The organism is Streptomyces flaveus, from assembly GCF_014647675.1.
Classification (GTDB): Bacteria; Actinomycetota; Actinomycetes; order Streptomycetales; family Streptomycetaceae; genus Streptomyces; species Streptomyces flaveus.
This window is the reverse complement of sequence record NZ_BMPQ01000005.1, coordinates 38,294-88,359: the sequence shown is the minus strand read 5'-3', so window position 1 is coordinate 88,359 and position 50,066 is coordinate 38,294. Positions and strand designations below refer to the sequence as shown.

Sequence of the window (50,066 nt, the reverse complement as noted above, 5' to 3'; positions counted from 1 at the left end):
CCGACCCGTCTGTGGCCTGTGCCTCCTGGTGGCTGAGCAGGATGCCGACACCGTCCTGGCTGCCGTACAGCGTGATATCGGGAGGAGTCCGGCGGCTGCGGCGGGCCGGTCGACGTCAAGCCGCGCGGCATCGCCTCCCGCGGTACCGGCGGCCGCGCCGCCACTCGGAAGTTGCCGCCAGGGCGCGGCCCAGCCCAGAACCCGCCGTCCAGGCGAAGGCAGCGTGACGTGAACCGGTCCGGCCACGCCGCGTCGCGACCGGGCCGCTACCCCGATATCCGGGCACGCAAGGCCTGGATGAACCAGTCGAGTACCGGTGCCAGGTTTTCCGGGGGCGACCAGCCGTTGATCACTGCGAGCAGCTGAAGGTACCGCTCCCGGTCAGGGTTGTTCGCGGACCTTGCCGCCGGTCTCGCCGACCGGCGGCAAGGGCCACAGCGTCGACCTGCGCGAGCCCACCCGGCGGTTCGCCGGGCCGACAGTCGCGGGGTCTGCGTTCCCGCACGTCACAGCAACCTGACGGAGTCCTACTACTGCTTCGGCCCCCTTTGGCGCGGACACCGGCGGCGGTTCGGTGCGGGCTCCGGCCGCGTGCTGATGGGCCCGTACGACGGTGGAGTCCACCGAGATGTCCCAGTCGATCTCGGCTGCAGCGTCGGCCGCGGCCTGGACCAACTGCAGCAGACGCGTCCAAGTGCCGTCGGCCGACCACATCCGGTGGCGCTCATAGACGGTCTTCCAGGGGCCGAACCGCTCGGGCAGATCCCGCTACTGCACCCCGGTCCGCACCCGGTGCAGGATCCCGTCGATCACCTGCCGGTGATCCCGCCACCGGCCACAACGTCCATTGCTGACCGGCAGGAAAGGCCGCAGCCGTTCCCACTCGGCATCCGTCAGATCACCCCGCCCCATGCCCACAACAACGACCCGGACACGGGGCGGTCACATGATCGCCAGGACAAGTCCTAGCAGAATCGGCCGAGAGGGTCCTCCTCCCCTCCGGCGCCAAGCTGCTGGCCAAGCCCATGATCATTCTCGGCGCCAACCGCTGTACCGATGTTCCCCAAGCCCGCGTTCCAGGCGCTCTCGTGGCTGGCGGCGTCCATGCGACCCATGGTGTCCATGACCGCCTGGTGCAGGGCCTCGAGCCGCTCCGGGCGGGTGCGTCCGGCGGCGTAGAGGAGGGCTCTGCGCAGGCGGGCGAAGCGGAGCGCGATCAGTGCCGTCCAGGGCCGGATGGCGCGAGCACTGGCAGTCCGCGGGATCGGCCACAGCCGCCTATCTGGTGACCTGCGCCGCGATGTTCGGCCTCCACACGGTGCAGTCGTCGCCCGGGACGCTGACCGAGCAGGCCGTGTATCTCAGCGCTGCCGGGCTCGCCGGAATCGGGCGGTTTCTGGTGCTGCGGCTGTACGTGTTCGCCTCAGCTCGTCGTGGTGAAGCCGTTCCTGACCTTGTCGAAGACGGGGCGGAAGGTGGCCCACTGGAGGTCCGGGGCCGAGAGGTAGATGTCGTACTCCTTGGCGCCTTCGCGGCCGTAGCCGAGGTCGATGGCGCGGAACGCCCGGGCGCGGCCCTGGAACGTGAACTCCCATACCGCTGCGGGCTGTCCACGGAACGTGGTCTTCTGCATGCGCAGTTTGCGGTACGAGTTCGGGTAGTTGACCTTGGTGTTGGCCTCGATGGTCTTGAAGTGCTCGACGGGGTGCGAACCGGCGGGATCCACGACGCCGATCGTGATTTCGACCAGCTCGGTCGGGTCGGTGTAGGTGACCCCTTCGGGGGTCTTCCTGTCGAGCTTCCAGCCGTCCGGTACGGGGAAGGCGACGCCGTGCTGCTTGTCGCGGACCATGTGGTATCCCTCGGGCACGGGCGGAGGCTTGTACGGCGGTGCGGCGGTCGGACCGGTGTTCCGCGCGGCGCCGTCGTCCGTCGCCCCGCCGTCGTACGCCGTCGCATAGAGCACGCCTGCGACGGCCGCGCCCGCCACCGTCGCGGCCACGGTGCTCCAGAGCAGGGCGCGGCGCTTGCGGCCCCGGCCACCGGCCCGGCTGCGTTCCCGGCCCCGACCGTTCCCGCCGGTGTCCGTCCTGGTGGGTACGCCCGGAGCGTCCGGCGCGCCCGGCATCTCTGACGCGTCCGGCACGTCCGGCCCCCGGCTCCGACCGGCTGCCGAGCCCGTCCCCGAACCAGAGCCCGTCCCCGAACCAGTCACCGAGCCCGAGCCCGTGCCCGAACCCGTCCGCGTCCCCGAACCCGTTCCCGCGAACGCCGCCGACCGAAGCACCTCCGTCGGCTCCCCCGCCCGTACCGTCCGCAGCGCCCGCTCCGTCTGCTCCGCCGAAGGCCGCTCGTTCGGGTCCTTCACCAGCAACGCCTCGATGAGCGGCTCCAGCGGACCGGCCTGGTCCATCGGCCCCAGGGGGTCGGTGGCGATGGCGTACGCCGTCTCCATCGCCGTGTCCTTGCGGAACGGCGGCCGTCCCTCCACCGCCTGGTGGAGCGTGGCGCCCAGCGCCCACAGGTCCGAGGCCGGGCCGGGGGTGAGGCCCCGCATCCGCTCGGGCGCCATGTAGTCGATCGAACCGACCAACTCGCCGGTCTTCGTCAGCGTCGAGGTGCCGTCCGTCATCGCGATGCCGAAGTCGGTGAGGACCACGCGGCCGTCGGAGGCGAGCAGTACGTTGCCGGGCTTGACGTCGCGGTGGAGCACTCCGGCGGCGTGGGCGGCGCGCAGGGCGGCGATCATGCCGAGGCCGATCCGGGCCGCCTCCGCGGGCGGGAGGGTCTGCTCACTCTTGAGCAGGTCGCCGAGTGTGACCGAGGGTACGTACTCCATGGCGACGCAGGGCAGTCCCTCGTCGTCGACGACGTCGTGCACGACGACCACGTTGGGATGGGCGATACGGGCCGCGCTGCGCGCCTCGCGCCGCATGCGCTCGTACAGCGTGGCGAGTTCCTCGCCGGACAGGTGGTGGTGCGAGTGCAGTCGCTTGAGCGCGATCTGGCGGCCCAGGACCTCGTCCTCGGCGCGCCACACCGTGCCCATGCCGCCCCGGCCGATCCGTTCGACCAGCCGGTATCGCCCGGCAACGAGCCGTCCCTCGTCCGACACCGCCCCGCCTCCGCCAACTTTGCTCACGTACATCACGTTCGATTTGCTTCGACACGATAGCTGTCGTGCATGACGAGGAGAGGGCCGCGCGTACGTGGCCAACAGCACACGAACCTCAGGGCTTCAGAGACCATCAGGGCTTCCGGGACTATCGGGACTCCGCACCCCAAACGACTTGCGCACCCCTCACGACTTCTGCAGCCGCCAGGACTTGTGCACCGCAGCCGCCGGAAACACCCCCCGCACCTCCCACCCGTACCCGCCGCCCCGCGGCCCCGCGTGCAGCTCGCCCCCCAGCGCGGTGACCCGTTCCGTCAGGCCGACCAGGCCGAAGCCGCCGCCGTGTGCGGCGGCCGGGAGCTGGGTGCCGCCCCGTCCGTCGTCCGTCACCCTGACCTCCAGCCGGTCGTGGTCGTGGTCGTGGCGCACGCTCACGGTGATCTCGGTGGCGTCGGACGCGTGCCGACGTACGTTGGTCAGGGCCTCCTGGACGACCCGGAAGGCCGCCGCCTGCACCTCGTGCGGGAGATCGTCGGGGAGTGCGGGATCGCGGTGCAGGGTGACCTGCTGGCCGGGGGCGGCGAAGCGTTCGGTCAGTTCGGTGAGGCCTGCCAGGTCGCCCACCGGGCGGTGGTCGGCCGCCTCGGGCCCGGTGTCGCGGAGTACGCCGACGGTGCGGCGCATCGAGGCCAGGGCCTCCGTGGCCGCGCGTTCGATGCCCGCGAGGACGGGGTCGAGCTCGTCGGGCCGGGTGGCCGCCATCATGCGGGCCATCTGGGTCTGCACCAGGATGCCGGTGACGTGGTGGGCGACGAAGTCGTGCAGATCGGCGGCGATGGCGAAACGCTCGCCCCGGCGGGTCTCGGTGACCGCCACCGTCCTGCGGTAGTCCAGCGTGCGCAGGTAGCCCGCGAGTCCGGCGACCATGCCGATCAGGAACAGCCCCACCACCGCGAACCCCAGCACCTCATCCTGCCCAGGGTCGAAGTAGCGCATCGGCATGACGAGGAGCGTGACGCCGTCCAGTACGGCGCAGGCCAGCACCCGGCGCGGCGGGCAGTGCCGTACGGCGATGAACAGCAGACACAGCAGGATCATCGCCTCGCCCGGACCGAACAAGGTCTCCCAGGGGGCGAGCAGCGCGAGTGCCGTGCAGAGCAGCGACAGGAGGGCGGGAACAGCGGTGCGCACCTGTGGGGTGAGCCACTCCGGCCGGCGCCCGGCCGGCCACAGCACGGCGGCGAGCCCGACGACCAGAAGCACCGCCTCCGGCAAGAGGCTGGGGCCGGAGGTGGCCGCGTACAGCAGGTCGAGGCCCGAAGCCGCGAGCAGGACACCCACGGCGAAGCCCCGGAGGCAGCCACGGGCGGAAGGGGATCTCATGCCGAAAACGGTAGGTGAGGCCGTCGCCGCCGTCCTCGGCCGAACGGCCGAGGAGCCGCCGCGCGGACCGCCCGAACCCTGACCGTTCGGCTGAGGCGCGCGCCCGGGCCCGCGGGCGAGGGTGGAGCCACTTCCTCCCGCCGGCCGACAGAGGTTCCTCTCCTGAGGCCAACTGGGGCTCTATTCCTCCGACTTCAGGAGTACGTGATGCAGCGTAAGTTTCTCGTCGGCGTCATCGGCGGTGCGACGGCCGTGGTCGCCCTGGGCGGTGTCGGCACCTATCTGCTCTCCGGGACCGAGTCGACCACCTCCCTCGACGAATACACCGTGGTGACGGTGGACGGTCACAAGGCTCTGTCGCCGGACATCGTCGCGGGCCGCACCCAGAGCAAGTACAACCCGCTGCCCTGGGTCGGGGAGAAGGTCACCGGCGTGACCTGCCCGACCGGGCTGAAGGCCGTGACCGGGACCAAGGTGACCTGCACCGCCAAGGACGACGCCGGCAAGAGCGTCTCCATCCCCGTGTCCGTGGTGAAGGCGACGGACTCCTCCGTCACCTGGAAGTTCGAGCGCTGAGAAGCCGGCTGAGAGAGGACAGACACATCATGAGCATCGTCCTGGCCGGTCACGGCCTCATCAAGAAGTACGGCTCCACCATGGCTCTCTCGGGCGTGGACGTGGAGGTCCGCGAGCGCGACTCCCTGGCGATCATGGGCCCGTCCGGCTCCGGCAAGTCAACCCTCCTCCATGTCCTGGCCGGGATCATCCGCCCCGACGGCGGCCAGGTGCTGGTGCGTGACGAGCGCATAGACAACCTCGGCGAGAACCGGCTCAGCGCCCTGCGCCGCAAGCGCTTCGGCTTCGTCTTCCAGTTCGGGCAGCTGCTGCCGGAGCTGCCCGCCGAGGAGAACGTCGCCCTGCCGCTGATGCTGGAGGGCGTCCCCCGTAAGGCAGCCGTCGAGCGGGCCCGCCGCTGGTTCGCGCCACTCGGCCTCGAAGGCCTGGAGGGCCGCCGCCCCGGCCAGCTCTCCGGCGGCCAGGCCCAGCGCGTCGCCATCGCCCGCGCGCTCGTCGTCGAACCGGACGTGGTCTTCGCCGACGAGCCGACCGGCGCCCTCGACCAGAACACCAGCACCGAAGTGGTGCAGCTCCTCACCTCCGTCACCCGCTCCCAGGGCGCCGCCCTCGTGATGGTCACGCACGACGCCGACGTCGCCGCCCACTGCCACCGGATCCTCCAGGTACGGGACGGCCGGATCAGCGGCCACAGCCAGTACACGGTCGCCTGACGACCCGGCCCCTTCCTGGATCCCAGCCCGTATCCAGCCAGTACACGGTCGCCCGACCCGGCCCTCCCGGACACAGCCCGGATCCCAGCCAGTACACGGTCGCCCGACCGACCCCCGTCACCACCCTCCCCTCCTCCTCTCCCCTCCCCTCCCGGAGACCTCATGCGTTCCCCTGTCCTGCCCCTGACCTGGCACCTCGCCCGGTCCTCCGGCCGCCGCGGCCTGCAGAGCCAGCTGCTCGCGGCCGGGGCCGCCGCCGTCGGCGCGTTCGTGATGCTGGTGATGGTCGCCGCCGCGCTCGGCTCCGGCGCCCGCGCCGACCACACGACCTGGCGCACCCCGGCGGCCGTACCCGCGAAGGAGGCGACCGCGGTCCAGGCCCTGGCCACGACATACGTACGCGACGAGCCCGTCTCCGTCGTCTCGCTGGCCCAGCTGCCCGGCCGCGGGGCGACCGACGCACCGCCCGGACTGAGCTCGTTCCCGAAGAAGGGCGAGATGTACGTCTCGCCCGCCCTGGCCGAGCTGATGGGGAAGCTGCCCGCCGGCCAACTGGCCGACCGTTTCCCGAAGGTGAAGTCGTACGGCACGATCGGCGCGGCCGGACTGGCCTCGCCCGACGAACTCGTCGCCGTCGTAGGACGTGCCCCGACCGACCCGGCGCTCTCCAAGGCGGCCGACGGCGGCGGCTGGTACGACGCGGGACAGACCGAACGCGCCATGATCTCCGACTTCTCCGCGGCCAAGCCCAAAGCGAGCCTGTTCACCGAGAGCGACCAGGGAGCGGCGTTGCTGGGCGTGGTGCTGCTGGTGATGCCCGTGGTCGTACTGGCCTCCGCGGCCGGGCGGCTGGGCGCGGCCCGGCGCGAACAGCGGCTCGCCGCACTGCGGTTGGCCGGGGCGACCCCGCGGCAGATCCTCGCGATGACCGCCGTCGAGGCGGCGGGCGTCGGCGCGGTCGGCGCCCTGGCGGGCGCGGTCGCGTACGGGGCGCTGCTGCCCGTTCTCGCGGAGATCCCGTACGGCGTCGGCGGCTGGTACACCGGTCAGCTGTGGGTGGGGCTGCCGTGGCTGGCGGCGGTGGTGGCGGCGGTCACCGTCCTCATCACCGTGAGCGCGGTGTCGATGCTGCGCCAGGTGGCGACCTCGCCGCTGGGTGTCGCCCAGGAGTCGAACCCGCGCCGCACCCGCGCGATCCGTCTCGTGCTGTTCGTCGGGGCCCTCATCTACATCTACATGAGCTCGGGCGGCGGCCAGTTGAACACCCGGCAGCTGATCACGCTCCTGATCCTGTTCTACGCCGCGTTCTGGCTGTTCGGCCCGTGGGTCGTGGACCGGCTGGGCCGGATCGTGGCCCGCTTCGCCCGCCGCCCGGCGACCCTGCTGGCCGCACGCAGGCTCAGCGACGACCCGCGCGGCGCCTGGCGCACCGTCAGCGGCCTGGTGCTGGCCGGGTTCGTGGCCGGCTTCTTCTCCGTCAGCCAGCTGGACATCGGCTTCGCCGACACTCCGGGCCAGGTCGGGGTGGTCACCTCGGACGCCACCACAGCCCGCCACACAGCCACCGAGGCCCGTACGCTGCTGCGCGAGGCGGGCATCCAGGCGAAGGTCACGATCCCGGGCGACGACAACTTCGACACCGTGCTGCGCGGCTATGAGGGCGTGATCGCCCACGTCACCGGCGGCCCCGAGCAGATCGACGCCGCCGTCACCGCCCTGACACCCGTCGCAGCGGGCCGCCTCCCCCTCACCCAGGACTACGTGAACGCGAGCGACGACACGATCACCGACCGCGTCGCCGCGGCCAGCACCGCCACCCTGGCCCTGAGCTTCCTCATCGCCACCGCCTCCGCCGGCCTCACCGCCGCGGCGAACGTCCTGGACCGCCGCCGCGTGTACGGCCTGCTGCGGCTGTCCGGCACCCCGCTCCGTACCTTGGACCGCGCCAGGATCCGCGAAACGGTCCTCCCCCTGGTCGTCCTGGCCGGCGGCACCACGGGGATGGGTGTCTACGGCGCCTACCAGCTCAACAAGCTGGCCGACTCCACCATCAACACCTCCGGCGCCATCCAGCTCACCGTCTGCGTACTCCTCGGCGCGCTGGCGATGTTCGCGGCGATCAGCGGCAGCAGGCCACTGCTGCGGAGGGTCACGGCGAATCCGGCGCAGACCGCCGACTGACGGTTCGCGGACGGCGTGGGGTCCGGGTCGTCGACCCGGGCCTCGGCCGCATCCGATCGCGGAGCCGCGTCCGATCGCGGACACGAACATAGGTACGGGTACTCAGGCGGCAGCCGCTCCCCGACGGCATGGTTGACCTCAACAAACCGAGCAACATCGTGTCGTCTCAAAGGAGTCCGGAAATGGCCGCCTCTTCGCATTCCTTGATCCAAACCCTCCGCCACAACCTGGTGAACCCCGCCTCCCTCGGCTATCTGGCCCTCGTGGCCGCCGTCGGCGTCTGGGTCGGGGTGGACACACTCTTTGTCGAGCACGTGGACGCCAGTTTCGCGGCAGTCTGGCTCTTCGTCGTCACCGCCCCCACCTCGTTCCTGTTCTTGGCGCTTCCCGGCGCGCTGCCCTTCATCGGGGTCGCAGTCGGAGCCGTGACCCAGGCGTTCGCGCTCGGCGCCGCGTACCGCTGGTTCCAGGGGTGGTCCACGCAGCGCGCCGGCATCAGCAATGCCTGACGCGCCTTCGTCGACGGCGTCGGCGAAAGGTGTCAGGTGCCGGGCGGAACCTCTGGACGACTGGACGATGCGAGGGTCCGCCCGCGCGCTCGGTCGGTGGGTGGTTCGCCCGGAACGTGAACCCGGCGGCGGGGACACCACTGGTACGTCCTCCGCACGGACGATCAATCCCGCGGTCAGCAGGGGCAGTTCATCCGAACCAGCGGTCAGAATCAGCGGTCTACGCTCCCGTCATGACGATCACGTACGAGTGGCGGGGCGACTTCGACAACGCAGCCGTCAATGCGCTGCATGCAGTGGGATTCGACCATCGGACCTCGGTTGTCGATTGGCTGGCCCGGGTGCGGGGTCACAGTATCGGCTGGGTCTGTGCACGCAAGGACGGTGATCTCGTCGGCTTCGTGAACGTCGCGTGGGACGGCGGCGTCCACGCGTTCATCCTGGACACCGTGGTCGCAGCGAACCACCGCCGCTCCGGGATCGGAGCCGGACTTGTCGCCGAGGCCGCCCGACAGGCCCGTACGGCCAAGTGCGCATGGCTGCACGTCGACTTCGAAGACGACCTGCAGCCGTTCTACTTCGACGCCTGCGGGTTCAAGCCGACGACCGCGGGCCTTCTCGCGCTCTGAGCCGACCTCGCCGCATTGCGCCTGCCTGACGTGACAGGGCCCCTGTCAGGCACGACAGGGGCCACTTGGTCGGGGGACGCGTGGAGCTCAGACGGGGAACTGCCCGCCCTTGACGGCGTCGACGAACGAGGACCAGCCGCCCGCCGGGAAGAGGAGGGCGGGGCCGTGGGGGTTCTTGGAGTCACGGACGGGGACGGTGGTGTGTCCGTCGGTCACTTCGAGGCAGTCGCCGTTGCTGCCTCCACTGTGGCTTGACTTGCGCCAGCCGGTCAGGGCGGACGCGTCGGGGATGGTGTGGCGATCACTGACCATGTTCGTATTCCTCTGCTGCCGCCCTGACGAGGGCTAGTGAATCCTTGTGCGACTCCGCGTCGCTCAGAGCCAGATCGTAGGCCGACTGGCAGCTGCTCACCACGGCCGGGTCTTCCATCAGATGCCCGGTGCGCAGCCTGGTATGCCCCGGTTCTGATGGAGTCGGGTTGCTGGACAATTGACGATCCAGCAGCCTTCGGAGGCCGTGATGCCCCGCAGCTATCCGCCCGAGTTCCGCCGCAAGGTCCTCGATCTCGTCGCATCCGGAAGGAAGGTCGCCGAGGTTGCCCGGCTCCTCGGTATCAGCGACCAGACGATCTATGTCTGGCGTCGCCAACACCTCATCGATACGGGGCAGTTGCCCGGTACGAACAGCAGCGACCAGTCCGAACTCGCTGCGGCCCGCAAGCGTATCGCCGAGCTGGAGACCGAGTTGGCCATCCACCGCCGGGCCGCGGAGCTGCTGGGTGAGGTGACGTCCCCAAAAGGCGGTTCGAGGCCATCCGCGTGATGGCCCGTGAGCACCTGCCGGTGCAGCCGGCCTGCCGGGTGCTGCATGTCGCGGAGTCCGGGTACTACGCCTGGCGGGACCGTCCGCCGTCGAACCGGCTGGTCAAGCACGTCTGGCTGACCGAGGCCATCGTGGGTATCCACACTGCCTCCCGCGGTACCTACGGCTCCCGCCGGGTGCACGCCGAACTCGGCCTGGGACTGAGCATCCATGTCAGCCACGGCACCGTGGAGCTGCTGATGCAGCGCGCCGGCCTGCACGGCCTGCCCGGCAACCGGCGCCCCCGCGCCAGGCACGTGACCCCGTCGGTTGCCGACCTGGTGGAGCGGAACTTCACCCGTCATGCCCGGGACCAGTTATGGGTCACCGACATCACCGAGCACCCCACCTTTGAGGGCAAGGTGTACTGCGCGGTCGTCCTGGACACGTTCTCGCGGCGCGTGGTGGGCTGGTCGATCGATGCCTCGCCCACTGCGGCGCTGACCACCAACGCCCTGGCCATGGCCATCGGCAACCGCTCCCCGCGGCCGGGTGGCACCATCATCCACTCCGATCACGGAGTGCAGTTCGGGTCCTGGGCGTTCACCCAGCGCGCGAGGGCCTCCGGCCTGCTGCCCTCGATGGGCTCCATCGGAGACTGCGTGGACAACGCGATGATGGAGTCCTTCTGGGCCCGGGTCCAGGTCGAACTGCTCAACCGCAGACGGTGGCGGACGCGTCTGGAGCTGTCCACCGCGCTCTTCGAGTACCTGGAAATCTTCCATAACCGACAGCGCAGACACTCCGCCCTGGGCATGCTCACCCCGGTGGAGTACGAACTCCGCACCCCGCCAGTAGCCTGAAACCAAGCAACTCGACTCCACCCCACTCGGGACAGTCCGGGGACTCCACAAATCTCAGTACAGCTCAATGCGGTTGGCGGCTGTCCGGCTGGCGGACGTGGGACGGCTGGACGAGGCGCTGTCCTGGTTCGAGCGCGCCGCCGAAGCTGGCGATACCGAAGCCCTGCGGATCGCGGCCGAACAACTGACGAAAGCCGGACGGCTGGACGAGGCAGAGAATCTACGTCGCTACGGCCGGGAGCCCGACAGAATGATCGCCCACGTCTGGACCCCATAGACAACTGTGCCATTCGTGTCCTGTCGCAGCGCATCTGTCAGATAGCGAGCCGTTGGCCTGCTGAGATGCCAGGTCGTTTGAGAAGGCGGAGGCCGGGGTTCTCGAACGACCTGGCTTTCGCGGAAGGCGCGATCTCGATAGAGGCGGAACCTCCGGTAGAGGGAGTCCTGGGTTCCGAGGGCGGTGTAGATCCGTGCGAATCGTCGGCTACCGCCCGCGGAGTGGAGGAGTGCCGCCACCTGCGCGGTGTCGGCCCGCGGGCTCAGGCGAGGGCGGCGACCAGCAGGGTGAAGGCGGCGACGATGACGGCGACGCGGACGTAGTGGAAGCGTTCCCAGCGGTTCATCTGCTGCTTCCAGTCGGCGGGCCGGTTCTCGGGGGTCCACGTCTTGTTCCGGTTGTTGATCGGGACGAGCAGCAGGAGCGACATGACCACGCTGAGGAGCAGCAGCGCGCCGGCGGTGACGACGAGGCCGGTGCCGTCGTGGTGCCATCCGGCGATGGCCCAGACCGCGACGAGGGCGAGCGAGCCGATGTACCAGACCGGCATGACGGCGCCGAGCATCCGGCTCCCGTGGCTTCGGCCGCGCTGACCGGCGTCGTCGGGGAGGCCGTTGAGGATCGGGTTGATGACGAAGGCGACGGAGAACTCCACCCCCACCATCACGCCGACAACCACGGTGGTGAAGACCTCGAGTGCGTTGAGCATGATGACCCCTCCCAGGATCTAGCGCCGCTAGATGATGAGGCAACGCTAATACTGCTGCCGCTCGATTGTCTAGCGATGCTAGGGTCGAATCATGTCGGTACAGGAACGCAAACGACGCGAACGGGCGGCCCGCGAGCGCCTCATCGTGGCCACGGCCCGCGAACTCGCCGAGCAGCAGGGCTGGGACGCGGTCACCACCCGCCGGCTCGCCGAGCGCATCGAGTACAGCCAGCCCGTCCTCTACAGCCACTTCCGCGGCAAACGCGAGATCATCGGCGCCGTCGCCCTCCAGGGCGCCACAGAGATGGCCGCGGCGGTGCGCGCCGCGACCGCCGCCGCAGACGGCCCGCGCGAGCGGGTGCACGCCCTGGCTCGCGCCTACCTCGACTTCGCCGCACGCAACCCGGCGGTCTACGACGCCATCTTCCAGCTCGACGGCGGTCTCCCGTACGCACAGGAGGACACCCCGGAACCTCTCAAGGACGCTTTCGCCGCGCTGCTGGAGACTCTCGGCGAGGTCGCCGGGGACGGCGTCGACCCGGGGCTGTTCACCGAGACGTTCTGGGCGTCCCTGCACGGGCTGGCGACCCTGACCCGGGCGGGACGGCTGCCGCCGGCGGACGCCGAGCGCAGGGTGGAACTGCTGGTGGACCGGCTCTCCATGGTCTGACACACCGTCCGAACGGACGGGCAGCCGGGGTCTTCCGGCCCGGCTGTCGGCCTACGGCTGCGAGGTCAGCCCCACCCCCCTCCGGTCATGATCCAGGAACATGGCCCGGTCCCGCTCCAGCCACGACTCGAACCCCACCAGCGACTCAGTTGCCGCCCAGTACCAGCCCGAGAAACACGGCTGTCCGCGGTACGGCGTGAACCGCCGCACCGGAAGCGCCGACTCGAACCGAACCCGGGAAAACCGCCTCCAGCACGGACTTCCGCAGGCCGCCGCCCTCACCCTCGGCTCCGTGTACCTGCCGAAAACGACCGTGACAGGTACCGCGAGAACCGGACCAGGAAATGAGATCAAACCTCACGTACGGGGCAAACGTCGTCGCTCGGCGCGCGACGCAATGAGAATCCGACAGTACGAACGAGAAGCGGTGAGAATCCGACAGGCTCAGTGCGACAGGACAGGCGAGGTCGATGCCGTCTCGTCGGCGCAGACTCGGAGTGACAACAAGCCTGCCTCTGTGACAACTAACGTGCTTCGGCTCAACAGCAAAGTCAGCTTTAGCTTCACGCAGGCTTTGGCGCAAAACTAAAGCTGACTTTGAGTTTTCTGTCAGCGACGCCGCCGACGGCTTCACGAGGCATCGCCCCGGGCGGCGGCGCGCTGGCCGAACGCCGGCGCAAACCTCCGGGCGCCTGGTCGGTGGTGGTGTTCAGGGGCGTGACGGGGTGTCATATGCGCTCGGGCGGTGGGCGCGGCAGTGCTCGTGCCCTGTGCGCTCGCACGTTCAGGTGATCACCGGGGATCGCTCTGTCGGACGTACGCCGGCACGCCTATCCAGGACGTATGGATGAACTCCGCACCGCAGCCAGTCCCCATCGTCCGTTCTCCCGGCGGCAGTTCACGGCCGTGGCCGGTACCGCCGCGACCGTGACGGCGCTCGGTCCGGCTGCGGCGGGTGAGGCCGTCGCCGCGCCCGCCCAACCTCAACACGCGCCCGCCGAGCCTCAACAGGCACCCTGCCCTCCGAGATCCACCGCCGACTGGGCCACCTGTCTCGAGGTCGCCCGCGCGCTGCTGGTCGTCGACGACGACAACCGGCCGCTGGTGCCGACGTACAAGAAGATCCTCGGCTCCGGTCTGCCCCGCCCGAAGACCAAGGGCGCCAAGAAGATCCTGGTGATCGGTGCGGGCCCGGCCGGGCTTGTGGCGGCCTGGCTGCTCAAACAGGCCGGGCACGACGTCACGCTGCTGGAGGCCAACGGCAACCGTGTCGGCGGCCGTATCAAGACCTTCCGCACCGGCGGGCACGAGCAGGCGACGCAGCCGTTCGCCGATGCGCGGCAGTACGCCGAGGCCGGCGCCATGCGCATCCCCGGCAGCCATCCGCTGGTGATGAGCCTGATCGACCAACTCGGCCTCGAGAAGCGGCGGTTCCACCTCGTGGACGTCGACGGCGAGGGCAAGCCCGTCAACCACGCCTGGCTGCACGTCAACGGCATCCGCGTACGCCGTTCTGAGTACGCGAAAGCGCCGCGCAGGGTCAACCGGTCCTTCGGGGTGCCGCGCAAGTACTGGGACACGCCCTCCAGCAGGATCCTGCGCGACGCCCTCGACCCCGTACGCGACGAGTTCAGCACGGCCGGTCCTGACGGCGAGCGCGTCGACAAGCCCATGCCCGAGCGGGTGCGCGGCTGGGCGCGGGTGATCCAGCGGTACGGCGACTGGTCCATGTACCGGTTCCTGACCGAGCGGGCAGGCCTCGACGAGCGCACCATCGACCTCGTCGGCACCCTGGAGAACCTGACCTCACGGCTGCCCCTGTCCTTTATCCACAGCTTCATCAGCCAGTCGCTGATCAGCCCGGACACCGAGTTCTGGGAGCTGGTCGGCGGCACGGCGACACTCCCGGACGCGTTGCTGCGGGAGGTGGGTGACCTGCTGCGCCTCGACCGGCGCGCGACGCACATCGAGTACTGGGATCCGGACCGGCACGACGACCAGTCGCAGGTCCGCCCCGGTGGCCCGCACGTATGGATCGACACGGTGTCCGAGGGGCGGGACGGCAAGGTCGTACGGGAGGAGTTCACCGGCGACCTCGCGATCGTCACCGTGCCGTTCTCCGGGCTGCGGCAGGTGCAGGTCAGGCCGCTGATGTCGTACGGAAAACGCCGTGCCGTCGCCGAGCTGCACTACGACAGCGCGACCAAGGTGCTGCTCGAATTCGCCCGCCGCTGGTGGGAGTTCGACGAAGGTGACTGGAAGCGGGAGCTCGATGCCGTACGCCCCGGGCTGTACGACGACTACCGCCGCGGTAAGGCGCCCGCCGACGGGAGTCTGCTGGGCGCGCACCCCTCCGTCTCGTCTGGACACATCAGCGAGGCGCAGCGGGCCTACTACGCGGCCAACCGCTGGGCCGGTCGCGACCAGCCCGAGGCGGCGCACATCATCGGCGGCGGCTCCGTCTCCGACAACTCCAACCGCTTCATGATCAACCCCTCCCACCCGGTCCCCGGCAGCAAGGGAGGCGTCGTCCTCGCCTCCTACAACTGGGCCGACGACGCCTCCCGCTGGGACTCCCTCGACGACGACGCCCGCTATCCGCATGCGCTGCGCGGGCTTCAGCAGGTGTACGGCCAGCGCCTCGAGGTCTTCTACACGGGCGCGGGTCGCACCCAGAGCTGGCTCCGCGACCCGTACGCGTACGGCGAGGCGTCCGTCCTCCTCCCCGGCCAGCACACCGAACTCCTCGCCGCCATCCGCGCCCCCGAGGGGCCGCTCCACTTCGCCGGCGACCACACCTCGGTCAAGCCGTCGTGGATCGAGGGGGCGCTGGAGTCGGGCGTACGGGCGGCGCTCGAGGTGCACATGGCCTGACGGTTCCGTTTCTCGCGGCTCAGCGGAGGCGCATCAGGCCCGGCGGCGCGTCAGGATCGCTGCCGGGCCTGAGACCACCTCACCTCCATAATCTTCAAGAAACCTTCGCATTCGCGTATCCATCCGTAACCGCCGCAATCCGGAATTGATGGAGCCGTTTTGCTCGTCCGTGCCCTCGCCGATACGGACCGTCGCCCCTAAACTGCGCCGTTCCGGCCCGAAAAAGTGGCCTGTGCGCACGTTTGGCATATGCCCTGGCTCGTCGTTTCGCAGGGAGAACCCCCATGATCACCCTGACCATCCCAGCCATGATCACCTTTGGAGTGTTTCTGATCGCGATGGTCATGATCGGGGTGATGACCCACGGGGAGACCAGCACCTTCGAAGACTTCACCGTCGGCGGACGCCGGCTCACCGCCCCGGTGGCCGCCCTGTCCGCCGGAGCCAGCGACATGTCCGGCTGGCTGTTCCTGGGCCTCCCCGGAGCCGTGTACATGACCGGGATCGGGGCGACCTGGATCGCCGTGGGCCTGATCGTCGGTACGTATCTGAACTGGCGGCTCGTCGCGCCCCGCCTGCGCACCTACACCGAGCAGGCCGGAAACTCCGTGACCCTGTCCTCGTACCTGGAGGAACGTTTCGAGGACCGTAGCCACGTGCTCCGCTCGCTCTCGGCCGTCGTCACGGTCGTGTTCTTCACCGTCTACGTCGCCAGCGGGCTGATCGCCGGCGGCCTCCTCTTCAACGAGATCTTCGGCGCCGACTTCGAGACCGGGCTCACCATCTTCGCCGTGGTGATCGTCGTCTACACCATCCTCGGCGGCTTCACAGCCCTGAGCATCACGCACTCCATCCAGGGCACGCTGATGTTCCTCGCGGCGATAGCCCTCCCCTTGGTCGCCCTCTGGAAGGTCGGCGGCCCCGGCGCACTGCACGACGCGGTCACCGACGCGAGCCCGGCCCTGCTCGACCCGGCCGCCGAGGCATCGTTCGCGGACAACGTATGGACGGCCGGCGGCCCGCTCGGCACCGTAGCGATGATCTCCCTCCTCGCCTGGGGCCTCGGCTACTTCGGCCAGCCCCACATCCTGAGCCGCTTCATGAGCATCCGCAGCACCCGTGACATACCGCGGGCCCGCCGACTTGGGGTGAGCTGGGCGGCCGTCGTACTGGCGGGCGCCTCGTTCATCGGCCTCGCCGGGATCGCCGTACTCCCCGACCCGCTCGACAACCCCGAGACGGTCTTCATCGAACTGGCCACCCTGCTGGTCAACCCCTGGATCGCCGGAATCCTGCTGGTGGCGGTGCTGGCTGCGATCAAGTCCACGGTGGACAGCCAACTGCTGGTCTCGGCCACGTCCCTCACCGAGGACTTCTACCGGGCGTTCGTCAACCGCCGGGCCTCCGACACCTCGCTGCTGCTCGTCGGACGGCTGAGCGTGGTGGCCGTGGCGGTCGTCGCGTACGTGATCGCCCTGAGCGGCGGCGCCGTACTCGACATCGTCGCGTACGCCTGGGCCGGCTTCGGCGCGGCCTTCGGCCCGGTGGTCCTCCTGTCGCTGTACTGGCCGGGCATGACGGCGGCCGGAGCGAAGGCCGGCATGGTGACCGGCGCGCTGACGGTCTTCCTGTGGGACGACATCGACCCGCTCCTCGGCCCGCTTCAGACGGGCATCTACGAGATGGTGCCCGGGGTGCTGGCCGCCACGGCTGCGGCGCTGGTCTTCGGAACGTACGTCGGCCGTCCTCCGGCGCGCACCTGGAAGGGCACGATGGAGCACGCGACGCCTATATCGCGGGCGGGGCAGCGGGAGACGGTGACGGCTTACGACACGGCGGGGGGTTACGGTCCGGCGGGTGGGTACGGCGCGGCGGGCGGTTACGGTCCGGCGGGCGGTTACGGCACGGCGGAGGGCTATGGTCCGGCGGGCGGTTACGGGTCGGCGGGTGGCTATGGCGCGGGGGCGTACGGGGAGCCGGGTTACGACGCACCGGACTACGGTCCTTCCCAGGGGCCGCCGCAGCATCAGGACTGGTGGCGCTCGTAGCGGTTTGCGCTGATTCGGGAACCGGCTTGGCGGAGGGCGCAGTCCATACCGATATCGGACTTTTACGGCTCGGAGCGCACTTGGGGGAGAGCGCCGATGAAGCTCACATGGTCGTTACTCGGTGAGGCCTTGTTGGTCCTGTACTGCGCGGCGTTTATCGCGTGCATCGTGCTGGTCATGCTGGGGGGCCTGCTGCACGGGCTGGGGGTCGTCGACATCCCCTGGATGTCGGAACCGGAGCAGCCGTCCAGCGGCGTCGATCCTGGTGGGTACAACCAGGCACCCAACCATGTGCCCAACCGCCCGGGCCCGCCCGCCGGGGCCGGGGGCGCGCGCGGTCGCTGAGGGCCACGCACCTGACGTGGGGTCGTTTTCCGGCCACGGCGACCGAACGCGTCGTGTCGGCCGGGTGGCAGACGCGGCGTAGCCGTCGCCTCCGGTGAGGAGGCGACGGCTTTCGGAAAGCCTGGGCTCAGGGCAGCAGGTCTTCGCCCGTGTCCTCGTAGTCCATCTCCTCGCCCTCGGGGTTGAAGGGGTCCTCGCCGATCAGGGCGAAGATGAGGTACGCGCCGTAAGGCATGCCTTCGGCGTCCTTCGAGTCCACGAAACCCCGGTTGCCTTCCTCGTCGACCTCGAACTTCGCCGCGTCCATCCCCAGTCGCTCGATGAGCGGCTTCACCGAGGCGCGCAGCCGGTCCGGCACGTCTCCTGCTCCCGTGAGAGGGGAAACGACAAGCATGTTGGCTACGAAGCCTCGGCGCAGACCGTCCGGGCTTGCTTCCTCGAACTCCAATGCGCGAGGGCGGAGTTCGGCGACCAGGGGCAGCCAGGCGTGCAGCGCTGCCTCGGCGGTGGTCACCTCTTCCAGGTTGAAGCGGACGCGGAAAACCACGTCGTCAGGGGAGAACCGCATTGGTGGGTCACGTATCCCTTTCTTCGACGGGTGTGGGGAAAGCGAACCGCCCCGGTTTCGTGAACTGGGCGGATTCCGGGCTTCCGGCAGCGGCAACTGTGCTGCCGCCGCTGCCGGAGACGTCCCTGCAGTCCTCAGGCCGAGGCCGCGTCAGCGCATCCAGTCCGGTGACTCGACGTCCCCGAACTTGTTCCAGGCAAGGCAGTAGGCCCGCGACTCGGGGCCCACGTCGTCCCAGACCGCCCGGAGATCGAAGCCGTTGTCCCAGGCGTTGAGGAGCGCTTCGAAGAAGCCTGTGGCGACCGCTGTGCCGTCGTACTCGCTGCCGGACGTCATGACCTCTTCCAGGATCCGGAACACCTGCCGGGTCTGCTCGGGGGTCAGCTCGGCCGACCGCTCGGCGGTCACAGTCCCGAGATCCCCCAGGCGTACGGTGAGCGGAGGGACGTCGTCCTCGGCCTCCTCGGCGGGTGGCTCGTCGGAGTCGGCTCCGGAGCCTCCCTGCCAGGCCGCGATACGGGCACGGTCCTCGGCGGCCAGCACGTCACTGACTTCGAGTAGTTCCCTGAACCAGTCGGGGGTCGACATCACAGTCCCTTCCACGCGTTCTGTACGCATCAATCGAATCCAGCGGGATACAGCACACGTTGAGCCAAGGCCGCCCCTGTGTTGTACGGCAAAAAGGGTCAGTCGGTGTCGGTGGCTGCCAGCACCGCGATCTCCTGGCGGCCGGGGCGCAGGGCTGCGACAGCGAGGTCCCAGGCCACCTCGTGGAACCAGTCGGACGTGGTGGCGATACGGAACCACTCTGCCTGCTCGACCAGTTCCGCCACGCGGGCGAGCGGCGCGTCCGCCGGGGCGCCGGTCAGGCCGCGAAGGGAGCGCCAGGTGGCGAGCCTTCCGTACGCGCCGTACACGCCGAACCCGTAGGCCGAGGAGCGCACCGCCGCGGAAAGCAGGACCCGTAGCACCGAGTCGGAGGTCGACGCATACAGCTGGGCCGTGGACTCCCCTTCAAGCCAGGGTGTCAGCGGAAGACGCTCGAAGACGGCCGCGAAGTCGTCCGGCGCGACCGGGTCCGGCGACCAGAACTCCTGCGCTGCGACCAATCCGTTGGATTCGGAGCACCAGTGCCGTACCGCGGCGCCCATGACCTCGGCCACGGCATCGGTCGAGATCTCCGTCATGTCGATGTCCGCGGTGCGCTGCCGCATCGGCGGTGAGGCGTGGAGTTCGGGATCGTCGAACACGGCCAAGGGTGTTGGAGGCACGAACCAGGTCCAGGTGTCGTCCGCGTTCGGCGGCCTGCGCAGGCCGCGCTCCGCCGGAAGCAGGCTCAGTGGCAGCGCCGCGAGGGGGTGGCCCTCGTCGACGAGTTCACCGGCGAAGGAACAGAGGGTCGGGTATTCCTCCACGCGCCCGGAGGTAAGCACCAGTTCGTGGAGAAGACATGCCGCGAATTCCCGGGAATGGACCGAGTCCGCCTCCTCGGCGAACACCAACTCCACGATGTCCTCGATCCAGTGGCCATCGGCGACGAGGGCAGCCAGCCACCGCTCGGCCCGCAGGCGCCCGGAAGCCACGGTTCCCAGATAGGCCGGTAAGCGCAGCAGCGTACGCAGGCTGTCGCGCCCCGCATGAGCCGCCAGCGCATGCAGAATGCGGTCCAGGATCTGTCCGTGCTGCGACGGGACGTCCTTCCCGGCGGCGGCCCAGGCGGCGATCTCCTCACCGAGGCCACCGACCCAGGCGAACCGACCCGCGGAAACCTCGCGGTCGATCGCCGTTCCGACGAACATCGTGTACGCCGCGTCGGCGGTGGCAAGAGTTGCTGCCGTGGCATGGCCCGGGGCTTCCTTGTTGATCAGAGGCGAACCGTATCCGCAGACACGACAGACGCTCTCCTCCTCGGGGCCGGGTGGCGGCTCGAATCCCTGTTCCGTCGACATCGTCATCTCTCACTTCGTACGGGTCCCGGTTCCTGCGCCCAGCGTTCACGCTGTCCCGGGGCTCGCAGACAGTCCTGCGGAGTGGGCCAGATATCCGTTCTGAAGCTGCGCGGATTACTCGGGCTCCTCGGCGCGGGCCGGTTCATGGTCTTCGGAACACCGTCGGCATCGTACGAGACGAGAGTGTTGGTGCTCATCTCATATACGACGTAGCCCGCCGAGTCGCCGTTGTTGTGCACGCGGTCTCAGACCCGGTAGCCCGCTGGAGGCGTCGGCGAGTCGGCCACCGAGCGGTATCTGTGGACGAGATCGACGTACTGCTTTGCCGAGGTCAGCTCCGAGAACTCCGCCTTGTGATTGGCCCAGTGCTTCGCCGCGTCCACACCTCGGCTCGGCAGGGCGCATTCTTGTCCCTCTCGTCAGCAGGAATACGCGGTGCCCCGCCGGCACCGCCGAGGCCGACGACCGATTCGGCGCGAAGGTGTCCGCCGTCAACACGTCGCCGAACGCGTCGTGCCAGTCTCCGGCCCCATGCCTGGCCCGGCGCTTCGATGTAACGGTGGGTCAGTGCGCACAGCGGCAACAGCACGGCGAAGAACGTCACTTCGAGTACGAGACTGTCCCGCCGCCACCGGCCGATCGTGCCGTCGCTCACCGCCAGCAGCACCGGATGCACCAGGTAGACGGAGTAGCTGATGGTTCCCAGCCATGTCAGCCGGCGCGGGATCCGCCGGCGGCGCAACGCCAGTCCGATGCCGAAGGTGAGCACGGCCAGCAGAAACGCCGCGATCCAGCCGCGCCGGGTGAAAAGGGCCCCGTCGCCGTGCCCATACGCACTCCCGACGGCACAGGCCACCACCACGGCGGCCGTGCAGACCGCGTACTGCCAAGTGCTCTGGCCGTGCTCGGCCCGGTAGACGGCGGTGCCGAGGAACATGACGGCGAGGATGACCAGGCCTTCCCACAGGGGAACCGTGCCGTTGAGAGGGACCAGGACGAGGGCCAGTACGCCCCCCAACACGCCTCCGAATACGCGAAGTTGGGGTGAGCTGGCGCTCGCGCAGCAGATGGCGACCACCATGGTGATGGAGGCGAGCGCGACCAGCGGGCCGGTGCCGAGCGCGCCGGAGAGGGCGGCGGCCGGGAGCGTTGCCCCTGCTGTCACGCTCACGGCGGCGAGCCCCGCCAGGGTGACGGCGACCGCTGCCGAGCGCTGGTGCCGGCGGACCGTGAAGAGGGCGACGGCCAGCAGGTAGAAGGCCATCTCGTACGAGAGCGTCCACAGGACGAGGAGGAGATTGGGCGTCCCCAGCAGTTCCTGGAGCTGGGTGATGTGGGCGGCGGCGATCGTGGCGACGCTCTGTCCGCCGAAGTCGGTACGGCTCTCCGCGATGCCGATCAGGTTGAGGGCGAGGAACGTGATGACCATGGCTGCCCACAGCGGGTAGATGCGGAAGGCCCGTCCTATCCAGAACGTCCGGACGCAGCCCCGGCGTTCGAGCGAGGCGGGGATGATGTAGCCGCTCACCAGGAAGAACACCATGATGCCGTACCGGCTGGTGTTGAACTCCGGCATCAGCTCGCGCCGGAACTCTGGCATGTAGGAGTAGGCGGAGTGGTCGAAGACCACGACGAGGGCGGCGAGGCCGCGTAGGGCGTCCAGCCAGGCCGAGCGGGGCGGGTTGGGCGATGCGTTGACATTGGGTGATTGATTAGAAGCGGAGGGTGATGATTCTGGGCGTGGCGGAGCGGAGGGGAGAGGTTCCACGTAGATGCGCCTCGGCTAATGCGTCGGCGAGTTGCCGGGCGGGGTGGGCTTCACAGGAGCGCAGGGCTCGACCTCGTGGCGCGAGATCTCGTTCAGGGGCACCGGCCTGGGGCTGTTCTCGAGGACCAACTCTTGGCCCCGATGCAGGGTGACTGACCAGGCGCGGAGGGGTACGGCGACGCCCTCCGCGGTAATCGCCTTGAGATCAAGGACTTCAGGGGTGCCCCATGACCCGGACTCACAGACCACATCCACCTGAATGCCCAACGGGCGCATCCGCTGTGCGAGTTCGTGCTGGGTCTCGATGCCGATGTGCGGGTCCTTGATGGTGACCGTGACGCTCCCGTCGCCGTGGGGTTCCACCGCGTACGCCTTCGAGTCGGCCGCCGAACCAGGTACGAACACAACGGCGAGCCCAGCCAGCGCACACGCCGTCGCGACAACGGCGATCCGGCGCGAGGTGAACGAGCGGCGCGCGGAGGGGTTCGGCTCGGGCTCGCGGAGCTTGATCTCCCGCTTCAGCTCGCCGAGCAGCCGGTCCTCGAAAGTCGGCCTCGTACTCATGCCTCTCCCCTGATGACGTACAGCAGCGATGCGTCCGGCATCTCCACGGCCCTGGACTCCGCCTCAACCTTGGAATTCGCCGCGACCTCGAAGTCCCCCTCAGGCCTGGCCTTGGCGTCCGCCTCCCCCCGCAGCGCCTTCCGCGCCCGATGCAGTCGCACCCGAGCCGTGACCTGGCGGATCCCCAGCGCGGCAGCGGCCTCCGTGACCGTGAGCTGGTCCACCGCGATCAGCTCCATGACGGCCCGCTCACCCTCGGGAAGCCTCGCGAGGGCGGCCAGTACGCGCCGCCCCGGGCTCTCCGCGTCGAGCTTGTCCTCGATGCGGGCGATGTCGTCGGCCTCCAGCAGGCGTCTGCCGGATAAGCGGAGATCGCGTTCGGCCTCGCGGGCCACGCGGCGGCGCTCCGACGAGACGATGTTGCGGGCGATGCCGTACAGCCAGGCCGTCTCGCTGCCCAGGCGCGGGCGGTAGGTGTGGGCCGAGTCGAGAACGGCGAGGAAGATCTCGGCCGTCAGGTCCGCCGCGGTGTGCGGGTCGTCGACGCGCCGGGCCACGAAACGCAGCACCGCGTCCACATGGCGCCGGTAGAACGCTTCGAAGAGCTCCGGGTCACGTGCCGCCGCGGCGGGCCCACCCCGTATCCGTTCCGCGCCATCCACTCGGCGGCTCCTTCTCCTCGGGCGTTCGGACGTACTCCGGGCTTGCTTCCTACGGCACTTCACCTGTTCTTGGTCCGAGGCGCGGAAAGCGTTACAGACGCTGCGTGACGTTCGCAGCCTTCGCGGCCTTCGTGGCGTCGGGCGCGTAACCAAGTCGACCGCGCGTGGCGACCAGCAAGATGAGGGCCGCGGTGGTGGAGCTGAGCAGGAAGGCGTGTGTCGTGTCGTCGGAGGACAGTGTGGGGAACATGTCCGACCAGGCGATGGAGATGTAGTTGTTGACGCCGCAGTGCAGCAGCATGACCAGTGGCATGCTCCCGCCGGAGCGGTTGAACACCCAGGTCATGACGAAGCTGAGGGCGATCGCCGAGCCGACGAACTTCAGCGGCTCGGTGGCGTTCACGTCCGGCCAGCCGCCCCAGTCGCTCAGGAACAGCGGCAGGTGCCAGACACCCCAGAGGACACCGACGATGAGGGTGGCGATCACAGGGCCGTAGCGGCGCTGCATACGCGGCATGGCGAACTCGCGCCAGCCGGGCTCCTCGGCGAGACCGGTCGTGATCATCTGCAGGAGCAGGCCGGGCAGGAACGCGGCCAGCACCACGGCGGACGGCATCTCGGGACCGCGGTCGGCCAGTGCGACCGAGCTCAGGGTCAGCGCGGCGGGCACCGAGACGAGCACCACGGCGTACCAGCGCCAGCTGACCTTGAACTTGGTCATCCGGCGGCGCCAGGCCCGCAGCCCCGGGCGTCCCTCGGTGACCCCGATCACCAGCAGGGCCGAGGTGATCGGGCCGAGGTAGGCGCCGGGCAGAACGCCGAGCAGTTGGGAGCTGCCGCCGGCCCCGGGGAAGGCGAAGTGCCAGACGCCCAGGCCGTTCTCGGACAGTACGTACGGTGTCCACGCCGCCCAACTCAACAGGAACGCCAGCGAGAAGAACCAGGTCAGGGGGCTGCGGCGGATGCTGCCCCGCAGGCTGCCGCGGCCCTCCTCCGGGCCGGTGGGTGCCGGTCGGGTGTCGATGGTGACGGGTATGACGCGTGCTCGGGAACTCACCGTGGTGTCCCTTCGGAGACGGCTGATGTGACGTGTTCAGCACACCAACCACGGCTCCGGAGATCATTGCCGCGCACGCCCCAACCGCGGGTACAGCAGGCTGTACCCGGAGGGTGGCGTCCGAAGGACCTGAGGGAGAGCAGAATCAGATTTCGACGGATGTGGGGACAGCGCCTTACCCGACCGGCTCCGTTTCCTCCCTGATCAGGTAGCGGTCCCAGATCTCCGCACTGCGGTAGGGACCGCAGCCCTCACTGTCGACTTGGGGCTCGTCGAAGCGGACCCAATAGACGAGCTCGCCTTCCCGCGCTGACGCGTGGTCCACCGGGAACGGCGGACGCAGATCGTCCACCGTTCCACAGAACTCCACCGGCCACGGTCCGGCCCAAGCCGGGTCCTGGATGACACGGATACGTGTGCCCGCCGGCCAGGCGTTCTCCGGACGCTCGAGATTCATTTCGTCCTCCCTCAGAGGCCGTCGTTCACGTTCAGTGTCAACGTTGCTTGACATTTGTAGATCGTACCGTCAGGTCCGCGACAGACGAGCAGGTCCCGGTCGAGGTAGCGCGGCAACTCCTCCAGCGAGCCCGGCAGGCGAGCGCCGAAACTTCGGCGCTCGCCTCGTACTGCGTGTCAGTTCACGTACTGCACGTCAGCGGTCCACGGGAAGCCGGCTGTCCACCATGGGTAGGCCGGCCGAGAAGATGAGTACGACGACTCAGGCCTGGTCGGCGCCCGTCCGCGACGATGAAGATCAACATTGTCGAGACCGGGAGCACGCTCATGCTCAGCCGCATCGCCGACATCCTGGTGCCCACCGTCGGCCGCCTGTCGGTGACCGCCGACCCCGGCGCCGAACTCGCGCCGGGCAGCATCATCGCCGCCAACCACACTTCCCTCGCCGACCCCGCCATCGTGGTCGCCGCACTGCGCAGCCTCGGCGCCGAGCCGGTCATCATGGCGGCCGCAGGACTGTGGCGCGTCCCGCTGCTGGGGCGCGCTCTCGCCCGCGAAGGACACATTCCCGTCTTCCGCGGAGACCAGCGCGCCTCGGCCGCGCTGGACCTTGCGGCAGGAGCCCTGGAGCAGGGACGGCTGGTCCTCATCTACGCCGAGGGGGGCCTGCCCCGCCGCAAGGACGCTGCGGAAGCGGCACCCGGCACCTTCCACAGCGGCCTGGCCCGGCTCGCCGAGCGCACCGGCGCCCCCGTCGTACCCGTGGGCCAGGCCGGTGCCCGCCGAGTCACCTCGGGCAGCGCCGTCAAGCAGCTCGCCGGCCTCGTCACAGCCCCTCTGCGCCGGCCGGAGCTGCACGTGCACGTGGGCGCACCGCTGGAGCTGACCGGCGACCGCATCGCAGGGACGGCACGGGCCCGTACCGCGGTGACCACCGCATGGCGGAGGGCCGCCTCTCATCTGGGCGAGCCCGCCGCACTTGCCGCATAGGCCCTACCGCCCGCCCCGTCCACCCGCCCGGCTGCCCACCGGCCTGCCTCAACTCGTCCGGCCGGGACCACACTTGACAGTTCGGGCCGACGACGGCTGAGGCTCCGGCCGTGACCGTGGCCGTCGTCGAGGCCCGGCCCGCGAACCTGCTGGTCTGGACCACCGGCCGGGCGGCACGTCCCGATCCGGTGACCCTTCCGCCCTGGCTGTGACCGTCCGCTCGTAAACGCGCGGGAGCGGTCCGGTCACCGACGGCTGTACGCCTCGTCAGAGGCCGAACTCCTGGGCGGACAGCCCGAGTACCGAGCACGCCTCACGCAGGACCTGCTCCTCGGGGGGCGAGATGTACCCGTCCGCACCCGCCACGACGAAGCCGGTCTGTACGACCGCCCTGGCCTCCGTCGGCTTCTTCGCGGCCTTGGCGATCTCCTGCAGGACTTCGGTCTTGCCCTGCTGGAAGTTGAACGCGAGCTGGTCGACATGCTTGTTGAAGCGCTGGCGCAGCTGCTCGGGCGGGAAGTTCTGGAGGACGTCGTTCTGGACGATCAGCCCTTCCACATGCTGCCGCTCGGCCGGGTCGACGCTCCCGTCGGCTGCGGCGACCAGGGCACACATGGCCATGCTGGCGTCCCGGTACGAGCCGCTCTTCAACTCCGTCTTGAGGGAGGTGAGCTGGGACTTGAGCATGCTCACCATCTGGGCCTTCGATCCCCCGGAAGATCGGGAGGACCGGGAGCCACTATGCCCGTGTCCACCGGAGCCCCTCGACCCCTGCGCCTGCTGCAGACCCTTGGCCTGGTCCTTGATCTTGTCCCACATCGCCATCCGTGCCACCTCGGCCTAAGCCCATGTCGTCTGTCACTACGGTCGTCCGCGTGCGTTCCGCACGTCCTTATCGCCAACTCCCCCCAACCCACCGAAGTTCCATGGCAACGGCGGCACCGCGAGATGGCGGGCCAAAAGGAAAGGCAAGGAGGGTCACCCACTCCTTGCCACTCTCAACGTATAGCGCAGTGGGGGGCTTGCGACAAGGCCCCCGTCGTACCGCAGAATTACCCGGCCAAGGCCAGGACCTGCGGAAATGGGGGACAATGATGATCGACGTGATCGTTGCCGGCGGCGGACCGACCGGCTTGATGCTCGCCGCCGAGTTGCGGCTGCACGGCGTGCACGTGGTCGTGCTGGAGAAGGAGCCGGAGCCGACCCCGGTGGTCCGCGCGCTCGGCCTGCACGTGCGCAGCATCGAGGTGATGGACCAGCGAGGTCTGCTGGAGCGCTTCCTCGCGCTCGGCAAGCAGTACCCGGTCGGTGGTTTCTTCGCCGGCATCCCCAAGCCGTCGCCGGACCGGCTGGACACCTCACATGCGTACGTCCTCGGCATCCCGCAGCCCGTCACCGAACGCCTGCTGGCCGAGCGCGCCACCGAGCTCGGCGCCGAGCTCCGGCGCGGCTGCGAACTGGTCGGGCTGAGCCAGGACGAGGACGGCGTGACCGCCGAACTCGCCGATCGCACGCAACTGCGCTCGCGCTACCTCGTCGGCTGCGACGGCGGCCGCAGCACGGTGCGCAAGCTGCTCGGCGTCGGCTTCCCCGGCGAGCCCGCCAGGGCCGAGACACTGCTGGGCGAGATGGAGGTGACCGAGGCCCCGGAGACGATCGCCTCCATCGTCGCGGAAGTCCGAGAGACCGAGAAGCGGTTCGGTCTCGGGCCCCTCGGGAACGGGGCGTACCGAGTCGTCGTACCCGCCGAGAAAATGGCCGAGGACCGTACGGTCCCGCCGACCCTCGAGGAGTTCAGGCAACAGCTACGGGTGTACGCCGGCACCGATTTCGGCGTGCACTCACCGCGCTGGCTGTCCCGTTTCGGCGACGGCACCCGGCTGGCCGAGCGCTACCGGACCGGCCGCGTGTTGCTGGCCGGCGACGCGGCGCACATCCACCCGCCGCTGGGCGGACAGGGCCTCAACCTCGGCATCCAGGACGCGTTCAACCTCGGCTGGAAACTGGCCGCCGAGGTGAGCGGCTGGGCCCCGGAGGGGCTGCTGGACAGCTACCACGCCGAACGGCACCCGGTGGCCGCCGACGTACTGGACAACACCCGCGCACAGACGGTGCTGGTGTCCACCGATCCGGGCTCCCAGTCAGTACGCCGACTGCTGTCGGAACTGATGGACTTCGAGGACGTGAACCGGTACCTGACCGAGAAGATCACCGCGATCTCGGTCCGCTACGACTTCGGCGCGGGCCACGAACTGCTCGGCCGACGCCTGCGAGACATCAAGCTGAAGAAGGGCCGCCTCTACGAGCGGATGCACGACGGCCGCGGCCTGCTGCTCGACCGGACCGGTCGGCTCTCGGTCACCGGATGGGCCGACCGGATCGACCACGTCATCGACGTCAGCGAGGAACCCGACACGCTCGACACGAAGGACGTGCCCGCGGTGCTGCTGCGCCCGGACGGCCACGTGGCGTGGGTCGGCGAGGACCAGCAGGAACTGCTCAGCCACCTGCCGAAGTGGTTCGGCGCTGCCGTCAGTTGATCGGGAGCTGTGCCCGTTGCCGCCGGTCGGGCGGTCGGCGGTCGGGTGGATGGGGCTGGCTGCTGCGGGGTGGTCGCACTATGGCATTCTCAATGCCATAGTGGGGTTCATGGATGAGGACACGGACTTCCCGCCTGGCGACGGTCCCAGTAGTGGCATCTCCGTCACGTTGACCGCCGGCACCCTGCACGCGATCCGTGAGCGGGTCGGCAAGCGAGGTGTGTCGGCGTATCTGGAGAAGGCGGCCCAGCGGCAGATCGAGCGGGAGAACCTTGACGAGTTGATCGCGGGCTTCGAGGAGGTCCACGGGCCCGCCGACCCGGAGGCCGTGGCGGCGAAGCGGGCCCGGCTCACCGGGGGCGCCCCCGGAGCGGGAGCCGCTGCGTGAGCGGTGCCCTGGTCCTGGACAGCGAGGGACTGGCGAAGGCTGTGCAGCGGGATCGGGAGGTGCAGGAGTGGCTGACGGCGGCCCGTGAAGCGGACCTCCCGGTCGTCACCTCGGCCGCGGTGCTGGTCGAGGTGATCCATCCGAGGATCAACGACGCCGCGTTGCGGTGGACGCTCTCGCTTCTGCGCGTGGAGCCGGTGACCCAGGCTCTGGCCCAGTCCGCCGCCGCTCTGCTGCGCGAAGCCGGGTTGCATGGCCACAAGTACGCCATCGACGCCATGCTGTGCGCGACCGCGCTGCAGCATCCGGGCCGGGTGACGATCCTGACCTCCGACGTCGAGGACATCGGCCTGCTTGCCGCCGAGCATCCGCGAGTGAAGGCCGAGAAGGTCTGATCTCGTTCTCGCGCTCTCAGCTTGGGAAGCTCGGGTTCTTTGGCGGCAGTTTCTGTATTGACCTGCGGCTGAGCGGTGTCGAAACTCGGGGCGCACGCGTGGCCAGTTCCCGCTGTTCCCCGTGGTTCTCCGCACGATCTGGCACGCGTATGGCACGCGGCTTAGTGTGGCTCTGGTGGCCTGGGGGCATCCTTGTCGATCAGTCCGTTGATGAACTCGACTGCGAACCGGTGCGATTCGAGTGATACGTCCGCGGGTTCGCCGGCGTACCAGCGGAAGGTGCCCAGTTCTCGTTCGGCGGAGTTCAACCAGTGGGCCAAACGGTGAAGTTGCCCATCGCTGAGCCTGATCGCGGCCTGGTGAATCCACGCCTCATCTGGCCCGGCGTAGGTCTCCAGAGCCATGACGGCCAGCTCTACCTGGCCCGGCTCAAAGACGGACTGGCAGAGGCCGCGGGTGTCAGGAGAGACCGGCATACGCCGAGGATGCGGCGTCCAGGGCTGTAGGGCAACGGAGAGTCGTCGCCGACCATCGCAACCCGGACTGTGACACGTGACCTCTTCGTCCCGAAGCAACTCCTCAGGGCCCTCGACCATGGGCCAGGGTGCCCCGCACCTGCTGCCATGGTCCGCTGGTGTGCGCCCATGTCCATCGCTGTACGCAGGCGTTGTCACGCAGTTGGACACTCAGGGGCTGTTGCAACGCGTCGTCGCTGTTGTCCGGGGAATTGGCAGCCGTCATGGTGATGCCTATGCCTGGACAGAGGAAGAGGAATCGGCAAGTACGCGAGGAACGCCAGCGAGCCTCCGCGGCCCTGGCGGCCGGATGGCGCTGGGAAGTCATCTGCGAAACGGAGGACTCCGACCAGCTCCGGGCGAGGCTGCGCAGCCTCCAAGAGGAACGACCTGGTACCGATCCCTCCCGAGTGCGAATCGACACACTGTGCGGGCGGCTGAAGCACCCGACTACCTACCGGTTGAGCGTGCTTGTGCCCCAAGGGACGAGTGAGTGAGCGTCAGGGACCCGCAGACAGTGGGGCTCGATGACCGAGTCAGGCTCGGCGCAACGGGGTATCGGAGCACCAGTTTGGAAGATCGCGTAACCAGGCTGGGCCTGACCTGAGAAGACGCTGACCTGTGCGTTCCCAGAACGCTCGCCGACGGTCCCCGTTGTTCCCCGTCATTCGCCGTCCGATCGGGCACGCAGGGGGCATGTGCGCGGCCAGTCCGGGGTACGGGCGGGGTCCGCTTACCTGTCAGGTCATCGACCCCAATGCGTCGGCATGCCATGCTCCCGGCGTACGGAGCTCGACCGACCGGAAGGACGCCATGCCCGCCTATGCCATAGCTCACCTGCAAGAGGCCGCTCCGCACCCGGAGATCGTTGAGTACGTCGAGCGCATCCCCGCCACCTTCGAACCGTACGGCGGACGCTTCCTCGTGCACGCCACGCAGCACGAGGTGAAGGAGGGCAACTGGCCCGGGCATGTCGTGTTGATTGGCTTCCCCGGGATCGCCGAGGCGCGGGCTTGGTGGGACTCACCCGCATACCAGGAGATCGCACCGCTGCGCTCGCGGCACATCGAGGGCGACATCATCCTGGTCGAAGGCGTCCCGGAGGGCTACGACCCGACTGCCACCGCAAAGGCGATGCGAGAGGCCCTGCCTGCCGAGTAGCCCTCGGGCTCGGCCGGGCCCAGCGGCAGACGACGAACTGAGGTCGGCGGAGTCTCAATGGTCGAGTCAATCCGCTTGAGTAATCTTGAAAACCGTCGTGGCAGCGATGTCACCGTGGGTTCAAATTCCACACCCACCGCAGGTGAACGGCCCCTGACCAGAAGACATGGTCAGGGGCCGTTGTGCTGCTCGGGGCCCACTTGCCACCGTGGTTCCCCGCACGATCGGGCACGGATGAGGCACGGGCACCTTCGGCAGGTCCCTATAGCTGATCTCGCCACCACGGGACGTCGGGTGAATAGGCACGGACGACTTTGGCTCGTCTGAGGATCTTGGAGTCGAGATCCCAGACAAGCGTGCGTAGCTCTCGTGCCGACTTCTTGGGCAAGGCATGCATGATCGCTTCAAGGTGATCGCGGGAGTAGCCCGGATCACAGCCGCACTCAGGGATGCCACACCTGGTGGAAGTGAAGGGATCAGCCATCCTCTTCAGCGGGCCGTGTGCCAAAGCGGCCCAATGCCAAAAGGCTTTGGCTGTGCCGCCTGGCCAGAAACGCCTGTTTTCAAGCCTGCGGATGTGGGCTACGCATGCCCCGGACAGCCTGTTGATCGGCGGATACGAGTAGCGGAAGTAGTGGTTGGAGATGCGTACGGGAAGGTCGTCCCGTACAGCAGATGGGCGCCTACGCGGCATTGCCCTTTCGGTTGTCAGTCATGGTGGCAAGGTACCGCCGACTGCGCGGACGATCTAGAGCCTGAACATGATCTTCGAGACTCGCCCCATGGTGGCTGCCTAGAGTCGCGGAGCCGACCGCCCTAGCCAACAGCGGGCTTCCTTTTCGGCGGAGGTGCCACACGGGAGCACCGTACGCGTTCACTCCCCAGACGTGGGCGTTGACCAGTATCTGATCATCCGCGCGGTACAGAGAGTTGTAGAGCGTGGTTCCATGCGTCCGCACTTCGATGTTGGGCGTACCGATCAGCGAGCTGTAGTGCATCAGGGCCAGTCGGCAACGAGACTCGATGCCGTGGCCGAACCGCTCCTCCTGGCCCCGCGCCTGGACGTTCTCGCTTTCGGCGTCGCCCACCGCGACGCGGACGGCGCAGCCTTCGGCCGCTCGCTCATGCAGCAGATGGTTCAGCCGCGGATACGCCTCATGGAGGAAGACAGCGGCGTACACCAGCACGTCGATCCGCTCGCGGGCCTGCGTAATCATGTCTACGAACGTGGATACGGGGATGTCCGCCCGCTGCTCGTAGAGCGCAACCAGTTCAGGGCTGATGGCGCGGGCGGGACGGGCCTGTCGAAGCGCCGGTCAGAGTGCGTGCACGTCTTCTCCCAGGGCTTCCGCCGCCTGCAAGGCTGTGGCACGACGCGGCGTACCGAAGTGGGCGACCGCCCTGGTGAGGGCTCTGCTGGTCCTGACGAACCGCGAAGTCTCCCGGTGACCGACGATCTTCGCCGAAGCGTGACGGGCGCCGACGGTGCCGGGCCGCCGCCTGCCGCCGAGGGGGGCGTTTCCCGGACGCCATCCTGTACGTGAACCGGACCGGGATCTCCTGGCGTCACCTCCTGCTCGACCACCCGAACAGCGGCTCGCGGCGTGGTATGTTATAGGTCGACCACTAACTTAGGAGTGAAGATGACAGTCAAGGAAGACGACGACGCCCGCCGCGCCGCTGCCCAGCACGCCCTGGCCGAGCACCTGCGCCTCACCGCCGCAGGACGCGTCGAGGAATGGGTGGAGCTGTTCGCCCCGGACGCGGTGCTCGAGTTCCCGTACGCGCCGGCCGGCGTGCCCCAGCGAGTGACGGGGCGAGACGCACTGCGCGCGCACATGAGCAACTTTCCCGAGACCTTTGACGTCGAGTTCGTCGACCTGGTGTTCCATGAGACGGTCGATCCGAGTCTGGTGATCGCCGAATTCCGCTCGAAGGGCACGGCGCTGCCGACCGGCAAGCCGTACGAGCAGACGTGCATCTCCGTCGTCCGGACCGATGACGACGCGCGCATCACCCGCTACCTGGACTACTGGAACCCGCTGGTGGCGATCGAGGCGCTCACGCCCCACGACGTGCCGTCCGACTCCGACCTCAGCGTGACTTTTGGAGGCTGAGGGGAGCCGTGTTTGACTGACGCCCATGCCTGCCGCCGGTACCAGCACGAAGAGCGACGAACGACGCCGGGCCATCATGGCCGCCGCGGTCGACTGCTTCGCGCAAAAAGGTTTCTACGGTACGACGACGCACGAGATCGCAGAGTGGGTCGGCATCTCTCAGCCGTATCTCTACCGCCTGTACCCGAACAAGGAAGCACTGTTCGCGGCGGCGGTCGACCACGTGTCCGTCGTCATGAACGAAACCTTGGTCGCGCACTCACCGGCCTCGGGTGGGGCAGGGCCGACGCCCGAGGCGGCGTTGGAAGCCGCACGCGGCGCCTACGCCGCGCTCGTCGCGGACCGGAACATCCTGCGTTTCCTCATGCACGCGAACTGTGCCGCCGGCGAGCCGCTGGTGGCACAGGCCGTGCGCCGGTGCTACGCCAAGCAGGTTGACACCGTCCGGCAGCTGCTGGGCGACGACGACGCCGTACGGCGCTGGTTCGGCGCCGGAATGCTCGACAACGTGGTCGCCGTGCTGGGCCTGGCCGACATCGACGAGCCGTGGGCGCACGTCCTCACCGCTCGATGACCCGCCACCGGCAGTTCGGCGACGACGGCCCCGAGCCTTCCTCGTAGCCCAGTTCGGCCAGCCGGTTCAGGACCCGCTCGGCGATCACGAGCTCCTCCCGCTCGGCCTGGACCTCCTGCAGCTGCTTGGCCAACTCCGCAGCAAGCGTGTCCAGTTCACTCCGGCGAGCCGTGATCCGCTCCAGCTCCCGCATCCCCACACCCTCCCCCGCTCGGCATCCCGCCCGACTTCAGCGAGGCCGAAGCGGAGCCCGCGGCCCTGGGCGCCGACATGCTGGAGGACTGGACGCCACGGTTCATCGCCCAGTTCGCAGCGCCCCATGCTCAGCGCCTCACCCTGCCCCGCGACGGCGGCATCGATCACGTCCTCATCGACGTGGACACTCAGACCTGGGCCTGCCTCTTCCAGGACTCGGACGAGCGCTGGATGGTCCGCCAGGCTGGACACACACGGCTCTGGGACAGCATCACCGACCAGATCATGGCGTGGCGCGCGGCCGGCGAACCTGCTGCCGACCGCCTTCGCCTTCACGTCGACCCCGGCAGACAGTGCCTCACATGGGACTGACTGCGGGATGCCGAGTTGTACTCCGTAGCCGTACGGACAACGCGAGAGGCCCCCGGAGCGATTCGGGAGCCTCTCGCCTGTGCGCACTCGGTCAGACGCGGGCCACTTCCCGCTCGACCGTCTCGACCGTGTCGGCTGGGGCGGCATCCGCCGTCACCACGGCAGAGCCGGGCAGCTCGGTCTTCCGCTACGCCGCAAGGAGAGCAGGCAAGCGTGCCGAGTTCGTCGCCCGCATCGGCACCCGGGTGCGGTTGCGGCCGGTAGCGAAGACGAACAGGCGCAGAACCATGAAGCGGCCGATGCCGGCGAGGCCGGAGGCGCCGAGGTAGACGACCTGTTCGGTCAGCATCCCGGGTGACGGCTGCACCGTGTGGAGGATGAACATCGCGGTGCAGGTCACCACATAGGCGGCGGTGGCCGAGCCGGCGGACTGCCAGTGCTGGCGCCATTCGGCTCGTCGCCCGGTCCTGAAGGTGAAGCGCGCGTGGAGCTCGGTGCACAGGAGGGTGGAGGCGATGGTGATCACCGCGTTGGCTGCCGCCCAGGGCATCACCGCGGCCAGCAGCGGCACGGTCGCGCTGGAGAGGACACCGATGCCGCCGCCGAACACTACGAACCGCGCGAAAGACGCGAGTGGACCGGAAGCGGCGGGGGCCGCCGAGGCTACCGACTCGGGCTTCAACGGGAGCGGCGACTTCATCAGGGTCCCTCCGGGGTAGAGGTGGGCGCGCGCCTCGGAGGCCGACTTGCTCGACCGTGAAGTTTGCTTGACTTACTCAAGCATAAGCTTATTTGGTTGAGTTACGCAAGCAATGACTGGCCCCTCTTTCGACGGGATGCCACCGTCGGCAAGGTCCTCCCGGTGTCGACACGACCACGAGCTCACGGCCACGAGTTGGGCATAACGCCGGCCGTAGCGGAGGTGGGCGAGGAAGCGGAGGGGAGGGCTTCATCCGTCCGTCAAGGCCAACTGCCCAGCCGACACGCAAGGTTGGACAGGGCACACTGGCCGGGACCGAGGAGTGCGGGACCGAGGAGCGAGAGCGTGGACGGAAGCGCGGAGACAACCGTTGTGGTGACCGGCGGCAGTGGTTTCGTCGGCAGCCATCTGGTCAGGCAGCTGTTGGAGCGGGGCTACCGGGTCCACACCACCGTGCGCAGCACGGCGAATACGGCGAAGGTGCGGCCACTTCGGGCAATGCAGGAGGCGTATCCCGGCCGACTGTCCCTGTTCGAGGCGGACTTGCTCAGGGAAGGCTCCTTCGACGAGGCGATGAGTGGCTGCACCGTGGTGTTCCACGCCGCGTCGCCGTTCTTCATGCCGGAGAAGATCAAAGACGGCCGCAGGGACATGGTCGATCCGGCCCTGCTCGGCACCCGCAACGTAGTGGCAAGCATCGAGAGGACGTCGACGGTCCAAAGACTGGTCTTCACGTCCACCGTCGGCGCGATCTTCGGCGACTACATCGACGTCCGCCGCATGGACGACCAGGTGCTCTCGGAGAAGTACTTCAACACCACCAGCACGGTGGAGAACAATCCCTACCACTACGCGAAGACGCTCGCGGAACGCGCGGCATGGGTGGCGGAGGCGGCCCAGGACCGTTGGCGCATGGTGTCCGTCAACCCCGGCCTGATATTGGGACCTTCGCTCACCCCCGCATCCGAATCCGGCAGCCTGTTCCTGGTGGAGGAGTTGTTCAAGGGCTATTTCTTCTACGGGGCGCCGGACTTCAGCTTCACGACAGCGGATGTGCGAGAGGTGGCCGACGCGCACATCGCGGCGGCGGAAAACCCTGATGCGAAAGGCCGTTACATCGTCGCGGCGGAGACGATGACGTCCTTCCACGAGATGTCACGCATCATCCGGACCCAACATCCCCGCGATCTCCGCCTCCCTCGCACCGCGCTCCCGCACTGGCCGGTACGCATCCTGGGCCCGGCCTTCGGCCTGACCCAGGATTACATCCGCAAACACCTCGGCATCCGGTTCCGGGTGGACAACAGCAGGAGCGTGCACGAACTGGGCGTCACCTACCGCCCGATCGGGCAGACCGTCCTGGACCATTACGAGGCGTGGCGGCGGCAACGAGGGACGAACTGAACGCCGGTCACGGCATCAGCCGCCTCGGGGCGTTCCCCCTGGTCAACGCGCCTGCACGTGAGTGGCCGTGTCCCCCGTGCGGTTTCCGGGTGAGGGCGGCGGCCGACAACCCTGCCGCGCAGGCCGGAAACCGCAGGGCGGCGGCCCCCCACGTATCGCAGAATGAGGCGTGAGCGAACAAGCCCCGTTTCTCAGACCGTGGTTCCGCACGATGAGGGCGCGCGACCCCGCCGAGCCGCACCGCGCGGCCACCCCGCTTGAGCTGCTGTTCGACCTGTGCTTCGTCGTCGCCGTCGCGCAGGTCGCCGCGCAGCTCCACCACGCGGTGAGTGAGGACCACGCCTCGACGGGGGTCCCCAGCTATTTCGCCGTCTTCTTCGCCATCTGGTGGGCCTGGATGGGGTACACCTGGTTCGCATCGGCATACGACATCGATGATGTGCCGTACCGGCTGGCGGTCTTCGTTCAGATCGCCGGGGTTCTCGTCCTTGCTTCCGGCGTGCCGCGGGCCTTCGCGGACCATGACTTCACCATTCCGGTCGTCGGGTACACGGTCATGCGCCTGGGTCTGGTCGCGCTGTGGCTGCGGGCGGCCCGGGCCCACCCGGAAGCCCGGGCGACCGCTGTGCGCTACGCCGCCGGTCTCGTCGTAGTCCAGTGCGCCTGGATCGGCTGGCTCTTCCTGCCGGACGACTCGCGCATGCCGCTCTTCGCCGTTCTGGCACTCTTCGACCTCGCCGTCCCGGTCTGGGCCGAGGCCGCGGGGCGGACGCCCTGGCATCCGCATCACATCGCCGAGCGGTTCGGGCTGTTCACGCTGATCGTCCTGGGCGAGTCGGTACTGGCGGCGACCACGGCCGTGCAGCAGGCCCTGGACGCGCGGGAGGCGACCGTCGGCCTCTACGCCGTGGCGGCGGGCGGCCTGCTCATCGTCCTGTCGATGTGGTGGCTGTACTTCGCCAAGCCCGCCGCCCTCTTCCTGACCTCCGACCGGGCCGCGTTCCCCTGGGGCTACGGTCACTACCTGGTCTTCGGCTCGGCGGCCGCGGTCGGCGCGGGCCTGGCGGTGAACGTCGACCATGTCACGCACCACTCGGAGATCTCGGACGCCGCCGCCGGTGCGGCGGTCACGGTGCCGGTGGCGGTCTTCCTGCTCGTCCTCTACCTGCTGCACATCCGCCCGCACCACGCCCTGGCCGCGCACGCGCTGTTGATCCCGGGCACCGCGGTAGTGGTCCTCGCCCTCACCTTCACCGATGTCCCGGTGCCTGCCACCGGCGTGGCGGTCGCCGCACTGGCCGCGGTGTCCGTGACGGTTTCCCAGCGCCGCGAACCGCACGAGCCGCCCAGCTCTCGGGCGGCGCACAACTGATCCCCAGGAACGGTGCGGAACGTGGGGAACAGCCAGGCGGTCGCCCCCGCGAATGCGAGGGGCGACCGCCTGGAGTCGGTGTCCGCGGTGGCTCAGACCTTCACCTCGGCGACCTCCGCGGTGTTCGCCGGGCCCTCGGTGGCCGGTGCCTCCTGGGCGGTGGTGCCCTGGCGCGGGATGAAGGAGGCGACGAAGAAGGCGAGTACGGCCGCGCCCGCGCCGATGGCCATGACCACCTTGAAGCCGTTCTCGGAGGGGAGGGGGAAGCCGCCGAAGTCGGTGGTCATCTGGGCGAGGATGACGCCGGCGATGGCGCTGGCGACCGAGGTTCCGATGGAGCGCATCAGGGTGTTGAGGCTGTTGGCGGCGGCGGTCTCGGAGGGCGGGACGGCGCCCATGATGAGGGCGGGCATGGCGCCGTAGGCGAAGCCGACACCGGCGCCGATGACGCAGGCGATCAGGATGATGTGCCAGATCTCGGACATCATCACGAGGCTCAGGCTGTAGCCGGCGGCGACGATGACGGCGCCGAGCATCAGGGTCGTCTTCGGGCCCTTGGCCTTGGTGATGCTCGCCGAAACGGCGGACATGGCCATCATCACCAGGCCCTGCGGTGCCAGGACCAGGCCGACCATGAGCATCGACTTGCCGAGGCCGTAGCCGGTGGCCTCGGGCAGCTGGAGCACCTGCGGCAGGACCAGGGACATCGCGAACATCGAGAAGCCGAACGCCACCGAGGCGAGGTTCGTGAACAGCACCTGACGGCGGGCGGTGGTGCGCAGGTCCACCAGCGGCTGCGCGGTGCGCAGCTCGTACCAGCCCCACACCAGCAGGACGACGACCGCGAAGGCGAGCAGACCCAGGGTGGTGGCGCTGGTCCAGCCCCAGTCGCCGCCCTTGGAGATGGCCAGCAGCAGGGAGACCAGGCCGGTCGCCATGCCGAAGGAGCCGATGAAGTCGAAGCGTCCACCGGTACGGACCTTCGACTCGGGTACGAGGACCAGGACGAGCGCGAGGGCGACGGCGCCGAGGGCGGCCGAGGTCCAGAACAGGATGTGCCAGTCGAAGTTGTCGGCGATGAAGGCGGCGGAGGGCAGGCCGAGGGCACCGCCCACTCCCAGCGAGGCGCTCATCAGCGCGGTCGAGCCGGCGAGCCGCTCGGCGGGCAGTACGTCGCGCATGATGCTGATGCCGAGCGGGATGACACCGGCCGCCAGGCCCTGCAGGGCGCGTCCGGCGATCATCGGGATCACGGAGTCGCTCAGCGCGGCCACGACCGAGCCGGCGATCAGCAGGACGATGCTGACCAGCAGCATGCGGCGCTTGCCGTACATGTCACCGAGCCGGCCGACCACGGGGGTGGCGACGGCGGCGGCCAGCAGGGTGGCGGTGACCGCCCAGGCGGTGTTCGACGCCGAGGCGTCCAGGAGCCGGGGCAGCTCGGGGACGATCGGGATGACGAGGGTCTGCATCAGCGCGACGACGATGCCGGCGAAGGCCAGAACCGCCACCACGGCGTTCGACCTCGGCGATGGGGGTACCTCCCACGCCTTTCGGGCAGTGGGGGAGGAATGCCCGGCGTCGGAGGATCGGGCAGGGGTGTCGGACATGAGACGGCCTCCGTCGAAGAGAGCAAGTGGGTTGCTTGACTTACTCAAGCACAATACCATTGGTTGAGTTAAGCAAGTAATACGGTTGAACAAGTACGTCGGCCGAAGTCGGTGACCCGCCCGACCAGGGTTCGCGTCGCCGGGCCCCGCAGCCGACGACACGAACCCAGAACTCCCCGCCCTCCGCGGCTACTCGTCGAAGGTGACGACGACCTTCTCCGCGGCGCCCGGCGTCAGCGTGAGCTCGAAGGCGTGGCCCGCCTCGGCGAACGGGACGCGGTGGCTGATCAGCTTGGCGAAGCGCTCGTGGTGCTCCACGATCTCCGGGGTCACCTCGAAGATCTCCGTGGGGTAGCCCTGCGAGGCGACGAGGGTCAGTTCGCTGCGGAGCATGCCGCCGAGGTCGATGTCCGACCCCTTCTTCTGTACGGCGACCATGACCAGCTTGGCCTTCCACTTCGCGGAGTCGACGGCGGCCTGGAACACAGCGGGCGCACCGGCGGCGTCGATGTAGATGTCGGTACCGGCGCGGGGCTGCCCGAGCGCGTTGGCGGCCTGACCGTGCAGTTCGGTCAGACGCTCCGTCACGTTCTCCTTCGCCGAGTCGATGACCGCGTCGGCGCCGACCGCCAGCGCCTTCTCCAGACGCGACGGGATCACGTCGGCGACAACGACGTGCTCGACGCCGCGCAGCTTCAGCCAGATGGTGGCGCCCAGGCCGATGGGCCCGGCACCGAACACCACGACCTTGTCGGCCGGCCCCGCCTCGGAACGGTTGACGCAGTGCCGGGCGACCGCCATCGGCTCGTTCAGCGCGGCGACGTCGAAGGGCACGATGTCGGGGAACACCGCGACGCTCTTGCCCAGGACGGCGTTCTCGATGAGCAGGTACTCGCTCATGCCGCCGAACTTCCCGCCGCAGCCGATGATCCCGGTCGGGGCGTCCTGCGGGTTGACGACCACGCGGTCGCCCACCGTCAAGTCGGCGACCTCGGCGCCCACTTCGACGATCTCGCCGGCCGGCTCGTGTCCCAGGGCCACGGGGATCAGCTCGCCGCCCGCATGTGCGCGGGCCGGCATGCCGCCCATGTGCAGGAAGGTGATGTCGGTGCCGCAGATGCCGCAGGCGCGGACCTTCACCAGAACGTCCTTCGGTCCCGGCACGGGACGCTCGACGTTCACCACGTCGATCTTGCCGACGCCACCGGTCTGGACGGACTTCATCGTGGCCATGAGGAGACTCTCTTTCCGAAGTTCTGAAGCTCTGAAGTTCCGACATCGGGCCCGGCGGCGGGAACGCCCTGGCGTGCAGGGGTAGTTGTTCGGGCCGCCGGGCCCGAAGGGAGCGCCGTTCCCCGTCCCCACGGGATTCGGCGCGGCGGGGGCGCCTCCGCTCAAGGCGCCCCCGGGTCTCAGGGGGTGGTTACGCAGGGGTGGTCACTACGTCACTACGGTCCGGATGCTGACCCGAACGCCGATTCAGCCGAGCTTGATCTGGTCCGTGCCGTGGCCGATGTGGGCGACGACGAGTCCGGCGGCCGACACCTCGGCGTACTCGGCGGTGTGGTAGCGGAAGCTGAGTTCGGCGTTCGCGCCCTGCCGGGCCTCGACCGTCCACCGCAGCTCGTGGAAGAAGAACCAGTCGTCGAAGTGCTGGTGGACGACCTCGATCGAGCGGACGGAGTACGCGGCGTAGAAGGCCTCGAGGTTGGCTCGCAGGTCGTCCTTGGTGTGCATCGCGGGCAGGGTCCCGGAATGCGACACGTAGTCACGCACGCCGCCCTGGATCTCGGGATGAGCCCTCTCGACGATCGCGTCGATGTCGCCCTTGCGGTACGCGTCGAGCAGGGTCCCATGCAGTCCCGCCACGGCGTACCGGCCGGCCAGCACCCCGTCGGCCGGGTCTCCCGGCATGCTGCCCTGCTGGGTCCTGCCCCAGAACAGCTCCCCGGTGATGCCCTCGGAGCCCATCGTCGGGAAGATCACGACGACCGGCCGCTCGCTCTCCTCGCCGGTCGTCTTGAGGCGCCCGCGCCCGAGGCCGCTGACGAAGGTGTACCAGGAGCCGTTGATCTCCGCGACGGGGCGGATCGCCACCACGGCGGCGAACCGGTGCATGCCGCGGTAGGACGCGGCGATCTCGTCGAAGGTAGTGACGATGCGCTGGGTCGGGAGTTCCTTGCCCTCCTCGACCGAGGGGCTGACGGTGTACGCGTAGGGGCCGCTCGGCGCCAGCGTCGCCAGGATGTCGTCGATGACGTCGACGTACTCGGCCCTGACGTGCTTCCACGCGGTCTCGGAGCTCTGCACCTGCAGATCCGACGCGACGAGCAGGTCCTCGACCTTGGCCCGGTCCTTCATGGTCTTCCTTTCTGGGGGCGAGGAGCCCCGAGGTGTGAGAGAGGGACAACTGGTTGTGCGGAGAGCCGCACGTCACCGGAGCAGGGCAGAACTCCGCTCCGGCGGTGACCTGTGCGGTGAACTCCCCGTGGGGGTACAGAAGCGGAGTGAAAGGAGAGGCGTTCAAGCTCGCTGCGTACGACTCCGCAGGAGGCCGACGCCCGCGCCGAGGGAGACGACGCCCATGCCGGCGCTGGTCAGGAGGCCCTGTGCGCCGTCGACGGCGAAGGGTGCGACTGCGGCGACGCCGAGGTTGAAGAGGAGCAAGAACCACAGGGCGGGGCGGGAGGAGAGCAGAGCCTTCATGGGAGTTTCCTTTTCGGGAGGATTCGGGAGAAGCGGCAGTTCGATTGCTTGAGTTAGGTAACCATGTTCCTGTTACTTAAGTCAAGCAACTTCTTTACAGGGGTGATCAACCCGCGTTGACCAGGGGCGATTGTGGTCGTCGGCGTGCTCGCGCCCGCCAGGGGGCGGGAGCACGCCCTCTTCAGGACACCCGGCAGGACACCCGGAACTCAGCCGACGGGCTCGGCGGTCCAGGTGATGTGCGGGGGCTCGACTCGTGCGCACAGAGGCCCGCCCTGCGCGTCGGTCAGGCCGAGGCGTCCGACCAGCAGGCCGCCATGTGCGGCGGCGGCAAGTATGTCCGCGGGGATGACGTCGAGCATGAGCTTGGCGCGGCGGAACATGATGAAGCGGCCCGAGTCGTCGACCGTGCCCCACGACAGGTAGATGAACCGGCGGCCCAGACGGTCCTGCACGTACGGGCCTTGCACGTCGACGCCGGTCGGCGAGGCGGTCGCGGTGCACTCCAGGGTCCACGTCGCGGACGCGGCGTCGCCGGGCTGTGGGTCGAGGAGTTCGGCCGGGCGGTCACGGCGTTGCACAGCGACATGGAGGTTGGCGTACGTGGGGACGGTGCCGTCGGCGGGGGCAGGGCGGGCGGTGCGGCCGGGCAGGTCGACGGCGTCGATACGGATGCGCATACCGGCCATCATCCGCTGCCCGCTGCCCGCTGCCCGCTGCCCGCTGCCCGCTGCCCGCTCAGCCGGGAATGTTGGGGTCCCACTCGTCCCGCGCCCACTCGGAGCTGCTGAGCTGGTAGTTGTACGCGGGCCGTCCCACGTTCCCGCTCGTACGGAAAGGGTTGCCGTTGTCGTCGAGGCGTACGGTGCCCTGCTTGTCGCCGCTGGACCAGTCCAGCTCCAGGTACCAGCTCACGTTGTGCGCCCGCGCGTCCGCGAAGACGTAGAAGACCTCGGGATCGGACTGGCTCACCTTGTACGGGAAGTCGCGCTGACCGGCCTTGGGGGAGACCGCGGGCCGCCCGGCATCGAGGTCCACCTTGAACGCCTTCGTGTCCACGTTGCCACCGCACCCGACGCCCATCGCGAAGTCGTTCCAGTCGAGCGGCGCGCTCTTCTCCACCACCCGCACATGCAGTTCGTCCAGCACGACGGTGGCGCTCCCGGTGCCCTGCACGGTCAGCTCGAGCATCTGCTGCCCGCCGGCGACGGCGCCGAGCGCGTTCACCCACCCGCGGGCCTCCGACTCACTCGGCGGCGGAACCACCTGCTCGGGCCCCTTGTCGACCAGGTAGTGCTGGCTGCACGGCCCTTCCCACTCGTACGGATCGACGACGACGGAGGGCGCGGTGGCCCCGTCCTCGGCACCGCCGCCCTGGCCCGCCCCAGCCCCGTCCTCGGCCCCGGCGCCACCGCTCCGGGAGGCGGAGGCGGACGGGGAAACCGTAGGACTGCCGCTGCGCGAGGCGGACGGCGAGGGCGACCTGCCCTTCGCGTCGGACGGCTTGGAGGCGCTGGGACTTTCGTCGGCGGACGGGGAGGCGGCACCCACGGCCCCCGTCCCGCCCTGGCCGTCATCGCCCTCGTCGGGCACAAGATTCACCACGAGCGCGGCGGCCACGGCGGCCCCGGCGAGGGCGACGGTACGCCGCCGCCGCGCCACGGGAGCCTTCGTCAGGGGCCACCGCTCGACCTCGGGAGTGGCCTCGGCCGTGGCTTCGGCCTCAGCCGCCCCGGTCTTGACGTCCGCCTCGGTCCTGGCCTCCGCCCTGGTCACAGCCTCCGCCGCTGTCCGGGCCTGCGGTTCCTCCTCCGCGGGGGCCCCGCTCGCCTTCTGCCGCCGACGGGCGTCCGCGAGAACCCATCGCCGATGCAGTTCCACCAGTTCCTCGGGCGTGGCTTTGCACACCCGCGCGAACCGTTCCACGGGCGCGTAATCCGTCGGTACGGCATCCCCGTTGACGTACCGGTGAAGCGTGGACGCACTCGTGTGCAGCCGCTTCCCGAGCACCCCGTAACTGAGCCCGGACCGCTCCTTCAACCGGCCCAACAGCTCAGAGAACTCGGATAACTCGTCCCCCGCCACCGTTCCTCCCTCTCCTCATGTCCCGGACCGCCATTCCAGGGGGAGGTCGTTCCCCCAGGTCAGAGCTATTGCGAGCGTTCCAGCGTCCCGGATGGCCCGGCAGTCGTGGCGCCCGGGACGGATCACCGCACAAGCTTCAGCCATCCAAACACGCCGCTCCCGGCACCCGGTCGAGCGGCCCCTGCCAACACCCGTTCCACACAAGGGGGATCCACATGTCCACACGCGCCAGCCGCACCCGCATGCTCGTCGCCGCCGCGCTCACGGCCGCCACGCTGACACTGACGGCCTGCAACAACGGAGAGGGCACCCAGGACGAGGGGGCGTCGACAGGATCCGCGTCCACGGCCTCCACCACGCCTTCGGCCAAGACGGGCGGAGGAACCTCCACCGGGGCGGGCGAGACCGACCAGGAGGGCTCGGCCTCCGAAGGCTCGGCAGGGGGCGCGGCCGACTCAAGCGGCACGACGGGTTCCAAGAGTTCGTCGGGTTCCACGGGCGCCTCGGGCTCCACGGGCTCGAAGGACGACTCGGTGTCCTCCTCCATCCCCTGCTCCAGCGCCACCACGCGGATGGCCGCCACGGAGGTCTCCCGCCCCCTGAACCACATGCTCCTCACTGTCACCAATATCGGCTCGAAGAACTGTGACCTCACCGGCCACGACCTCACCGGCTACCCGGCCGTCCGATTCGACGAGGCCCAGTCCGTCCCGCCGCCCTTCGAGGACTCCAAGCCGCAGGCGGTGGTCACGCTGGCCCCTGGCGAGTCGGGCTATGCGAGCGTCCTCCTCACGTCCGCGGACGGCAGCGGCTCGGGCGGCTACACGGCCAAGTCCCTCGCGGTCTACATCGACCCGAGCGAGAGCGCCGCCCGCCCGTCACTCCCCGCGAAGGGCGTGTACGTCGACGACTCGATCCGAGTCTCGTACTGGCAGTCGACCATGGCCGACGCCCTGAAGTGGTGACGCACCGGCTGTCCACGGCCAAGGCCCAGGTCGATGACCTGGGCCTTGGCCGTGGAGCGGGTGACAAGAAGGAGGCCGTCAATCTCGCTCTGCACTTCTACGCCGAGCAGCAGGAGCGTGCGGCGCGCATCAGCCGTCGCTTCGAGTGTGCGCGTGGGTGGGGTGCCGTCGAGGACGCCGAGCGCCTGCACCGGGCGGAGAAGCACAGCCGGTGATCTACGCCTGTGATCTACCTGCTCGACACGTCCGGCCTGGTCCGCCTGCTCCGCGAGCCATAACCGCAATCGGCCTGGTACGACGCGATCTACGCCGGGCCGGGCGGTTCAGCCGGGGACCGGATCTCCGATCTCGCCCCCTGTGGCGTCGCGTACGGCCTGGGCGATCCGTCGTGAGACGACGGTGAACCCTCCGAGATCGGCGCCGCTCAGCGTGGCAGCGCCGATGTCCTCGTTGACGACCCGGAAAGCGGCGGACGCGGCTGCCCCGGTCAACCGGACGTCGGGAGCGGTGGCAGACCGCCTCAGCCGTCTTGCGATGATCATGGTCATTTCGCGCTCCACCTGGTCGCAGGCCATCAGCCAGGCGGTACGGATCGACGGCTCGTCGTCGGCGAGCTTGATCATCTGCATCGCGAGCAAGGTGTCGGTGCGCTCGGTCGCGTCGGCGTGGCGACCGAACCTGGCGACCTCCGCGGCGAAATGCTCTTCGAGTGAAAGGTGCGGTGGCCAGTTGCGCAGCGCGGCCAGCTCCCATTCCACGCCCTGCGTCACGATGGGTTCGGCGCAGCTTTCCTTGCTGCGGAAATGACGCCAGATGGTTCGCGTCGACAGACCGACGGCCTGGGCGATCCGGTCGCCGCTGGTCCCCGCCACACCGTGTGCCCAGAACAGACGTGAGGCTTCTCGCGAGATTTCCAGACGCAGCCGGTGGCGTCGTTGCTCACTCATTCCCCGTGGACGTGGTGTGCCCGTAGCCATGCGGATCCCCTTGCTGCAGCGAACGCCTGCATGTCATTAAATGGCAGTGTGTCACTAAGTGGCATGCGCGGCAAGCTGGTCGTACGCGAGAGAAGCGCGCCTGAGCCGGGGGCGGGGCGCTGCTCTTCCCGAGCGGGGCCTGTACGGCCGCCAGCCGCCAGCCGTCAGTCGTCAGCCGTCAGTCGACGGGCCTGCGAGGCGGCCGTCGTTCGGGCCCCTGTCCCCCGTCGACTTTCGTAGGGCTCCAGGGCCCGCCGCTCACTCCTGCTGGTCCTCCGCGTCGGCCGAGACCGGGTCGCCCACGGTTCCCGCGGTGGCCCTCCGTACGGCGTTCGCGATGAGGGCGGGGGCGTCGGCGAACTCCCGAGGGTCGACGCCGTCCAGAAGGGCGGCTCCGATGTACTCGTTGATGACCCGCAGAGCAGCCGAAGCCGCAGCGGCGTGCAGGCGTACCTCGAGGTCGTCGGCCTTGAGTCCCAGCCGGATCGCGATGATCTCGGTCATCTCGCGTTCCACCTGGTCGCAGGCCATCAGCCAGGCCGTGCGAATGGCCGGCTCAGTGTCGCTCAGCCGGATCATCTTGACGCCCAACATGGTGTCCGCCTGATCCATCGCACTGGCCTCTCGGGCGAATCTGATCGACTCCGCGGCGAAATGGTCTTCGAGGGAGAGGTGAGGAGGCCAGCCACGCAAGGTGGCCATCTCCCATTCCACGCTCTGCGTCACGATGGGTTCGGCGCAGCTCTCCTTGCTGCGGAAATGACGCCAGATGGTACGGGTCGACAGGCCGACCGCCTCCGCGATCTGGTCGCCGCTGGTGGCATCCACACCCTGTTCCCAGAACAGGCGGGCAGCCTCGCGCGAGATCTCCAGGCGTACGCGATGGCGCCGCTGCTCGCTCATCCCGCCTCGGCTGCGCTCTTTCGATGCCATGTCGGCCACCATCCGCTCCTCGCTCACAACGGCACACCAAGTGTCAGAATGACATTAAGTGACGGAAAGTGCCAGTCCGGACCGCCCGTCACTCTGCGCTGCCGAGGAGGCGTGCATCCGCGCTTGCATTGTCTGTCACTTAGTGACACTGTCATTTAGTGACAGGAGAAGTTCTCGTGCGATGACCATTGGCATCGCACGAGGAGAGTGGCCGTCAAAAGGGGAGAAGGACCCATGCACATGACCCTGCCGCAGCGGATGTACCTGCTCATGTACACCGTGGACAAGAAGAAGTTCGAGGTCCAGAACCTGCAGTTCCGCGGCCAGAAGGTGCGTGCGGCGGCGCTCGCGCAGCTGCTCCACGGAGAGTTCATCGGTGTCCGGCAGGGGAAGCGGCCCAAGGTCGTCCGGCAGGTCTCCGGCGCTCCCGGCGACTCCTTCCTCGACGAGGTCTGGCGCCAGGTCCCCGCGGACAATCCGCAGAGCTGGCTCAACCTGCTGCATCCGTACGCCCACACCGCCGAGTCGGCGGTGCGTGAGCAACTGGCCGGTACCGGAGAAATCACCATCCCGCCCGTCAGGGGTCTGAAGAAGCTGTCGCTGCTCGCCCAGCACGAAGTCCGGGTCAACCGTCCGGAGACCGTGCTGGCCGTACGCGAGCAGGTCCGGGAGCCCGTCCTGCGGGGCCTTGAGCCGGCGGACCTTCCGTTCGACGACCTGGCCATGACGGCGCTCGCCGCGGAGAGCGATCTGTATCACGTGTTCTCCCGTGAGGAGCGCCGTGAACACAAGAAGGTCCTGAAGGCGTTCGACCGGCACTTCGACGAGAAGACGTCCGGGCTGCGGCATGCCCTCAGCACTTCCATCCAGGTCCTCCGTCCGTCCGGGGGCGGATGGGGGCAGTAGCGACAGCCCCCTGTGGGCTGTTCGTCCGAGCCGACCGCCGATCCGTCCGAGCCGCCCGCTGCCCCGCATGACGGCGGCCCGCGCCCGGGTGCCGCGCGCGAAAGCGGCTGCACAGCGGGGCTCGTCCCCCGTGACGTCTACACAAGCTGGAGATCCCATGCGCCCTACGCGCCCTGTACACCCCATGAACCCCAAGAACGCCAGATCGAACGAGCCCGACGCCGTGCCCGCGGCGCCGATGTCCCGACGGCAGGTGTTACAGACGGTCTCGGGACTGGTGGTCGGCCTGTTCGTCGCCATCCTCGCCGGCACGGTGGTGTCCAACGCGCTGCCGCGGATCACCGCCGAGCTGGGGGCCAGCCAGTCCTCGTACACCTGGGTCATCACCGCCGAGCTGCTGGCCATGACGGCGACGGTGCCGCTGTGGGGCAAGCTCGCCGACCTCTACAACAAGAAGCTGCTCGTACAGCTTTCGCTGGTCCTGTACATCGTCGGCTCACTCGTGGCCGGCTTCTCCCAGGACGTCGGAACGCTGATCTTCAGCCGTGTGGTGCAGGGCGTGGGAGCGGGCGGGCTCACCGCGTTGACGCAGGTCGTCATGGCGGCGGTCATCCCGCCGCGCCAGTTGGGCAGGTACAGCGGCATCTTCGGTGCCGTCTTCACCGGCGCGACGGTGGCCGGACCGCTGATCGGCGGCGTCCTGGTGGACACCCCCTGGCTCGGCTGGCGCTGGTGCTTCTTCATCGGCGTGCCCTTCGCCCTTCTGGCCATCGCGTTGCTGCAGCGCACGCTCGACCTGCCGACCATCCGCCGGGAGGTGCGGATCGACTACCTCGGTGCCTTCCTGATCACCGCCGGTGTGAGCGCGCTGCTCATCTGGGTCTCCCTGGCAGGCAACCGGTTCGACTGGATGTCCTGGCAGTCCACCGCTCTGGCCGGTGGCGGCGTCGTGCTGCTGGGCGCGGCCCTGCGGGTGGAGGCCCGTGCGGCCGAGCCGGTCATCCCTCTACGGATCTTCCGCAACCGCACCGTGTCGCTGACCACGGCGGCCTCCCTGCTGGTCGGCGTCGCCCTCTTCGGCGGAAGTGTCTTCCTCTCGCAGTTCTTCCAGGTCGCCATGGGCGCGTCCCCGACGGCGGCGGGGCTGATGAGCCTGCCGTTCATCCTGGGATCGCTCGCCTCCTCCACCGTCGCCGGGCAGCTCGTCAGCGCCACCGGCAGGTGGAAGCGGTACCTGGTCGCGGGCGCCGCCCTCATGACCGTCGGTCTCGCTCTGCTGGCCACCATCGGAGCGGACACGTCCTTCGGCCTGCTGAGTCTCTACATGGCCCTTCTCGGCATCGGCGTGGGCATGCTGATGCAGAACCTGGTCCTGGTCGCACAGAACGACGTTCCCGCCGCCGACCTGGGCAGTACGACCTCTCTGGTGTCCTTCTTCCGCAGCATGGGCGGCACCATGGGCACCAGCGTCCTGGGAGCAGTCCTCGCCCACCGCGTCACCTCCGAACTGGCTGCGGACCGTACGCAGGAAGGCGGCGCGTCCGGTGGTGAGGCCGCCGGACACGGCGTCCCGGACGTCACCGCCCTGCCCGCGTCCGTACGGGAGTCGGTGGAGAACGCGTACGGAGTCGCCACCGCCGACCTCTTCCTCTGGGCGACGCCCTTCGCTCTGCTGGCCCTGATCGCTGTCCTGTTCATCCAGGAGAAGCCGCTCAAGACGAGCAACAGCACGCAGCGACTCGCCGAGGAGGCAGCCGCCGCGGCAGGTTCAGGCGGCGGCGCCCTCTCCACTGGCAGTACGCCGGCTCCCGGCAGCGCTCTCCCCGACCAGCCCGCGGTGCCCTCGGCACTGGCGGCCGGGTCGGGGAGAGGTACGAGCCGGTAGCGGGCAGTGGCCGGGCGCCGCAATGCGCTCGGCGCTCGGCACCCTCTTGTCCGCCCGCTCATTCCCACGGCCTTGTCCGCCTGTTTCCCACGGCTTCCGCACGGCGGGAGGCCCCGTCCGACCGGGGCCTCCCGCCGTGGCCGTATGTGCCGCTGACTCGCCTGCCGCGCGGCCCATGCAGGGCGCCGCGCTCCCTCTTCCAACACCGCCTGGCCGCCGCTCTGCCCGTCGGCAGGTGGCGCGATCACCGTCCACGTACGACCACAGCTCGCGGCGCCAACCCGGGAAGTGCGCCGGAAGGCGTGCCGCGAGGGCAGCCTGGCCGTGCGCGGCGCATCGAAGCCGCCGGTGACCGGGACACCGCTGCCGTGACGGCATTCATCGTCACCTCGGCGTCCGCCCAGTACGTACGGACCCAGTACGTACGGACCCAGTACGTACGGCGCAACCGCCCCCAAGACGCGGGGACCGCTTTGGGGGCATCCGGCGTGCGCCACCGAGAGCTGCTGTCGGCAGGTGAGCTGGGGCGGCGTACCCACGTGGTCCGAGTCGTCGTCA

The 50,066-nt window shown here is 69.0% G+C and carries 49 protein-coding genes and 4 pseudogenes; 27 read left to right on the top strand and 26 right to left on the bottom strand.

What is annotated here, in order from left to right; all coding sequences use genetic code 11:
• Nucleotides 1–558: 558 nt before the first annotated feature.
• A pseudogene (locus tag IEZ21_RS12325) lies at nt 559–912 on the bottom strand (IS5 family transposase); the annotation flags it as partial.
• Nucleotides 913–1,228: 316 nt separating this feature from the next.
• Here IEZ21_RS12325 and IEZ21_RS47520 point away from each other — a divergent pair.
• A pseudogene (locus IEZ21_RS47520) lies at nt 1,229–1,432 on the top strand (hypothetical protein); the annotation flags it as partial.
• Here IEZ21_RS47520 and IEZ21_RS12320 read toward each other — a convergent pair.
• Both IEZ21_RS12320 and IEZ21_RS12315 read right to left on the bottom strand, forming a co-directional pair.
• The gene (locus tag IEZ21_RS12320) at nt 1,424–3,115 is read right to left on the bottom strand and encodes a serine/threonine-protein kinase (RefSeq protein WP_189322254.1); all 1,692 of its coding nucleotides are present in this window, start codon (nt 3,113–3,115) and stop codon (nt 1,424–1,426) included. The pseudogene IEZ21_RS47520 and the gene IEZ21_RS12320 overlap by 9 nt on opposite strands.
• 186 nt (nt 3,116–3,301) lie before the next feature.
• Nucleotides 3,302–4,498 (bottom strand): sensor histidine kinase, encoded by a 1,197-nt coding sequence (locus IEZ21_RS12315; RefSeq protein WP_189321926.1) that lies wholly within the window; start codon nt 4,496–4,498, stop codon nt 3,302–3,304.
• 207 nt (nt 4,499–4,705) lie between these two features.
• Between IEZ21_RS12315 and IEZ21_RS12310 the strand changes: the two genes are divergently transcribed.
• The 5 genes from IEZ21_RS12310 to IEZ21_RS12290 all read left to right on the top strand — a co-directional run bounded on the left by IEZ21_RS12310 (nt 4,706) and on the right by IEZ21_RS12290 (nt 9,106).
• Nucleotides 4,706–5,074, top strand: a complete 369-nt coding sequence (locus IEZ21_RS12310; protein WP_189321925.1) for a DUF4333 domain-containing protein — start codon at nt 4,706–4,708, stop codon at nt 5,072–5,074.
• A gap of 29 nt (nt 5,075–5,103) precedes the next feature.
• Nucleotides 5,104–5,787 (top strand): ABC transporter ATP-binding protein, encoded by a 684-nt coding sequence (locus tag IEZ21_RS12305; protein WP_189321924.1) that lies wholly within the window; start codon nt 5,104–5,106, stop codon nt 5,785–5,787.
• Nucleotides 5,788–5,949: 162 nt separating this feature from the next.
• Nucleotides 5,950–7,968: an FtsX-like permease family protein gene (locus IEZ21_RS12300; protein ID WP_189321923.1), complete on the top strand. Its 2,019-nt coding sequence runs from the start codon at nt 5,950–5,952 to the stop codon at nt 7,966–7,968.
• A gap of 182 nt (nt 7,969–8,150) precedes the next feature.
• On the top strand, nt 8,151–8,477 hold the full coding sequence (locus tag IEZ21_RS12295) for an SCO4225 family membrane protein (protein ID WP_189321922.1): 327 nt from the start codon (nt 8,151–8,153) through the stop codon (nt 8,475–8,477).
• Nucleotides 8,478–8,710: 233 nt separating this feature from the next.
• Nucleotides 8,711–9,106, top strand: a complete 396-nt coding sequence (locus IEZ21_RS12290; RefSeq protein ID WP_189321921.1) for a GNAT family N-acetyltransferase — start codon at nt 8,711–8,713, stop codon at nt 9,104–9,106.
• A gap of 87 nt (nt 9,107–9,193) precedes the next feature.
• Here the strand turns inward: IEZ21_RS12290 and IEZ21_RS12285 are convergent, their stop codons facing one another.
• On the bottom strand, nt 9,194–9,418 hold the full coding sequence (locus tag IEZ21_RS12285; protein ID WP_189321920.1) for a DUF397 domain-containing protein: 225 nt from the start codon (nt 9,416–9,418) through the stop codon (nt 9,194–9,196).
• Between the two features lie 208 nt (nt 9,419–9,626).
• Here IEZ21_RS12285 and IEZ21_RS12280 point away from each other — a divergent pair.
• Both IEZ21_RS12280 and IEZ21_RS12275 read left to right on the top strand, forming a co-directional pair.
• Nucleotides 9,627–10,771, top strand: a pseudogene (locus tag IEZ21_RS12280) (IS3 family transposase).
• 97 nt (nt 10,772–10,868) lie between these two features.
• Nucleotides 10,869–11,048, top strand: coding sequence for a hypothetical protein (locus tag IEZ21_RS12275; protein ID WP_189321919.1), 180 nt, complete (start codon nt 10,869–10,871; stop codon nt 11,046–11,048).
• Nucleotides 11,049–11,310: 262 nt separating this feature from the next.
• Here the strand turns inward: IEZ21_RS12275 and IEZ21_RS12270 are convergent, their stop codons facing one another.
• Nucleotides 11,311–11,757, bottom strand: coding sequence for an anthrone oxygenase family protein (locus IEZ21_RS12270; protein WP_189321918.1), 447 nt, complete (start codon nt 11,755–11,757; stop codon nt 11,311–11,313).
• A gap of 91 nt (nt 11,758–11,848) precedes the next feature.
• Here IEZ21_RS12270 and IEZ21_RS12265 point away from each other — a divergent pair, with 91 nt between their 5' ends.
• The 4 genes from IEZ21_RS12265 to IEZ21_RS12250 all read left to right on the top strand — a co-directional run bounded on the left by IEZ21_RS12265 (nt 11,849) and on the right by IEZ21_RS12250 (nt 17,694).
• Complete coding sequence (locus IEZ21_RS12265) at nt 11,849–12,427, top strand: TetR/AcrR family transcriptional regulator (protein ID WP_189321917.1); 579 nt, start codon at nt 11,849–11,851, stop codon at nt 12,425–12,427.
• Nucleotides 12,428–13,270: 843 nt separating this feature from the next.
• Nucleotides 13,271–15,301: an L-glutamate oxidase LgoX gene (gene lgoX, locus IEZ21_RS12260; RefSeq protein ID WP_189321916.1), complete on the top strand. Its 2,031-nt coding sequence runs from the start codon at nt 13,271–13,273 to the stop codon at nt 15,299–15,301.
• A 284-nt stretch (nt 15,302–15,585) separates the two neighbouring features.
• On the top strand, nt 15,586–17,349 hold the full coding sequence (putP, locus tag IEZ21_RS12255; protein WP_246567634.1) for a sodium/proline symporter PutP: 1,764 nt from the start codon (nt 15,586–15,588) through the stop codon (nt 17,347–17,349).
• Between the two features lie 96 nt (nt 17,350–17,445).
• On the top strand, nt 17,446–17,694 hold the full coding sequence (locus IEZ21_RS12250; RefSeq protein ID WP_189321915.1) for a hypothetical protein: 249 nt from the start codon (nt 17,446–17,448) through the stop codon (nt 17,692–17,694).
• Nucleotides 17,695–17,821: 127 nt separating this feature from the next.
• Here IEZ21_RS12250 and IEZ21_RS12245 read toward each other — a convergent pair whose 3' ends face one another.
• The 8 genes from IEZ21_RS12245 to IEZ21_RS12210 form a co-directional block, all read right to left on the bottom strand.
• Nucleotides 17,822–18,262, bottom strand: coding sequence for a hypothetical protein (locus IEZ21_RS12245; RefSeq protein WP_189321914.1), 441 nt, complete (start codon nt 18,260–18,262; stop codon nt 17,822–17,824).
• A gap of 150 nt (nt 18,263–18,412) precedes the next feature.
• On the bottom strand, nt 18,413–18,850 hold the full coding sequence (locus IEZ21_RS12240; RefSeq protein WP_189321913.1) for a DUF7674 family protein: 438 nt from the start codon (nt 18,848–18,850) through the stop codon (nt 18,413–18,415).
• A gap of 98 nt (nt 18,851–18,948) precedes the next feature.
• Nucleotides 18,949–20,217 (bottom strand): DUF6183 family protein, encoded by a 1,269-nt coding sequence (locus IEZ21_RS12235; RefSeq protein ID WP_189321912.1) that lies wholly within the window; start codon nt 20,215–20,217, stop codon nt 18,949–18,951.
• Nucleotides 20,218–20,542: 325 nt separating this feature from the next.
• On the bottom strand, nt 20,543–21,874 hold the full coding sequence (locus tag IEZ21_RS12230) for an acyltransferase family protein (RefSeq protein WP_281399434.1): 1,332 nt from the start codon (nt 21,872–21,874) through the stop codon (nt 20,543–20,545).
• A gap of 120 nt (nt 21,875–21,994) precedes the next feature.
• Nucleotides 21,995–22,543 carry a hypothetical protein gene (locus tag IEZ21_RS12225; RefSeq protein WP_189321910.1) on the bottom strand — a complete coding sequence of 183 codons (549 nt, stop codon included), beginning with the start codon at nt 22,541–22,543 and terminating at the stop codon, nt 21,995–21,997.
• Entirely contained in the window at nt 22,540–23,205 is a 666-nt protein-coding gene (locus tag IEZ21_RS12220; protein WP_189321909.1) for an RNA polymerase sigma factor, read from the bottom strand. The genes IEZ21_RS12225 and IEZ21_RS12220 overlap by 4 nt, the downstream gene beginning before the upstream one ends.
• A gap of 91 nt (nt 23,206–23,296) precedes the next feature.
• Nucleotides 23,297–24,262 (bottom strand): CPBP family intramembrane glutamic endopeptidase, encoded by a 966-nt coding sequence (locus tag IEZ21_RS12215; RefSeq protein ID WP_189321908.1) that lies wholly within the window; start codon nt 24,260–24,262, stop codon nt 23,297–23,299.
• Between the two features lie 175 nt (nt 24,263–24,437).
• Nucleotides 24,438–24,719 carry a ferrous iron transport protein A gene (locus IEZ21_RS12210; RefSeq protein ID WP_189321907.1) on the bottom strand — a complete coding sequence of 94 codons (282 nt, stop codon included), beginning with the start codon at nt 24,717–24,719 and terminating at the stop codon, nt 24,438–24,440.
• Between the two features lie 326 nt (nt 24,720–25,045).
• Here IEZ21_RS12210 and IEZ21_RS12205 point away from each other — a divergent pair, with 326 nt between their 5' ends.
• Nucleotides 25,046–25,708, top strand: a complete 663-nt coding sequence (locus IEZ21_RS12205) for a lysophospholipid acyltransferase family protein (RefSeq protein ID WP_189322253.1) — start codon at nt 25,046–25,048, stop codon at nt 25,706–25,708.
• A 267-nt stretch (nt 25,709–25,975) separates the two neighbouring features.
• On the opposite strand, the gene IEZ21_RS12200 is transcribed toward IEZ21_RS12205, so the two are convergent.
• The gene (locus IEZ21_RS12200; protein WP_189321906.1) at nt 25,976–26,533 is read right to left on the bottom strand and encodes a tellurite resistance TerB family protein; all 558 of its coding nucleotides are present in this window, start codon (nt 26,531–26,533) and stop codon (nt 25,976–25,978) included.
• A 269-nt stretch (nt 26,534–26,802) separates the two neighbouring features.
• On the opposite strand from IEZ21_RS12200, the gene rox reads away from it, so the two are divergent.
• From rox to IEZ21_RS12185, 3 genes are all read left to right on the top strand, one after another.
• A complete protein-coding gene (gene rox / locus IEZ21_RS12195) occupies nt 26,803–28,248 on the top strand; it encodes a rifampin monooxygenase (protein WP_189322252.1) in 1,446 nt (481 codons plus the stop codon).
• A gap of 109 nt (nt 28,249–28,357) precedes the next feature.
• Nucleotides 28,358–28,636 (top strand): hypothetical protein, encoded by a 279-nt coding sequence (locus tag IEZ21_RS12190; protein ID WP_189321905.1) that lies wholly within the window; start codon nt 28,358–28,360, stop codon nt 28,634–28,636.
• Nucleotides 28,633–29,031 carry a PIN domain-containing protein gene (locus IEZ21_RS12185; protein WP_189321904.1) on the top strand — a complete coding sequence of 133 codons (399 nt, stop codon included), beginning with the start codon at nt 28,633–28,635 and terminating at the stop codon, nt 29,029–29,031. Before IEZ21_RS12190 ends, IEZ21_RS12185 begins: the two co-directional genes overlap by 4 nt.
• 161 nt (nt 29,032–29,192) lie before the next feature.
• Here IEZ21_RS12185 and IEZ21_RS12180 read toward each other — a convergent pair whose 3' ends face one another.
• Nucleotides 29,193–29,507: a hypothetical protein gene (locus IEZ21_RS12180; protein WP_189321903.1), complete on the bottom strand. Its 315-nt coding sequence runs from the start codon at nt 29,505–29,507 to the stop codon at nt 29,193–29,195.
• Nucleotides 29,508–30,359: 852 nt separating this feature from the next.
• Between IEZ21_RS12180 and IEZ21_RS12175 the strand changes: the two genes are divergently transcribed.
• Nucleotides 30,360–30,707, top strand: coding sequence for a DUF1330 domain-containing protein (locus IEZ21_RS12175; RefSeq protein WP_189321902.1), 348 nt, complete (start codon nt 30,360–30,362; stop codon nt 30,705–30,707).
• 839 nt (nt 30,708–31,546) lie between these two features.
• On the opposite strand, the pseudogene IEZ21_RS12170 reads toward IEZ21_RS12175, so the two are convergent.
• Nucleotides 31,547–32,164: pseudogene (locus IEZ21_RS12170) on the bottom strand (hypothetical protein); the annotation flags it as partial.
• 186 nt (nt 32,165–32,350) lie between these two features.
• Between IEZ21_RS12170 and IEZ21_RS12165 the strand changes: the two are divergent.
• On the top strand, nt 32,351–32,824 hold the full coding sequence (locus IEZ21_RS12165; protein ID WP_189321901.1) for a nuclear transport factor 2 family protein: 474 nt from the start codon (nt 32,351–32,353) through the stop codon (nt 32,822–32,824).
• Nucleotides 32,825–32,849: 25 nt separating this feature from the next.
• The gene (locus IEZ21_RS12160) at nt 32,850–33,398 is read left to right on the top strand and encodes a TetR/AcrR family transcriptional regulator (RefSeq protein ID WP_189321900.1); all 549 of its coding nucleotides are present in this window, start codon (nt 32,850–32,852) and stop codon (nt 33,396–33,398) included.
• Here IEZ21_RS12160 and IEZ21_RS12155 read toward each other — a convergent pair.
• Nucleotides 33,385–33,591: a hypothetical protein gene (locus tag IEZ21_RS12155; RefSeq protein ID WP_189322291.1), complete on the bottom strand. Its 207-nt coding sequence runs from the start codon at nt 33,589–33,591 to the stop codon at nt 33,385–33,387. The genes IEZ21_RS12160 and IEZ21_RS12155 overlap by 14 nt on opposite strands.
• 77 nt (nt 33,592–33,668) lie before the next feature.
• Between IEZ21_RS12155 and IEZ21_RS12150 the strand changes: the two genes are divergently transcribed.
• Nucleotides 33,669–33,965 (top strand): hypothetical protein, encoded by a 297-nt coding sequence (locus tag IEZ21_RS12150; protein ID WP_189321899.1) that lies wholly within the window; start codon nt 33,669–33,671, stop codon nt 33,963–33,965.
• Nucleotides 33,966–34,152: 187 nt separating this feature from the next.
• On the opposite strand, the gene IEZ21_RS12145 is transcribed toward IEZ21_RS12150, so the two are convergent.
• The gene (locus IEZ21_RS12145; protein ID WP_189321898.1) at nt 34,153–34,665 is read right to left on the bottom strand and encodes a GtrA family protein; all 513 of its coding nucleotides are present in this window, start codon (nt 34,663–34,665) and stop codon (nt 34,153–34,155) included.
• Between the two features lie 345 nt (nt 34,666–35,010).
• Here IEZ21_RS12145 and IEZ21_RS12140 point away from each other — a divergent pair, with 345 nt between their 5' ends.
• A complete protein-coding gene (locus IEZ21_RS12140) occupies nt 35,011–36,069 on the top strand; it encodes an NAD-dependent epimerase/dehydratase family protein (RefSeq protein WP_189321897.1) in 1,059 nt (352 codons plus the stop codon).
• Between the two features lie 169 nt (nt 36,070–36,238).
• Nucleotides 36,239–37,441 carry a low temperature requirement protein A gene (locus tag IEZ21_RS12135; RefSeq protein WP_246567630.1) on the top strand — a complete coding sequence of 401 codons (1,203 nt, stop codon included), beginning with the start codon at nt 36,239–36,241 and terminating at the stop codon, nt 37,439–37,441.
• 92 nt (nt 37,442–37,533) lie between these two features.
• Here IEZ21_RS12135 and IEZ21_RS12130 read toward each other — a convergent pair whose 3' ends face one another.
• From IEZ21_RS12130 to IEZ21_RS12105, 6 genes are all read right to left on the bottom strand, one after another.
• Complete coding sequence (locus IEZ21_RS12130; RefSeq protein ID WP_189321895.1) at nt 37,534–39,051, bottom strand: MFS transporter; 1,518 nt, start codon at nt 39,049–39,051, stop codon at nt 37,534–37,536.
• Nucleotides 39,052–39,240: 189 nt separating this feature from the next.
• Nucleotides 39,241–40,284, bottom strand: coding sequence for a zinc-dependent alcohol dehydrogenase (locus IEZ21_RS12125; protein ID WP_213089291.1), 1,044 nt, complete (start codon nt 40,282–40,284; stop codon nt 39,241–39,243).
• A gap of 246 nt (nt 40,285–40,530) precedes the next feature.
• The gene (locus IEZ21_RS12120) at nt 40,531–41,412 is read right to left on the bottom strand and encodes a nuclear transport factor 2 family protein (RefSeq protein WP_189321894.1); all 882 of its coding nucleotides are present in this window, start codon (nt 41,410–41,412) and stop codon (nt 40,531–40,533) included.
• Nucleotides 41,413–41,574: 162 nt separating this feature from the next.
• Complete coding sequence (locus tag IEZ21_RS12115) at nt 41,575–41,757, bottom strand: hypothetical protein (RefSeq protein ID WP_189321893.1); 183 nt, start codon at nt 41,755–41,757, stop codon at nt 41,575–41,577.
• Between the two features lie 209 nt (nt 41,758–41,966).
• The gene (locus IEZ21_RS12110; RefSeq protein WP_246567629.1) at nt 41,967–42,437 is read right to left on the bottom strand and encodes a DUF5990 family protein; all 471 of its coding nucleotides are present in this window, start codon (nt 42,435–42,437) and stop codon (nt 41,967–41,969) included.
• Between the two features lie 58 nt (nt 42,438–42,495).
• Nucleotides 42,496–43,842, bottom strand: a complete 1,347-nt coding sequence (locus IEZ21_RS12105; RefSeq protein ID WP_189321891.1) for a helix-turn-helix domain-containing protein — start codon at nt 43,840–43,842, stop codon at nt 42,496–42,498.
• 215 nt (nt 43,843–44,057) lie between these two features.
• Here IEZ21_RS12105 and IEZ21_RS12100 point away from each other — a divergent pair, with 215 nt between their 5' ends.
• Both IEZ21_RS12100 and IEZ21_RS12095 read left to right on the top strand, forming a co-directional pair.
• The gene (locus IEZ21_RS12100) at nt 44,058–44,807 is read left to right on the top strand and encodes a DUF4232 domain-containing protein (protein ID WP_189321890.1); all 750 of its coding nucleotides are present in this window, start codon (nt 44,058–44,060) and stop codon (nt 44,805–44,807) included.
• A complete protein-coding gene (locus IEZ21_RS12095; protein WP_246567627.1) occupies nt 44,804–45,022 on the top strand; it encodes a type II toxin-antitoxin system VapB family antitoxin in 219 nt (72 codons plus the stop codon). Before IEZ21_RS12100 ends, IEZ21_RS12095 begins: the two co-directional genes overlap by 4 nt.
• A gap of 108 nt (nt 45,023–45,130) precedes the next feature.
• Here the strand turns inward: IEZ21_RS12095 and IEZ21_RS12090 are convergent, their stop codons facing one another.
• Together IEZ21_RS12090 and IEZ21_RS12085 are read right to left on the bottom strand one after the other, a co-directional pair.
• Nucleotides 45,131–45,754 carry a TetR/AcrR family transcriptional regulator gene (locus tag IEZ21_RS12090; protein WP_189321889.1) on the bottom strand — a complete coding sequence of 208 codons (624 nt, stop codon included), beginning with the start codon at nt 45,752–45,754 and terminating at the stop codon, nt 45,131–45,133.
• Between the two features lie 288 nt (nt 45,755–46,042).
• Nucleotides 46,043–46,717 (bottom strand): TetR/AcrR family transcriptional regulator, encoded by a 675-nt coding sequence (locus IEZ21_RS12085; RefSeq protein WP_246567625.1) that lies wholly within the window; start codon nt 46,715–46,717, stop codon nt 46,043–46,045.
• A 240-nt stretch (nt 46,718–46,957) separates the two neighbouring features.
• Between IEZ21_RS12085 and IEZ21_RS12080 the strand changes: the two genes are divergently transcribed.
• From IEZ21_RS12080 to IEZ21_RS12070, 3 genes are all read left to right on the top strand, one after another.
• Nucleotides 46,958–47,623, top strand: a complete 666-nt coding sequence (locus tag IEZ21_RS12080; protein ID WP_189321888.1) for a GOLPH3/VPS74 family protein — start codon at nt 46,958–46,960, stop codon at nt 47,621–47,623.
• 238 nt (nt 47,624–47,861) lie between these two features.
• Nucleotides 47,862–49,508, top strand: a complete 1,647-nt coding sequence (locus IEZ21_RS12075) for an MDR family MFS transporter (RefSeq protein ID WP_189322249.1) — start codon at nt 47,862–47,864, stop codon at nt 49,506–49,508.
• Between the two features lie 368 nt (nt 49,509–49,876).
• Nucleotides 49,877–50,066: hypothetical protein (locus IEZ21_RS12070; RefSeq protein WP_189321887.1), on the top strand; the 190-nt coding region annotated here is incomplete at its 3' end.

Excerpts from the sequence above, each read along its gene's own strand:
- IEZ21_RS12315 (WP_189321926.1), bottom strand. The coding sequence starts at position 4,498 with ATGAGATCCCCTTCCGCCCGTGGCTGCCTCCGGGGCTTCGCCGTGGGT.
- IEZ21_RS12310 (WP_189321925.1), top strand. The coding sequence starts at position 4,706 with ATGCAGCGTAAGTTTCTCGTCGGCGTCATCGGCGGTGCGACGGCCGTG.
- IEZ21_RS12305 (WP_189321924.1), top strand. The coding sequence starts at position 5,104 with ATGAGCATCGTCCTGGCCGGTCACGGCCTCATCAAGAAGTACGGCTCC.
- IEZ21_RS12300 (WP_189321923.1), top strand. The coding sequence starts at position 5,950 with ATGCGTTCCCCTGTCCTGCCCCTGACCTGGCACCTCGCCCGGTCCTCC.
- IEZ21_RS12295 (WP_189321922.1), top strand. The coding sequence starts at position 8,151 with ATGGCCGCCTCTTCGCATTCCTTGATCCAAACCCTCCGCCACAACCTG.
- IEZ21_RS12290 (WP_189321921.1), top strand. The coding sequence starts at position 8,711 with ATGACGATCACGTACGAGTGGCGGGGCGACTTCGACAACGCAGCCGTC.
- IEZ21_RS12285 (WP_189321920.1), bottom strand. The coding sequence starts at position 9,418 with ATGGTCAGTGATCGCCACACCATCCCCGACGCGTCCGCCCTGACCGGC.
- IEZ21_RS12270 (WP_189321918.1), bottom strand. The coding sequence starts at position 11,757 with ATGCTCAACGCACTCGAGGTCTTCACCACCGTGGTTGTCGGCGTGATG.
- IEZ21_RS12265 (WP_189321917.1), top strand. The coding sequence starts at position 11,849 with ATGTCGGTACAGGAACGCAAACGACGCGAACGGGCGGCCCGCGAGCGC.
- lgoX (WP_189321916.1), top strand. The coding sequence starts at position 13,271 with ATGGATGAACTCCGCACCGCAGCCAGTCCCCATCGTCCGTTCTCCCGG.
- putP (WP_246567634.1), top strand. The coding sequence starts at position 15,586 with ATGATCACCCTGACCATCCCAGCCATGATCACCTTTGGAGTGTTTCTG.
- IEZ21_RS12250 (WP_189321915.1), top strand. The coding sequence starts at position 17,446 with ATGAAGCTCACATGGTCGTTACTCGGTGAGGCCTTGTTGGTCCTGTAC.
- IEZ21_RS12245 (WP_189321914.1), bottom strand. The coding sequence starts at position 18,262 with ATGCGGTTCTCCCCTGACGACGTGGTTTTCCGCGTCCGCTTCAACCTG.
- IEZ21_RS12240 (WP_189321913.1), bottom strand. The coding sequence starts at position 18,850 with ATGTCGACCCCCGACTGGTTCAGGGAACTACTCGAAGTCAGTGACGTG.
- IEZ21_RS12235 (WP_189321912.1), bottom strand. The coding sequence starts at position 20,217 with ATGACGATGTCGACGGAACAGGGATTCGAGCCGCCACCCGGCCCCGAG.
- IEZ21_RS12225 (WP_189321910.1), bottom strand. The coding sequence starts at position 22,543 with ATGAGTACGAGGCCGACTTTCGAGGACCGGCTGCTCGGCGAGCTGAAG.
- IEZ21_RS12210 (WP_189321907.1), bottom strand. The coding sequence starts at position 24,719 with ATGAATCTCGAGCGTCCGGAGAACGCCTGGCCGGCGGGCACACGTATC.
- IEZ21_RS12205 (WP_189322253.1), top strand. The coding sequence starts at position 25,046 with ATGCTCAGCCGCATCGCCGACATCCTGGTGCCCACCGTCGGCCGCCTG.
- IEZ21_RS12200 (WP_189321906.1), bottom strand. The coding sequence starts at position 26,533 with ATGGCGATGTGGGACAAGATCAAGGACCAGGCCAAGGGTCTGCAGCAG.
- rox (WP_189322252.1), top strand. The coding sequence starts at position 26,803 with ATGATCGACGTGATCGTTGCCGGCGGCGGACCGACCGGCTTGATGCTC.
- IEZ21_RS12190 (WP_189321905.1), top strand. The coding sequence starts at position 28,358 with ATGGATGAGGACACGGACTTCCCGCCTGGCGACGGTCCCAGTAGTGGC.
- IEZ21_RS12180 (WP_189321903.1), bottom strand. The coding sequence starts at position 29,507 with ATGCCGGTCTCTCCTGACACCCGCGGCCTCTGCCAGTCCGTCTTTGAG.
- IEZ21_RS12175 (WP_189321902.1), top strand. The coding sequence starts at position 30,360 with ATGCCCGCCTATGCCATAGCTCACCTGCAAGAGGCCGCTCCGCACCCG.
- IEZ21_RS12165 (WP_189321901.1), top strand. The coding sequence starts at position 32,351 with ATGACAGTCAAGGAAGACGACGACGCCCGCCGCGCCGCTGCCCAGCAC.
- IEZ21_RS12160 (WP_189321900.1), top strand. The coding sequence starts at position 32,850 with ATGCCTGCCGCCGGTACCAGCACGAAGAGCGACGAACGACGCCGGGCC.
- IEZ21_RS12155 (WP_189322291.1), bottom strand. The coding sequence starts at position 33,591 with ATGCGGGAGCTGGAGCGGATCACGGCTCGCCGGAGTGAACTGGACACG.
- IEZ21_RS12150 (WP_189321899.1), top strand. The coding sequence starts at position 33,669 with ATGCTGGAGGACTGGACGCCACGGTTCATCGCCCAGTTCGCAGCGCCC.
- IEZ21_RS12145 (WP_189321898.1), bottom strand. The coding sequence starts at position 34,665 with ATGAAGTCGCCGCTCCCGTTGAAGCCCGAGTCGGTAGCCTCGGCGGCC.
- IEZ21_RS12130 (WP_189321895.1), bottom strand. The coding sequence starts at position 39,051 with ATGTCCGACACCCCTGCCCGATCCTCCGACGCCGGGCATTCCTCCCCC.
- IEZ21_RS12125 (WP_213089291.1), bottom strand. The coding sequence starts at position 40,284 with ATGGCCACGATGAAGTCCGTCCAGACCGGTGGCGTCGGCAAGATCGAC.
- IEZ21_RS12120 (WP_189321894.1), bottom strand. The coding sequence starts at position 41,412 with ATGAAGGACCGGGCCAAGGTCGAGGACCTGCTCGTCGCGTCGGATCTG.
- IEZ21_RS12115 (WP_189321893.1), bottom strand. The coding sequence starts at position 41,757 with ATGAAGGCTCTGCTCTCCTCCCGCCCCGCCCTGTGGTTCTTGCTCCTC.
- IEZ21_RS12110 (WP_246567629.1), bottom strand. The coding sequence starts at position 42,437 with ATGCGCATCCGTATCGACGCCGTCGACCTGCCCGGCCGCACCGCCCGC.
- IEZ21_RS12100 (WP_189321890.1), top strand. The coding sequence starts at position 44,058 with ATGTCCACACGCGCCAGCCGCACCCGCATGCTCGTCGCCGCCGCGCTC.
- IEZ21_RS12090 (WP_189321889.1), bottom strand. The coding sequence starts at position 45,754 with ATGAGTGAGCAACGACGCCACCGGCTGCGTCTGGAAATCTCGCGAGAA.
- IEZ21_RS12085 (WP_246567625.1), bottom strand. The coding sequence starts at position 46,717 with ATGGCATCGAAAGAGCGCAGCCGAGGCGGGATGAGCGAGCAGCGGCGC.
- IEZ21_RS12080 (WP_189321888.1), top strand. The coding sequence starts at position 46,958 with ATGACCCTGCCGCAGCGGATGTACCTGCTCATGTACACCGTGGACAAG.
- IEZ21_RS12075 (WP_189322249.1), top strand. The coding sequence starts at position 47,862 with ATGTCCCGACGGCAGGTGTTACAGACGGTCTCGGGACTGGTGGTCGGC.